Annotated in this window: 26 protein-coding genes and 2 pseudogenes (2 of these 28 cut by a window edge); 12 read left to right on the top strand and 16 right to left on the bottom strand. The window is 73.7% G+C overall.

Features of this window, described 5'->3' with window-relative positions:
- On the top strand, positions 1-58 hold the 3' end of the coding sequence (locus tag ACYP53_RS39425; protein WP_189926028.1) for a cold-shock protein. The gene continues 341 nt to the left of window position 1, outside the view; 58 of the gene's 399 nt are visible here — the last part of the coding sequence; its start codon lies beyond the left edge, outside the window; its stop codon occupies positions 56-58.
- 229 nt (positions 59-287) lie between these two features.
- A complete protein-coding gene (locus ACYP53_RS39420; RefSeq protein WP_189926030.1) occupies positions 288-1,154 on the top strand; it encodes a mycofactocin-coupled SDR family oxidoreductase in 867 nt (288 codons plus the stop codon).
- A 76-nt stretch (positions 1,155-1,230) separates the two neighbouring features.
- Here the strand turns inward: ACYP53_RS39420 and ACYP53_RS39415 are convergent, their stop codons facing one another.
- The 6 genes and pseudogenes from ACYP53_RS39415 to ACYP53_RS39390 form a co-directional block, all read right to left on the bottom strand.
- Entirely contained in the window at positions 1,231-2,490 is a 1,260-nt protein-coding gene (locus tag ACYP53_RS39415) for a cytochrome P450 (RefSeq protein WP_189926033.1), read from the bottom strand.
- Between the two features lie 331 nt (positions 2,491-2,821).
- Complete coding sequence (locus ACYP53_RS39410; protein WP_459650981.1) at positions 2,822-5,017, bottom strand: type I polyketide synthase; 2,196 nt, start codon at positions 5,015-5,017, stop codon at positions 2,822-2,824.
- Between the two features lie 189 nt (positions 5,018-5,206).
- Positions 5,207-10,478: pseudogene (locus ACYP53_RS39405) on the bottom strand (type I polyketide synthase); the annotation flags it as partial.
- Between the two features lie 231 nt (positions 10,479-10,709).
- Positions 10,710-11,444 (bottom strand): annotated as a pseudogene (locus tag ACYP53_RS39400) (polyketide synthase dehydratase domain-containing protein); the annotation flags it as partial.
- 157 nt (positions 11,445-11,601) lie between these two features.
- Positions 11,602-14,121, bottom strand: a complete 2,520-nt coding sequence (locus ACYP53_RS39395) for a type I polyketide synthase (protein WP_459650980.1) — start codon at positions 14,119-14,121, stop codon at positions 11,602-11,604.
- A gap of 61 nt (positions 14,122-14,182) precedes the next feature.
- Positions 14,183-15,091, bottom strand: a complete 909-nt coding sequence (locus tag ACYP53_RS39390) for a proline iminopeptidase-family hydrolase (protein WP_373313906.1) — start codon at positions 15,089-15,091, stop codon at positions 14,183-14,185.
- A 278-nt stretch (positions 15,092-15,369) separates the two neighbouring features.
- Here ACYP53_RS39390 and ACYP53_RS39385 point away from each other — a divergent pair, with 278 nt between their 5' ends.
- Together ACYP53_RS39385 and ACYP53_RS39380 are read left to right on the top strand one after the other, a co-directional pair.
- On the top strand, positions 15,370-16,032 hold the full coding sequence (locus ACYP53_RS39385; RefSeq protein WP_189923822.1) for an O-methyltransferase: 663 nt from the start codon (positions 15,370-15,372) through the stop codon (positions 16,030-16,032).
- A complete protein-coding gene (locus tag ACYP53_RS39380; RefSeq protein ID WP_229929104.1) occupies positions 16,029-16,925 on the top strand; it encodes a sugar phosphate isomerase/epimerase family protein in 897 nt (298 codons plus the stop codon). Before ACYP53_RS39385 ends, ACYP53_RS39380 begins: the two co-directional genes overlap by 4 nt.
- A gap of 211 nt (positions 16,926-17,136) precedes the next feature.
- Here the strand turns inward: ACYP53_RS39380 and ACYP53_RS39375 are convergent, their stop codons facing one another.
- The 7 genes from ACYP53_RS39375 to ACYP53_RS39345 form a co-directional block, all read right to left on the bottom strand.
- Positions 17,137-33,135 carry an SDR family NAD(P)-dependent oxidoreductase gene (locus tag ACYP53_RS39375; protein ID WP_459650924.1) on the bottom strand — a complete coding sequence of 5,333 codons (15,999 nt, stop codon included), beginning with the start codon at positions 33,133-33,135 and terminating at the stop codon, positions 17,137-17,139.
- A 27-nt stretch (positions 33,136-33,162) separates the two neighbouring features.
- A complete protein-coding gene (locus tag ACYP53_RS39370; RefSeq protein ID WP_459650923.1) occupies positions 33,163-37,893 on the bottom strand; it encodes a type I polyketide synthase in 4,731 nt (1,576 codons plus the stop codon).
- A 191-nt stretch (positions 37,894-38,084) separates the two neighbouring features.
- A complete protein-coding gene (locus tag ACYP53_RS39365; protein ID WP_459650922.1) occupies positions 38,085-40,730 on the bottom strand; it encodes a LuxR C-terminal-related transcriptional regulator in 2,646 nt (881 codons plus the stop codon).
- A 673-nt stretch (positions 40,731-41,403) separates the two neighbouring features.
- On the bottom strand, positions 41,404-42,246 hold the full coding sequence (locus tag ACYP53_RS39360; protein WP_459650921.1) for a transglutaminase family protein: 843 nt from the start codon (positions 42,244-42,246) through the stop codon (positions 41,404-41,406).
- A 5-nt stretch (positions 42,247-42,251) separates the two neighbouring features.
- On the bottom strand, positions 42,252-43,220 hold the full coding sequence (locus ACYP53_RS39355) for an alpha-E domain-containing protein (RefSeq protein WP_229929106.1): 969 nt from the start codon (positions 43,218-43,220) through the stop codon (positions 42,252-42,254).
- Complete coding sequence (locus tag ACYP53_RS39350; RefSeq protein ID WP_459650920.1) at positions 43,217-44,788, bottom strand: circularly permuted type 2 ATP-grasp protein; 1,572 nt, start codon at positions 44,786-44,788, stop codon at positions 43,217-43,219. The genes ACYP53_RS39355 and ACYP53_RS39350 overlap by 4 nt, the downstream gene beginning before the upstream one ends.
- A gap of 308 nt (positions 44,789-45,096) precedes the next feature.
- Complete coding sequence (locus tag ACYP53_RS39345; protein WP_459650919.1) at positions 45,097-46,800, bottom strand: IclR family transcriptional regulator domain-containing protein; 1,704 nt, start codon at positions 46,798-46,800, stop codon at positions 45,097-45,099.
- Positions 46,801-46,951: 151 nt separating this feature from the next.
- Between ACYP53_RS39345 and ACYP53_RS39340 the strand changes: the two genes are divergently transcribed.
- From ACYP53_RS39340 to ACYP53_RS39305, 8 genes are all read left to right on the top strand, one after another.
- Positions 46,952-47,731 (top strand): CoA transferase subunit A, encoded by a 780-nt coding sequence (locus ACYP53_RS39340; RefSeq protein ID WP_459650918.1) that lies wholly within the window; start codon positions 46,952-46,954, stop codon positions 47,729-47,731.
- The gene (locus tag ACYP53_RS39335; protein WP_459650917.1) at positions 47,728-48,420 is read left to right on the top strand and encodes a CoA transferase subunit B; all 693 of its coding nucleotides are present in this window, start codon (positions 47,728-47,730) and stop codon (positions 48,418-48,420) included. Before ACYP53_RS39340 ends, ACYP53_RS39335 begins: the two co-directional genes overlap by 4 nt.
- Before the next feature lie 9 nt (positions 48,421-48,429).
- On the top strand, positions 48,430-49,182 hold the full coding sequence (pcaH, locus tag ACYP53_RS39330) for a protocatechuate 3,4-dioxygenase subunit beta (RefSeq protein ID WP_459650916.1): 753 nt from the start codon (positions 48,430-48,432) through the stop codon (positions 49,180-49,182).
- The gene (gene pcaG / locus ACYP53_RS39325) at positions 49,182-49,736 is read left to right on the top strand and encodes a protocatechuate 3,4-dioxygenase subunit alpha (RefSeq protein WP_459650915.1); all 555 of its coding nucleotides are present in this window, start codon (positions 49,182-49,184) and stop codon (positions 49,734-49,736) included. The genes pcaH and pcaG overlap by 1 nt, the downstream gene beginning before the upstream one ends.
- Positions 49,723-51,111: a 3-carboxy-cis,cis-muconate cycloisomerase gene (gene pcaB / locus ACYP53_RS39320; protein WP_459650914.1), complete on the top strand. Its 1,389-nt coding sequence runs from the start codon at positions 49,723-49,725 to the stop codon at positions 51,109-51,111. The genes pcaG and pcaB overlap by 14 nt, the downstream gene beginning before the upstream one ends.
- Positions 51,108-52,265 carry a bifunctional 3-oxoadipate enol-lactonase/4-carboxymuconolactone decarboxylase PcaDC gene (pcaDC, locus tag ACYP53_RS39315; protein WP_459650913.1) on the top strand — a complete coding sequence of 386 codons (1,158 nt, stop codon included), beginning with the start codon at positions 51,108-51,110 and terminating at the stop codon, positions 52,263-52,265. Before pcaB ends, pcaDC begins: the two co-directional genes overlap by 4 nt.
- Positions 52,265-53,449, top strand: coding sequence for a 4-hydroxybenzoate 3-monooxygenase (locus tag ACYP53_RS39310; protein ID WP_459650912.1), 1,185 nt, complete (start codon positions 52,265-52,267; stop codon positions 53,447-53,449). Before pcaDC ends, ACYP53_RS39310 begins: the two co-directional genes overlap by 1 nt.
- A 569-nt stretch (positions 53,450-54,018) precedes the next feature.
- Positions 54,019-56,343 (top strand): glycoside hydrolase family 44 protein, encoded by a 2,325-nt coding sequence (locus ACYP53_RS39305; protein ID WP_459650911.1) that lies wholly within the window; start codon positions 54,019-54,021, stop codon positions 56,341-56,343.
- A 109-nt stretch (positions 56,344-56,452) separates the two neighbouring features.
- On the opposite strand, the gene ACYP53_RS39300 is transcribed toward ACYP53_RS39305, so the two are convergent.
- The 3 genes in view from ACYP53_RS39300 to ACYP53_RS39290 are tightly spaced (at most 10 nt apart) and all read right to left on the bottom strand, a layout consistent with a single transcriptional unit that may run on beyond the window.
- Positions 56,453-57,391 carry a PDR/VanB family oxidoreductase gene (locus tag ACYP53_RS39300; RefSeq protein WP_459650910.1) on the bottom strand — a complete coding sequence of 313 codons (939 nt, stop codon included), beginning with the start codon at positions 57,389-57,391 and terminating at the stop codon, positions 56,453-56,455.
- A gap of 10 nt (positions 57,392-57,401) precedes the next feature.
- On the bottom strand, positions 57,402-57,587 hold the full coding sequence (locus tag ACYP53_RS39295; protein ID WP_459650909.1) for a hypothetical protein: 186 nt from the start codon (positions 57,585-57,587) through the stop codon (positions 57,402-57,404).
- Positions 57,584-57,671, bottom strand: the final stretch of a protein-coding gene (locus ACYP53_RS39290) for an aromatic ring-hydroxylating dioxygenase subunit alpha (protein ID WP_459650908.1). Its footprint extends 923 nt past the window's final position; only the last 88 of its 1,011 coding nucleotides appear in the window; its start codon lies off the right edge, out of view; the stop codon is at positions 57,584-57,586. Before ACYP53_RS39290 ends, ACYP53_RS39295 begins: the two co-directional genes overlap by 4 nt.

Raw genomic sequence — 57,671 nt, 5'->3', positions numbered from 1 at the left:
CTCGCTCTGCCACCGGCTGGTCGACGTGGCCCGGCGCCAGGGCTGGCTGCACCGCTGAGACCTGTCGGCCCGCCGGGCCGGCCCCGCCAACAGCCGTACCCCGGCAGGCTCTTCAGGACCCCTAACAGTGCTCACCGAGCACGGTTAGGGGTCAGCTTTCCTCCCGCCAGGCGGTAGGACAAGGGGGCGGACCACCACCGCTCCCGCCACCGGCCGGCCGCGTCCCGCACGCGGCCGCCCGTCGGCGCGGCAGCCCCCAACCCGACCGCTCAACGATGGAGGACCAGATGGGTCGCGTGCAGGACAAGGTCGTACTTATCACCGGCGCCGCTCGCGGACTCGGCCGCAGCCACGCGCTGCGCCTGGCCGAGGAGGGCGCCGACATCATCGCCGTCGACGTCTGCAAGGACCCCTCGGCGGCCCACTACGCCGGCTCCACCGTCTCCGACCTGGACGAGACCGTCGAGCTGGTGCGCAAGACCGGCCGCCGCGCCGTCGCCAAGCAGGCCGACGTGCGCGACCGCGCCGCGCTCGCCGCGGCCATCGCCGAGGCCGTCGAGGAGCTCGGCCGGCTCGACGTCGTCATCCCCAACGCCGGCATCAACCCGGTCGGCAACGACCTGCCGGTCACCGCCTTCACCGACACCGTCGACATCAACCTGGTCGGCGCGATCAACACCGTGCACGCCGCGCTGCCGCACCTCGGCGAGGGCGCCTCGATCATCGTCATCGGCTCGGTGGTCGCCCTCATGCCGCGCTTCGACGGCATGGGCATCGGCGGCCCGGGCAACGCCGGCTACAACTTCACCAAGTCCATGCTCACCGAGTACGCCGACTGGCTGGGCGTGCAGCTCGCCCCGCACAACCAGCGCGTCAACGTGGTGCACCCCACCACCGTCGCCACCGAGCTGATGCAGAACACCACCATGTACAAGACCTTCCGCCCGGACCTGGAGAACCCCACCGCGGACGACGTGGCGGGCGCGCTGCACGCCGTCCACGGCCTCCCGGTGGCCTTCCTGGAGCCCGCCGACGTCTCGCACGCCATCGTCTACCTGGCCTCGGAGGAGTCCCGGTTCGTCACCGGCACCCAGCTGCGGGTCGACGCCGGCATGATCAACAAGCTCGCCGCCGGAGCCCGCCCGGGCGCCTGACCCACGGCCGCACCGACGGCGAAGGCCGCGCCCCCTGCCCGGGGCGCGGCCTTCGCCGTCGGTGCGGGCGGGTCGGTCAGCCCACGACGACCGGAAGGTGCTCGTAACCGATCAGGCCCAGGCCGGTGCGCTTCTCCGGCGTGCCGACCACCTCGATGGTCTTGAAGCGCTCCAGCAGCGCCGGGAAGAGCACCTGGGTCTCCATCCGCGCCAGCGCCGCGCCCATGCAGAAGTGCGGGCCGCCGCTGAAGCTCAGGTGCGGGCCCTGGTCGCGGGTGAAGTCCAGCTTGGCCGGGTCCGGGTACTGCAGCGGGTCGCGGTTGGCCGCCGCCAGGATCAGCCACATGAAGTGGCCCGGCGGGATCTCCTGGCCGCCCAGCAGGGTCGGCTCGGTGGCGACCCGGCTGGCGCCCACGATCGGCGTGCCGTGGCGCAGCAGCTCCTCGATCGCCTTCGGGGTCAGGCTCGGGTCGTCGCGCAGCAGCTTCTGCTGGTCCGGGAACTCCCAGAGCGCGTGGACCGCGTTGCCGATGAAGTTGGTCGTGGTCTCGAAACCGGCCACGAACAGGAAGCTCGCCAGGCCCAGCAGCTCGTCCTCGGACATCCCGTCCTGGCCGCGCCGCGCGGCGAGGCCGGAGAGCAGGTCCTCGCGCGGGTTCCGGGCCCGCTCGTCCAGCAACTCGCTGAAGTAGCCGCGCAGTTGGGTCGCGGCGCGGTCGGCCCCGGCGAGGTCCTCCTCGGTGTAGTAGCCGGCCCAGACCCGGGTCCAGCCGTTCGCCAGCTCGTAGAAGAGCATCGCCTGGTCGTCCGGGACGCCCAGCATCTCGGCGATGACGGCCACCGGGAAGCGGCTGGCCAGCACGTCGATCAGGTCCACCGGCCGACCGCCCGCGCCCTGCTCGGCCAGGTCGTCCAGGTGCTTGGCGGCCAGCCGCTCCACGACCTCGCGCATCTTCTGGATCGCGTTCGGGGTGAAGACGTGGCCGGCCGCGCCGCGGACCCGGGTGTGGTCCGGCGCGTCCAGGCAGACGAGGGCGCTCAGGTAGAGGCGCATCGACTCGTGGTCGGCCCAGTCCTCGCGCCACTTCGCCGCGGCCGCCGGGCCGTTGGCGGTGTTCTGCATCCGCATGACCTCGGCCACCTCGCGGTAGCCCGTCACCGCCCAGAGGCCGGGGTACTGGGCGCTCGGGAACACCCGGCCGGCGGAGCGGAGCTCGTCGTACAGCGGGTACGGGTCCGTGACCATCGGCGGCGTGCCGAGACGGTTCAGCGCGGTGTTGGCCGCCTCGCGGGTGGCGTCGGTCACCGGTTCGGTGGTCGGTTCGGTCGTCGTCATGACGGGCTCCGATCGTGTCGGTCGGCCCCGTGGCGCGGAACTCCTCGGCGCGCGACGGGAATGGTGCCGGAGAACACCGGGCGGTCACCCGGGTCGGCGTACGGGCCCGGATGCCCGGGGGCGCAAGGCCCGGGGCGGGGTGCCCGGCGCCCGCCACGATAGGGCGGGGATTTTTCGGCCGGGCACCCCTAGTCGCCCCTGTCCTCGGCGGGCTCGGTGCGGTGCGGTCGTGGTGCGGTGCGGTCGTGGTGCGGTGCTTCGTGGTGCGGTGCTTCGTGGTGCGGTGCTTCGTGGTGCGGTGCGGAGTCGTGCCCGTGTCGGGCGGTGGCGGTCAGGGCTGGTCGGGCAGGCCGAACTCCTGGTCGAGGATGTCGAAGAGCTCGTCGTCGGTCGCGGCGCTGAGGTCGGCCTCCGGCACCGCCTCCCGGTCGACCCGCCAGCGGCGCAGCAGCGCCTCCAGCCGGTCCGTCACCTTGGCCCGGGCGGCGTCACCCGCCGCCGGCCCGCCCGCCGGATCGGCCGCCGCGAACGCCGCGTCCATGGCCGCCTCCAGGCGGTCCACCTCGGCGAGCACGGCGCCCGTCGTCCCGGCCCGCTCGGCCTCCCCGACCAGCTCGTCCACCAGAGCCACCACATCGGGCACGGTCGGGTGGTCGAAGACCAGCGTCGAGGGCAGCACGGCGCCGGTCGCCGTGGTCAGCCGGTTGCGCAGCTCCACCGCGCTGAGCGAGTCGAAGCCCAACTCGCGGAAGGGCAGCCGCTGGTCCACGGCGGCCGCCGACGGGTACCCCAGCACCACGGCCACGTGCGAGCGCACCAGCTCGGTCAGCGTCCGTTCCCGCTCCGCCGGGGCCAGGCCGGCCAGCCGGCGGAGCAGGTCCTCGGCGGCCGCGGCGCCGTCGGCCCGGCCGGCCGAGCCGGAGCGGGCGACCGGGCGCACGACGCCGTGCAGCAGCGGCGGCAGGACGCCGTCCGAGGCCAGCTCGCGGATCGCGCCCTGGTCGAGCCGCGCGGCCACCAGGAGCGCCTCCGGGTGGCACAGGGCCTCGTCGAACAGCGCGAGGGCGTCGGCCGGGGCCAACTCCCGCAGACCGGGCCGACGTCGGGACGGACGGTCGGAGTCCTCGGACCCCTCCGTCCCGGCCCCGGCCCAGGGCCCGTAGGCGAGAGCGATCCCCGGGAGGCCGAGGCCGCGGCGGTGCCCGGCGAGCGCGGCGAGCCCGGCGTCGACCGCTGCGGCGGCCGCCTGACCGGCCGACTGGAGCAGTGCGGACGCCCCGGTGAGAACGACGAACTGGGAAAGCTCCAGGCCGAGTTCGCCGGTGACCTCGTGCAGGGTGCGGGCGTCGTCGGCCCCGGCGGCGAGCAGGTCGCCGAACCGCTCCGGGGCGAACGTGGACACCGTCGCGGCCTCACCGGCCGGAGCGGCGTGGACCACCGCGCGGACCGGCGGCTCGGTGCCACGGATCAGCTCGGTGAGCGCGTCACGGTCGGCGACGGCGTCCCCGTCGGCCACCCGGACGTCCGCGCCCAGGGCGGCCAGTTCGGCGGGGTCGCTACCGGCGCCGAGCAGAAGCAGGTGGCGGACGCCGTGGTGGGTGACGAGGTGGCGGGCGAGGAGGGAGCCGAGGGCGCCGGTGCCGCCGGTGACCAGGACGGTGCCGTCCGGGTCGAACGACGGGCTCGCGGTCGCGGCCTGGGCCTCGGGTTCCACGGACCGGCGGCGGACCAGGCGCGGGGAGTGCGGTACGCCGCCCCGGAAGGCCAGTTCGGCCTCGCCGGAGGCCAGGGCGACCGCCGGTGCCCGCTCGGCTCCAGGGCCGCCGTCGGTGTCCACCAGGACGAACCGGTGCGGGTGCTCCGCCTGCGCCGCGCGCACCAGGCCCCAGACCTGGGACTGCGCCGGGTCCGGCCCGTCGACGGCCCCGGTCGTCACGACGACCAGCGGCGTGTCCGCGCACCGGTCGTCCGAGAGCCACCGCTGGAGCGCCGCCAGCGTACGGGCGGCCGCCCGGGCGTTCGACGGGCAGCGGAAGACGGCGCCGTCAGAGGCCGCCAACTCCTCATCGGTGGGCCGGACTTCCCCGAGCTCCACGAGAACGGCGGAACGGCTCGGCGCGGCCGGTGCCAGCGGCTGCCACTCCACCCGGAACAGCGGGGCCCGGTGACGTTCGGCCCGCAGCGTCACGGCGTCCACCACCGCCACCGGGTGGCCCTCGTCGTCGGCGATGCCCAGCGACACCGTCTCCTCGTCGCTGCGGGTCAGCCGGACCCGCAGCACCCGCCGGCCGGCGGCGAACACGCTCACCCCGCGCCAGGCGACCGGTGAGGCGACACCGCCCCGCGCGGCCAGGGCGGAGAGCAGGGCGGCGTCGAGCAGGGCGGGGTGCAGGTTGTACGGGGTCGCGTCCTCGGTCTCGGCCTTGACCTCGGTCTCGGTCTCGTGCTCGGGGAGGGCGATGTCGGCGTAGACGTCCTCGCCGAGGCGCCAGACGGCGCGCAGGCACCGGAGCGCGGTGTCGAGCACGGCGGGCTGGTCGTGGAGGCCGTCGAGGGAGTCGAGGGGGATCGGTTCGGCGCCGGTGGGGGGCCAGGTGGTGAGTGGTTCGGGTGTCGGGTCGGTGGTGGGGGCGAGGGTGCCTTCGGCGTGGCGGGTCCAGTCCTGCTGGTCGGGGTGGCGGGAGTGGATGGTGAGGGTGCGGCGGCCGGTGGTGTCGGGTGCGGTGACGGTGGTCTGGAGCTGGACGGTGCCGTGCTCGGGGACGGTCAGCGGGGCGTGGAGGGTGAGCTCTTCGATGACCGGGCAGCCGGTGTGGTTGCCGGCCCGGGTGGCCAGCTCGACGACGGCGGTGCTGGTCAGCCAGGGGAGGGCGTCCGGGGTGAGGCTGCTGGTGACGTGGGTGGCGCCGTCGGGGGTGTCGATGGCGACGCCGAGCAGCGGATGGTCGGGGCTGCTGGATCCGGCCCGTGTGGCGAGCCAGTACGTCCGGTGTTGGAAGGCGTAGGTGGGGAGGGGGATGGTGTGGGCGGTGGGGTTGAGGGGGTGAGGTGGAGGGTGGCGAGGGCGGTGACCAGCTGACGGGGTTCGGGGTGGTTGCGGCTTGTGGTGGGGGTGGTGTTGGGGGTGAGGGGGGTGAGGGCGGCGTCGGGGCCTATTTCGAGGTGGGTGGTGACGCCTTGGGTGGCGAGGTGGGTGATGGTGTGGTGGTAGCGGACGGTGCCGCGGAGGTGGTTGACCCAGTAGTCGGCGGAGACCTCCGTGAGCGGTGTCCCGGTGAGGTTGGAGATGACCGGGATGGCCGGCGCGTGGTGGGTGATGCTCGTGGCGATGGCCCGGAAGTCTTCGAGGATCGGGTCCATGAGGGGGGAGTGGAAGGCGTGGGAGACCTTCAGTCGGGTGTGCTTGCGGTCGGCGAACTGCGCGAGCACGGCGTCCACGGCGGCTTCGGTTCCTGAGATGACGACGCTGTCGGCGGAGTTGACGGCGGCGATGGTGACGTCGTCGGTCAGGTGGGGCTGGATTTCGTCTTCGGTGGCGCGCAGGGCGGCCATCGAGCCGCCGGTGGGCAGGGACTGCATGAGGCGGGCGCGGGCGGAGACGAGGGTGCAGGCGTCGTCGAGGGTGAGGATGCCGGAGGCGTGGGCGGCGGTGATCTCGCCGAGGGAGTGTCCGGCGAGGTAGTCCGGGCGTACGCCCAGCGACTCCAGCAGTCGGTACAGCGCGGTTTCGAAGGCGAACAGGGCGAGTTGGGCGGTGCCGGTCTGGTTGAGGGCGTCCGGGTCCTCGCCCCACATGACCTCCCGGACGGGGACGTCGAAGCGTGCGAGGACGTCGTCCAGCGCCGAGGCGAAGACGGGGAACGCCTCGTACAGCTCCCGGCCCATGCCGAGGCGTTGGGCGCCCTGGCCGGTGAAGAGGAAGGCGAGGCGGCCGGTGAGGGGCTGGCTGCTGACGATCCCGGGGTGGTTCTTCCCTTCGGCCAGTGCGCGGAGCGCGTCGAGGAGTTCGTCGCGTCCGGTGCCGATGACGACGGCCCGCTGGTCCAGCTGGGCGCGGGTGGTGGTGAGGGAGTGGGCGATGTCGCGCGGGTCGGCGTCGGTCGCCTCGATGTGGGCGAGCAGGCGGGTGGCCTGGTCGCGCAGGGCGTCGGGGTGCGGGCGGACAGGGGCCAGGCCAGCGGCAGGGCGGGCTCGGTGGCCGGGGTGGCCGGTTCGACGGCTGCCGGTTCGGGGGCCTGTTCGATGATGACGTGGGCGTTGGTGCCGGAGATGCCGAAGGAGGAGACGGCGGCCCGGCGCGGGCGCCCGGTCTGCGGCCAGTTCTGGGCCTGGGTGAGGAGTTCGACCTTGCCGGTCTCCCAGTCGACATGGCTGGACGGTGTGTCGACGTGGAGGGTCTTCGGCAGGACGCCGTGGCGCATGGCCTCGACCATCTTGATGATGCCGCCGACACCGGCCGCGGCCTGGGCGTGTCCGATGTTGGACTTCAACGAGCCGAGCCAGAGCGGCTCGTCGCGGTCCTGCCCGTAGGTGGCGAGCAGCGCCTGGGCCTCGATGGGGTCGCCGAGCGTGGTGCCCGTCCCGTGCGCCTCGACGGCGTCGACGTCGGCCGCCGTCAGTTGCGCGTTGGTCAGTGCCGCGCGGATGACGCGTTGCTGGGCGGGGCCGTTGGGGGCGGTGAGGCCGTTGGAGGCGCCGTCCTGGTTGACGGCCGTGCCGCGGACGACGGCGAGCACCGGGTGGCCGTTGCGTCGGGCGTCGCTGAGCCGTTCGACGAGCAGCATGCCGACGCCCTCGGCCCAGCCGGTGCCGTCCGCCGCGTCGGAGAAGGCCTTGCAGCGCCCGTCCGCGGCGAGTCCGCGCTGGCGGCTGAACTCGACGAACAGTTCGGGGGTGGCCATCACGCAGACCCCGCCCGCGAGGGCGAGTGTGGACTCGCCGCTGCGCAGTGACTGGGCGGCCATGTGCAGCGCGACCAGGGAGGACGAACAGGCGGTGTCGACGGTGACGGCCGGGCCCTCGAACCCGAAGGTGTAGGAGATGCGCCCCGACGCAACGCTGGTCGCCCGTCCGGCGCCCGTGTACCCGGCGACCTCCTCGGGGACGCCCGAGCCGCTCGCGTACTCCTGGTGCGAGGCTCCGACGAACACGCCGGTCGCCGTGGCGGCCAGCGATGCCGGGGCGATCCCGGCCCGTTCCAGCGCCTCCCAGGAGGCTTCCAGCAGCAGGCGCTGCTGCGGGTCCATGGCGAGCGCCTCGCGCGGGCTGATGCCGAAGAACGCGGGGTCGAACCGGCCCGCGTCGTAGAGGAATCCGCCCTCCAGGGTGTGACCGCCGTCGGCGCCGGCCGCGGCCTCGTAGAGGTGGGTCCGGTCCCAGCCGCGGTCGGTGGGGAAGTCCGAGACGGCGTCGACGCCGTCGGCGACCAGCCGCCACAGGTCCTCGGGTGAGGAGACGCCGCCGGGGTAGCGGCAGGCCATGCCGATGATGGCGATCGGCTCGTCGGGGTCGCCCGCGCCGGCGGTGCGTCCGGTGCTGCCGGGCGTGGCGGTGGTGGCCGCGGTGCCGGGTCCGTCGGCGGCGAGCTCGGCCGCGAGGTGGCGGGCGAGGGCTTCGGCGTTCGGGTAGTCGAAGACGAGGGTGGCCGGCAGGCGCAGGCCGGAGGCGGTGTTGATGCGGTTGCGCAGTTCGATCGCGGAGAGCGAGTCGAAGCCGAGGTCCTTGAAGGCCCGCAGCGGGTCGACGGCGGCGCCCGAGCTGTGCCCGAGGACGGCGGCGGCCTGGGTGAGGACGGCGTTCAGCGCGAGTTCGAGCCGTTCGTCGGCCGGGGCCTGGGCGATGCGCAGAGCGAGCGTGTCGCCGTTCGCGGCGCCGTCGGCGGCCGTGCGGCGGGTGGGTACCCGGACGAGTCCGGAGAGCAGCGGTGTGGTGGTGCGGACGACCTGGAGGTCGAGCCGCATCGGGAGGACCACCGGTTCGGTGAGCCGGGTGGCGGCGGCGAAGAGCCCGACGCCCTGCTCGGCAGAGAGCGGGCGCATCCCGGACTGGGTGACCCGGCGGATGTCGGTCTCGCTCATCGCCCGGCCCATGCCGTCGGCCCACAGGCCCCAGGCCAGTGCCTGACCGGGCAGTCCGGTCGCCCGGCGGTGGGCGGCGAGGGCGTCCAGGAAGGCGTTGGCCGCGCCGTAGTTGCCCTGCCCGCCGGAGCCGACGATGCCGGAGGCGGAGGAGAACAGGACGAACATCGCCAGGTCGAGGTGGCGGGTGAGCTCGTGCAGGTGCCAGGCGGCGGTGGCCTTGGGGCGCAGGACGGTGGTGACGCGCTCGGGGGTGAGCGAGGCGATGACGCCGTCGTCGACGACGCCCGCGGTGTGCACCACGCCGGTCAGCGGGTGTTCGGCGGGGATGCCGTCGATGACGGCGGCCAGCAGCTCCCGGTCGGCGACGTCCCCGGCGGCGATCCGGACGTCCGCGCCGAGTCCGGTGAGTTCGCGGACGAGTTCGGCGGCGCCGGGCGCGTCGCCGCCGCGCCGGCTGAGCAGCAGCAGGTGGCGGACGCCCTGCTCGGCGACCAGGTGGCGGGCGACCAGGGCGCCGAGGCCACCGGTGCCGCCGGTGACGAGGACCGTGCCCTCGGGGTCCAGGTCGGTGGGGACGGTGAGCGTCACCTTGCCGACGTGCCGGGCCTGGCTGATGTGCCGGAAGGCCTCGGCGGCCCGGCGGACGTCCCACGCGGTGACCGGTGACGGGCGCAGCGCGCCGGACTCGAAGAGCGGCAGCAGCTCGTGCAGCATCTGCCGGATCCGCTCGGGCCCGGCGTCCAGCATGTCGAACGCCCGGTAGGTGACGCCGGGGTGGTCCAGGCCGACCTGTTCGGCGTCGCGGACGTCCGTCTTGCCCATCTCGACGAAGCGGCCGCCGCGCGGCAGCAGACCGAGCGAGGCGTCCACGAACTCGCGGGCGAGCGAGTTGAGGACCACGTCCACCCCGGCGCCGTCGGTGGCGGTGCGGAACCGGTCGGCGAAGTCCAGGGTGCGGGAGTTGGCGATGTGCGCCTCGTCCAGGCCGAGTTCGGCCAGGGCGGGCCACTTGCCGGGGGAGGCGGTGCCGAACACCTCGGCCCCGAGGTGCCGGGCCACCTGGACGGCGGCCATGCCGACACCGCCGGTCGCCGCGTGCACCAGGACCCGCTCGCCGGGACGGACCGCGGCCAGGTCGACCAGGCCGTACCAGGCGGTGAGGAAGACGATCGGGACGGTCGACGCCTGCTGGAAGGTCCAGCCGGTCGGCATCGGGGCGAGCAGCCGGTGGTCGCTCACCGCGACCGGGCCGAAGGCGTTCTCGAAGATGCCGAACACCCGGTCGCCGGGCCGCAGGCCGGTGACCCCGGGCCCGCACTCCAGCACCACGCCGGCACCCTCGCCGCCGATCGCCCCTCCGCCGGGGTACATGCCCAGCGCGATCATCACGTCCCGGAAGTTGACGCCGGCCGCCCGGACCCCGACCCGGACCTGTCCGGGCTCCAGCGGCGCCGCGGCGTCCGGAGCCGGGGCGAGTTCGAGGCTCTCCAGGGTGCCGCCGCCGGTCGTCTCCAGCCGCCAGGGCCCGGCCGGCGGCACCAGCCCGTCCCGGGCGGACACCGCGCGCAGCCGTGCCAGGTGGGCCGTACCGGCGCGCACCACGAGCTGCGGCTCGTCCCCGGAGGCCAGCAGCGCGGCGATCCGGGCCTCGGTGGTCGCGTCGTCGGCGTCCACCAGCAGGTAGCGGTTCGGTGCCTCGGCCTGAGCCGCCCGGACCAGGCCCCACGCCGACGCGGCGGCCAGGTCGGTGACCCGCTCGCCGTCGAGGGCGACCGCGCCCCGGGTGCGGACGACCAGCCGGGACTCGGCGAAGCGCTCGTCGGCGGCCCACGAGGACAGCGCACCGACCAGGCGGTCCGTCAGCTCCTGCACCGCCTCCGGAACGTCCAGGCCCTCGGCCGGCGCGGCGTCCAGGAACACCAGGCCCGGCACCGCCCCGTCGGCCGTCGGCTCGCCCCAGCGGCCGTACGACGCGGCCGGGCCGTCCTCGGGCACGCCGCCCGCGGGCGCGGGCAGGGCCTCCCAGGCCACCCGGTAGAGCGACTCGAAGGGGTTGCGGCCGGGGCCGCCACCGATCTGCTCGGCGCTGAACTCCCGCAGGACGAGCGAGTCCAGTGCCAGCACCGGCTGCCCGGTCGGGTCCGCGGCCGTCAGCCGGATCTCGCCGTGCCGCAGCGGGGTGATCCGCACGCGCAGGGCGCGGGCGCCGGTGGCGTGCAGGTGCAGGCCGGACCAGGCGAACGGCAGGGCGGCGCGGTCCTCCGAGGCGCTGGTCAGCGCCATCGGGTGCAGGGCGGCGTCGAGCAGCGCCGGGTGCAGGTTGAACGGGGACGCGTCCTCGTCCTCGGGGAGGGCGATGTCGGCGTAGACGTCCTCGCCGAGGCGCCAGGCGGCGCGTACGCCCTGGAACACCGGGCCGTACGGCAGACCACCCAGGGCCATCCGCGGGTACAGCCCGCTGACGTCCACCGGTTCGGCGCCGGTGGGGGGCCAGGTGGTGAGTGGTTCGGGTGTCGGGTCGGTGGTGGGGGCGAGGGTGCCTTCGGCGTGGCGGGTCCAGTCCTGCTCGTCGGGGAGGCGGGAGTGGATGGTGAGGGTGCGGCGGCCGGTGGCGTCGGGTGCGGTGACGACGGTCTGGAGCTGGACGGTGCCGTGCTCGGGGACGGTCAGCGGGGTGTGGAGGGTGAGCTCTTCGACGGTCGGGCAGCCGGTGTGGTCGCCGGCCTGGGTGGCCAGCTCGATCAGGCCGGTACCGGGGAAGACGATGGTGCCCGCGACCACGTGGTCGGTGAGCCAGGGCTGGGCGGTGGTGGACAGGCGCCCGGTGAGGACGGTGGTGCCGGTGTCGGGGACGGTGAGGTGCGTGGTGAGGATCGGGTGGCCCAGGGGGGTGAGGCCGAGAGCCGCCGGGTCGGCGGTGGTCAGCGGGGTGGGCAGCCAGAACTGCTCACGCTGGAAGGCGTAGGTGGGGAGGGGGATGGTGTGGGCGGTGGGGTTGAGGGGGTGAGGTGGAGGGTGGCGAGGGCGGTGACTAGCTGACGGGGTTCGGGGTGGTTGCGTCGGGTGGTGGGGGTGGTGTTGTCGGTGAGGGGGTGAGGGCGGCGTCGGGGCCGATTTCGAGGTGGGTGGTGATGCCTTGGGTGGTGAGGTGGGTGATGGTGTGGTGGTAGCGGACGGTGCCGCGGAGGTGGTTGACCCAGTAGTCGGCGTTGGCGTCGGTGAGGGGCTGGCCGGTGAGGTTGGAGATGACCGGGATGGTCGGCGTGTGGTGGGTGATGCTCTTGGCGGCCGTCCTGAAGTCTTCGAGGATCGGGTCCATGAGGGGGGAGTGGAAGGCGTGGGAGACCTTCAGCCGGGTGTGCTTGCGGTCGGCGAAGTGGGCGAGCACGGCGTCCACGGCGGCTTCGGTTCCTGAGACGACCACACTGTCAGCCGAGTTGACGGCCGCGATCGTCACGTCCTCGCCGAGCAGCGGGAGGATTTCGTCTTCGGTGGCGCGTAGGGCGGCCATGGCTCCGCCGGTGGGCAGGGATTGCATGAGGCGGGCGCGGGCGGAGACGAGGGTGCAGGCGTCGTCGAGGGTGAGGATGCCGGAGGCGTGGGCGGCGGTGATCTCGCCGAGGGAGTGTCCGGCGAGGTAGTCCGGGCGTACGCCCAGCGACTCCAGCAGCCGGTAGAGGGCGGTTTCGAAGGCGAAGAGGGCGAGTTGGGCGGTGCCGGTCTGGTTGAGCGCGTCCGGGTCCTCGCCCCACATCACCTCCCGGACGGGGACGTCGAAGCGCTCCAGCACGGCATCCAGGGCCGAGGCGAAGACGGGGAACGCCTCGTACAACTCCCGGCCCATGTTAAGCCGTTGGGCCCCCTGGCCGGTGAACAGGAACGCGAGCCGGGCACCCGGGCGGGCTCGGCGGATCTCGGCCGATCCGGCCGTACCCTCGGCCAGTGCGCGGAGCCCGTCGAGGAGTTCGTCGCGTCCGCTGCCGATGACGACGGCCCGCTGGTCCAGCTGGGCCCGGGTGGTGGTGAGGGAGTGGGCGACGTCGCGCGGGTCGGCGTCCGTCGTCTCCACGTGCGCGAGCAGGCGGGCCGCCTGGGCCCGGACGGCCTCCGGGGTGCGGCCGGACAGCGGCCAGGCCAGCGGCACCGCGGGGTGGTGGTCCGTGCGGGGTGTCTCCGGCTCCGCCTCGGCCTCCGGTGCCTGTTCGATGATGACGTGGGCGTTGGTGCCGCTGACGCCGAAGGAGGAGACGGCGGCCCGGCGCGGACGCCCGGTCGCGGGCCATTCCCTGGCCTCGGTGAGGAGCCGGACCTTGCCGGCCTCCCAGTCGACGTGCGTGGACGGCTGGTCGACGTGCAGGGTCTTCGGCAGCACGCCGTGGCGCATGGCCTCGACCATCTTGATGATGCCGCCGACGCCGGCCGCCGCCTGGGTGTGGCTGATGTTGGACTTCAACGAGCCCAGCCAGAGCGGCTCTTCGCGGTTCTGGCCGTAGGTGGCCAGTAGCGCCTGGGCCTCGATCGGGTCGCCCAGCGTGGTGCCCGTCCCGTGCGCCTCGACGGCGTCGACGTCCGCCGCGGTGAGCTGGGCGCTGGCCAGCGCGGCGCGGATGACCCGGCGCTGTGCGGGCCCGTTGGGGGCGGTGATGCCGTTGCTGGCGCCGTCCTGGTTGACGGCGGAGCCGCGGACGACGGCCAGGATCCGGCGGCCGTTGCGCACCGCGTCGGTCAGCCGTTCCACCAGCAGGACGCCGACGCCCTCCGCCCAGCCGGTGCCGTCCGCCGCGTCGGCGAAGGCCTTGCACCGCCCGTCCGCCGACAGCCCGCGCTGGGCGGCGAACTCGACGAAGGTGTGTGCGGTGGCCATGACGGTCACCCCGCCGGCCAGGGCGAGGGAGCACTCGCCGCTGCGCAGCGACTGGGCGGCCATGTGCAGCGCTACCAGCGAGGAGGAGCAGGCGGTGTCGACGGACACGGCCGGGCCCTCCAGGCCGAGGGTGTAGGCGACCCGGCCGGAGACGAAGCAGCCGTTGCTGGTGCTGTCGCCGTCGGTGCCGATCCCGTAGTCGTGGTAGTTGACGCCGGAGAAGACGCCGGTCGCGCTGCCCTTGAGTGCCGTCGGGTCGACGCCGGCGCGCTCCAGCGCCTCCCAGGAGGCCTCCAGGAACACCCGCTGCTGCGGGTCCATGATCAGGGCCTCGTTGGGGCTGACGCCGAAGAGGTCCGCGTCGAAGCGGCCCGCTTCGTGGAGGAAGCCGCCGACCTTGGTGTACGTGCGGCCGGGCGTACCGGGCTCCGGGTCGTAGAGGTTGGCGAGGTCCCAGCCGCGGTCGGTGGGGAAGTCCGAGACCGCGTCGACGCCGTCGACGACCAGCTGCCACAGGTCCTCGGAGGAGGAGACGCCGCCGGGGAAGCGGCAGGCCATGCCGATGATCGCGATCGGTTCGGTCGCCGCCGCGGTCAGCTTGGCGTTCTGCTGGCGCAGCCGCTCGTTCTGCACGAGGGAGCTGCGCAGCGCTTCGACGATCTTGTCGACCGACTGGTCCACGGTCACCATCAACCTCTGTTCACTGGGGTGTCTACGGGCGGGCGCGATCTCGCGGGTGGGCGGCCGGTCAGCCGAGGCCGTGCAGGTACTCCGTCAGCACGGTGGCGAAGGCTTCCTTCTCCTCCAGGTGCGGGCCGTGGCTGGAGTCCTCGAAGATGTGCCACCGGACGTCGGGGATGAGGTCCTGGTACGGCTGGACGGTGACCGGGGTCGCCTCGTCGTGGCGGCCGGAGATCACCAGCGTGGGGACCGCGATGTCGGGCAGGACGGGCTCCACCGACCAGTCCTTGAGCGATCCGACGACGTGGAACTCGCTCGGGCCGTTCATCGCGTAGTAGACGGTGGGGTTGTTGAAGACCTCCATCGTCGTGGCCATGAACTCGCGCGGCCACGGGTCGGCCCGGCAGACGTGCTTGCGGTAGAAGACGGTCATCGCCTCGAAGTACTCGGGGGAGTCCGTGGTGCCGGCGGCCTCGTGGCGGCGCAGTGTCTCGTCGACACCGGGCGGGAGCTGCTCCCGCAGCACCTTCATCTCCTGGCGCCACAGCACGTACGAGGCCGGCGAGTTGGCGATGACCAGCCCGCGCAGGCCGGCCGGCCTGGCGGCGGCGTGCGCGGCGCTCAGCATTCCGCCCCAGGAGTGGCCGAACAGGACGTAGTTGTCCTGGATCCCCAACTCGCGCAGCAGGTTGTCGAGTTCGTCGAGGAAGAGCTGGACGGTCCAGAAATCCGCACCGCGGTCGGGCAGATGGGTGGAGCCGCCGTTGCCGAGCTGGTCGTAGAGCACCACCGGGAAGCCCTGCTCGGCGAGTTCGGCGAGGGAGGTCAGGTAGTCGTGGGTGCTGCCCGGACCGCCGTGGACGACGACGAGGGTGGGGCGGTCCGGTCCGGGCCGGCCGTCCATCCGGTACCAGGTCCGGTAATTCCCGAACGGGACGCTCCCCTTGACGACCGGAATTCCCGGCACGGCCACCACCCCAGCTCATGTCGACAATGACGCTGAGCGTGACGCTAGCCCGGAAACCAGGCGCTGGAACCCCCTGAATAGGGCCGCGCGGACCCCTACCGCCGCTGCTCCGGGGGGCGCCGCTAGGGGTTGTCGGGCCCTGTGCTGGGGTTTACAGCCCCCCACCCGGCGCCGAGACTGATGCCGCGAAGAAGGGAAGGCCGGTCGCCGCGAAGCGACTTGGGGATCCCACGCTCCTTCGGAGTTCTTGCCTCCGGAGTTCCACCCTTCAGCGGGAAAGGCACCCGATGACCACCATCACCACCCAGCGCGTGCGCGAACTCCTCGACCGGCTCTACGCCGATGAGCAGGTGAAGGACCCGCCGGCGATCGAGACCCACATCTCGCACAACCGCCCCCTGGAGGACTACTCGCACCAGGAGCTGAACGAGCTCTTCTCCGAGGCGTACCTGCCGGTCGACCGCCAGGTCGGCGACTTCCTGTACGTGCTGACCCGCGGCATCAAGGCCAAGCGTGTCGTCGAGTTCGGCACCTCCTTCGGCATCTCGACGATCTTCCTCGCCTCGGCCGTGCAGGACAACGGCGGCGGCGTGGTGATCGGCACCGAGGCCGTCCCGGCGAAGGCCGCGGTCGCCCGCAAGAACCTGGAGGAGGCCGGCCTGGACGGGCTCCTCGACCTGCGCGAGGGCGACGCCCGCGAGACCCTGGCCGATGTCGAGGGCCCGATCGACCTGCTGCTGCTGGACGCCTGGAAGGACCTCAACCTTCCGATCCTGAAGCTGGTCGAGTCCAAGCTCGCCCCCGGCGCGCTGGTCATCGTCGACGACACCGACCACTCGCCGCAGATCCACGTGCCGTACCTCGAGTACGTGCGTACCAGTGGCAAGTACCACACCGCGACCGTGCCGATCGGCGACGGCATGGAGATCTCCACCTGGCTGGGCGAGTGAGCACGGACCACGCGGCTCCCGCCGCCGTGGACCTCCTCGACCAGGACGACGTCTTCTTCACCCACCTCCACCTGACCGGCTCCCGATGGGACGAGCCGGTGCGGGACTCCTTCGAGAGCCGGGTCGCGGCGCTGGCCGAGCACGGCTGCACCGCGACCGGCATGGGCCAGGAGGAACTGGCCCAGCTGCTGGAGACCCGTGGGGCGGCCGAGCTGCGGGCGGTCCTGGACGGCCACGGCGTCCGGATCGGCGAGCTGGAGATCCTGTTCGGCTGGGACGCTCCGGCGGAGCTGAAGGAGAAGGCCGACGCCATGGAGCACGGCCTGCTCGCGCTGGCCGAGCAGGCCGGCGCCCGGCGCTTCAAGGCCAGTTGCTACTACCCGACCGGCGTCGAACTGCCGCCGGTCGAGTACCTGGCCGAGCGGTTCGCCGCGCTGTGCGACCGGGCGGCCGATCGCGGACTCCAGGTCGCCCTGGAGTCCATCGCGATCAACCCCGGTTTCACCTACGCGGTGGCGGCCGACGTGGTCACCCTGGCGGACCGCCCCAACGGCGGTCTGCTGATCGACGCCTGGCACCTCTTCCGTGACCCCACGGGCCCGGAGGCGCTGGCGAAGATCGCCGGCCGGCACGTCATCGGCGTCGAACTGTCGGACGCTCCCGCCGAGTTGACCGTTTCGTTGAACGACGAGTGCGTCAACGGCCGGCTGCTGCCGGGCGCCGGCGGCTTCGACCTCGTCGGTCTGCTGCGCACCCTGGACGCCAAGGGGACGAAGGTGCAGCTGGCGGTGGAGGTCCTCTCCGCCGAGATGCGGGAGCTCTCGCCGAGCGAGAACGTGGCCCGCAGCCTGACGGCGGTGCGCTCGCTGCTGAAGGCGGCGCGCTCCGCCTAGCCGGCGGTCGGCGGAAGGAACTGAGGAGGGCGGTCCCGGGACGGGGGGCCGCCCTCCTCCTCGTGTTGCCGTCGTGCTGCTGCCCTGCTGCCCTGCTGCCCTGCTGCCGTGCGGCCCAGCTGCCGTGCTGACGTGCGGCCCAGCTGGGAACGGCGAGAGGGGGCGGTGCCCGACCGGGCACCGCCCCCTCTCGCCGCTTGGCGGACCGGCCCTACCGCAGGCCCTCCAGCCACTCCCTGACGATCGCGGCCGTGCCGTCGGCCGACTCGCGGATCAGGTCGTAGTGGTTGGCCTCCGCCACCCGGTGGGTGTGGGCGGCGTCCCACGGCCGGGCCTGCTGGAAGTCGCCCTCCTCCGAGGTGCCGTCCGCTCCCAGCACGTACGACCGCCCGGCGGAGACGAACAGGACCGGCGCCGAGACGCTGCCCAGGTCGAAGTCCGGCAGCAGGTGCAGGTAGCGGCTCATCGCGGAGAGCTTGGCGCTGTCGAACCGGCCGAACTCCGCCTCCAGGCCGAGCATCTGCTGGGTCATGTGCTCGAAGCCGCTGGCCTGTTCGTGCGCGGTGATCCGGTAGGTGTCCAGCAGGACCACCCCGGCGGGCCGGACGCCGTGCACGTTCTCCAGGTGGCGGGCCGTCGCGTACGCGGTGACACCGCCCGAGGAGTAGCCGACCAGGACGAAGGGCTCGTCCCCGGCGGTGGCCAGCACGCTGTCCGCCAGCACCCGGACGGCCGCCCGGGCCGAGTCCGGCAGCGGCTCCCCGGGGGCGAAGCCCGGCAGCGGCAGGGCCGTCACCGGCCGCTCGCCGCGGAACGCCCCGGCCAGCCGGGCGTGCTGGTGCACACCGCCGCCGGCCATCGGGGTGGCCAGGCAGATCAGGCGAGGAGCCCGCGGGCCGTCCGCCAGGGTGAGCGGGCTCGGCAGCTGCCCGAGCTCCTCCGGACCGCTGAAGACCGGGCGCAGCTCGGCGACCGCCCGCAGCATCGCGAAGGCCTGGGCGCCGCGCCCGGCGAGCACCGCTGTCCGGAACAGACCGCTGAGGGTGTCGTCCTCCTCGGGCTGCCGGACGACCGCCGGGGCCGAGGCGTCCGGCCCCGGGGTCTCGGCCAGCTGCTCGTGGAGCAGCGCGGCCAGGCGGGTCGGGTTCTCGCTGTCGAACACCGCCATCGCGGGCAGGCGCAGTCCGGTGGCCGCGTTGAGGGCGTTGCGCAGCTCGACCGCGGTGAGCGAGTCGAACCCGGTCTCCAGGAACCCGCGCAGCGGGTCCACGGCCTGCGCATCGGCATGGCCGAGGACGGTGGCGGCGTGGGCCTGGACGAGGGCGAGCAGGTGGTCGGTGCGCTGTTCCGGGGTGAGTGCGGCCAGCTCCCGGTGCAGGGCGCCGGTGTCGGCGCCGCCGGTGCGGCCGGCGGCACTGGTACGGCGGGTGGCGGGCAGCAGGGTACGGAACAGCGGCGGGGTGTCGGCCGGATCCAGACGGGCCGGGTCGAGGTGGACGGGGATCAGGTGAGGGTCGGGCAGGGCCAGGGCGGCATCGAACAGCGCCAGACCGTCCTGAGCGCTCAGGGCCGCGACGCCGCTGCGGGCGAGCCGCTGGTGGTCAGTGGCATCGAGGGTGCCGGCCATGCCGCCGGGCTGGTCCCACAGGCCCCAGCCGAGGGAGTGGGCGGGCAGGCCGATGGCGCGGCGCCGGTGGGCGAGGGCGTCCAGGTAGGCGTTCGCGGCGGCGTAGTTGGCCTGGCCGGGGGTGCCCAAGGTGCCGGAGGCGGAGGAGAAGAGGACGAAGTGGGTGAGGTCGAGGCCGAGTTGGAGGCTGAGCTCGTGGAGGTGCTGGGCGGCGTCGGCCTTGGGCGCCAGGACACCGTCGACACGCTCGGGCGTGAGGGCGGTGACGGTGGTGTCGTCGGTGATGCCGGCGGTGTGGACGATCGCGCGGACGGTGGGGGTGGCTTCGCGCAGGACGGTGGCGAGGGCGTCGCGGTCGGTGGCGTCGCAGGCCACCACGTGGACGGTGGCGCCGAGTTCGGTCAGCTCGCTGGTGAGTTCGGTGGCGCCGGGTGCGTCCGGTCCGCGGCGGCTGGTGAGGAGGAGGTGGCGGACGCCGTGTGCGGTGACCAGGTGGCGGGCGACCAGGGCGCCCAGGGCGCCGGTGCCGCCGGTGATCAGGACCGTACCGTCGGGGTCGAAGGCGGCCGGGGCGGTGGCGTCCTGCGGGGCGGTGCGGGTCAGCCGGGGCACCTGGAGGGTGTTGCCCCGGACCAGCACGTGCGGTTCGCCGGTGGCCAGGGCGAGCGGGAGTGCGTCCGGCTCGTCGAGGTCGACGAGGGTGATGCGGCCGGGCTGTTCGTTCTGGGCGGTGCGGATCAGACCCCAGAGCGCGCCGGTGACCGGATCGGTGGGGTGGCCGCTGTCACCGGTGGTGGTGCGGGTGGTGACGACGACCGGGCCGGTGCTGTCCGTCAGCGCGTCCTGGAGGCCGGCCAGCAGGCGGTGGGTGGCGGCGTGGACGTCGGTGCCGGGATCGGTCAGGTCCAGGTGGACGAGAGCTGAGTCGGTCGCGGGCACGGCCGACGGGACCGGCACGGACTGCCAGACCAGCCGGTAGAGGTGCCGGTGATGGCCGGTTCCACCGATCTGGGCCGGATCGAACTCGCGCAGGGTGAGCGAGTCGACGGTCACGACCGGCCGGCCGGTGGCGTCGGCGGCCACGAGGGAGACCTCACCGGTGCGGCGCGGGGTGATCCGCACGCGCAGTGCCTGTGCGCCGGTGGCGTGCAGGTGCAGGCCGGACCAGGCGAACGGCAGGGCGCCGTTCTCCGAGGTGGCGCTGGTCAGGGCGATCGGGTGCAGGGCGGCGTCGAGCAGGGCCGGGTGCAGGTTGTACGGGGACGCGTCCTCGTCCTCGGGGAGGGTGACGTCGGCGTAGACGTCCTCGCCGAGGCGCCAGGCGGCGTGTACGCCCTGGAACACCGGGCCGTAGGAGAGTCCGGCGGTGGCCAGTTGCTCGTAGAGGCCGTCGAGCGCGATCGGCTCGGCGCCGGCGGGCGGCCAGGTGGTCACCGGTTCGGGTGTCGCGTCGGTGGTGGGGGCGAGGGTGCCCTCGGCGTGGCGGGTCCAGTCCTGCTCGTCGGGACGGCGGGAGTGGATGGTGAGGGTGCGGCGGCCGTCGGCATCGGCGGCGGTCACGGTGGTCTGCAACAGGACCGTGCCCTGCTCGCGAACGACCAAGGGCGCGTGCAGGGTCAGCTCCTCGACTACCGGGGAGCCGGTGTGATCGCCGGCCTGGGTGGCCAGTTCGAGGAAAGCCGTGCCGGGGAGCAGGACGGTGTCCGCGATCTGGTGATCGACCAGCCAGGGCAGGGTGTCCAGGCCGAGCCGGGAGGTGAAGTGAGCCGTCCCGTCCGGGGTTTCGACCACTGTGCCGAGCAGCGGGTGCTCAGCGCTGTCGGGGCTGAGCGGAGCCGCGAGCCAGTAGCGCCGGTGCTGGAAGGCGTAGGTGGGCAGATCGACCGTGCGGCCGGTCGAGCCGAAGCCGACCGGGACGCCGTTGGTGTGGAGGGTGGCGAGGGCGGTGGTGAGCTGGTGGACCTCGGGGTGCTTGCGGTGTCCGGTGGGGGTGGTGTTGTCGGTGAGGGGGGTGAGGGCGGCGTCGGGGCCGATTTCGAGGTGGGTGGTGACGCCCTGTTCGGCGAGGTGGGTGACGGCGTCGTGGTAGCGGACGGTGCCGCGGAGGTGGGTGACCCAGTAGTCGGCGGAGGCCTCGGTGAGGGGCTGGCCGGTGAGGTTGGAGATGACCGGGATGGTCGGCGCGTGGTGGGTGATGCTCGTGGCGGCCGTCCTGAAGTCTTCGAGGATCGGGTCCATGAGGGGGGAGTGGAAGGCGTGAGAGACCTTCAGCCGGGTGTGCTTGCGGTCGGAGAACTGTGCGAGCACGGCCTCGACGGCTGCCTCATCGCCCGAAATGACCACGCTGTCCGCCGAGTTGACGGCCGCGATCGTCACGTCCTCGCCGAGCAGCGGGAGGATTTCGTCTTCGGCGGCGCGTAGGGCGGCCATGGCTCCGCCGGTGGGCAGGGATTGCATGAGGCGGGCGCGGGCGGAGACGAGGGTGCAGGCGTCGTCGAGGGTGAGGATGCCGGAGGCGTGGGCGGCGGTGATCTCGCCGAGGGAGTGCCCGGCGAGGTAGTCCGGGCGGACGCCGAGTGATTCGAGCAGCCGGTAGAGGGCGGTTTCGAAGGCGAAGAGGGCGAGTTGGGCGGTGCCGGTCTGGTTGAGGGCGTCCGGGTCCTCGCCCCACATGACCTCCCGGACGGGGGCGTCGAAGCGTGCGAGGACGTCGTCCAGGGCGGAGGCGAAGACGGGGAACGCCTCGTACAGCTCCCGGCCCATGCCGAGGTGTTGGGCGCCCTGGCCGGTGAAGAGGAAGGCGAGGCGGGCAGCCGGGTGGGCCCGCCGGATCTCGGCCGATCCGGCCGTGCCATAGGCCAGTGCGCGGAGCGCGTCGAGGAGTTCGTCGCGTCCGGTGCCGATGACGACGGCCCGCTGGTCCAGCTGGGCGCGGGTGGTGGTGAGGGAGTGGGCGATGTCGCGCGGGTCGGCGTCGGTCGCCTCGACGTGGGCGAGCAGGCGGGCCGCCTGGGCCCGGACGGCCTCCGGGGTGCGGCCGGACAGCGGCCAGACCAGCGGGAGGGCGTTGTTCTGCTCGGCGGCCGGTTCGATGGCTGCCGGTTCGGGGGCCTGTTCGATGATGACGTGGGCGTTGGTGCCGGAGATGCCGAAGGAGGAGACGGCGGCCCGGCGCGGGCGCCCGGTCTGCGGCCAGTCCTGGGCCTGGGTGAGGAGTTCGACCTTGCCGGTCTCCCAGTCGACATGGCTGGACGGTGTGTCGACGTGGAGGGTCTTCGGCAGGACGCCGTGGCGCATGGCCTCGACCATTTTGATGATGCCGCCGACACCGGCCGCCGCCTGGGCGTGTCCGATGTTGGACTTCAACGAGCCGAGCCAGAGCGGGGCTTGGCGGTCCTGTCCGTAGGTGGCGAGCAGGGCCTGGGCCTCGATGGGGTCGCCGAGCGTGGTGCCCGTCCCGTGCGCCTCGACCGCGTCGACGTCGGCCGCCGTCAGTTGCGCGTTGGCCAGTGCCGCGCGGATGACGCGTTGCTGGGCGGGGCCGTTGGGTGCGGTGAGGCCGTTGGAGGCGCCGTCCTGGTTGACGGCCGTGCCGCGGACGACGGCGAGCACCGGGTGGCCGTTGCGTCGGGCGTCGGAGAGCCGTTCGATGAGCAGCATGCCGACGCCCTCGGCCCAGCCGGTGCCGTCCGCCGCGTCGGAGAAGGCCTTGCAGCGCCCGTCCGCGGCGAGTCCGCGCTGGCGGCTGAACTCGACGAACAGTTCGGGGGTGGCCATCACGCAGACCCCGCCCGCGAGGGCGAGTGTGGACTCGCCGGTGCGCAGTGACTGGGCGGCCATGTGCAGCGCGACCAGGGAGGACGAACAGGCGGTGTCGACGGTGACGGCCGGGCCCTCGAACCCGAAGGTGTACGCGATCCGGCCGGAGGCCACGCTGCCGGCGCTGCTGTTGTAGGCGTAGTCGTGGTGCATGACCCCCGCGAACACGCCGGTCGGCGTGGACTCCAGCGAGCGCGGGTCGATCCCGGCGCGCTCCAGTGCCTCCCAGGCGGTTTCCAGCAGCAGGCGCTGCTGGGGGTCGGTGACCAGGGCCTCGCGCGGGCTGATGCCGAAGAACTCCGGGTCGAACCGGCCCGCGTCGTACAGGAATCCGCCGTGGCGGGTGTAGGTCTTGTGCTCGGCGGCCGGGTCCGGGTCGTAGAGCGTCTCGACGTCCCAGCCGCGGTCGGCGGGGAACTCGCCGACCGCGTCGACGCCGTCGGCGACCAGCCGCCACAGGTCCTCGGGCGAGGAGACCCCGCCGGGGAAGCGGCAGGCCATGCCGATGATCGCGATCGGCTCGTCGGAGCCGCTCGGCGTGGTGACGGCCGGTGTGCCGACGGCCGGGGCCTCGACGACCGTCCGGGCCAGGCCCGGGATGCTGCTCAGCAGGTGCCGGGCGAGGTCCCGGGGCGTCGGGTAGTCGAAGACCAGCGTGGCGGGCAGGCGCAGCCCGGTCGCTTCCTGGAGGGCGTTGCGCAGGTTGACGGCGGCGAGCGAGTCGAAGCCGAGGTCGCGGAACTGGCGCCGCCCGTCGACGGCCTGGGCGCCGGTGTGGCCGAGGATGGCGGCCGTCCGGCTGCGCACGGTGTCCAGGAGGGCGGACTCGCGCTCGCCCAGCGGGAGCCGGAGCAGCTGGTCGCGCAGCGAGCCGGCCGAGCGTTCGGCGGTGGCCCGGCGCACCGGCGTGCGGACCAGGGCGTGCAGCAGGGGCGGCAGTTCGGCCCGGTCGGCGCCGGCGAGCTCCAGGCGGATCGGGACGAGGGCGGCGGGCTCGGCGGCCACCGCCGTGTCGAGCAGGGCGAGGCCCTCCTCGGTGTCGAGCGGCAGCACGCCGCTGCGGGCGATCCGGGCCCGGTCCTCGTGGTCGAGCGCTCCGGTCATGCCGCTGGCCTGCTCCCACAGGCCCCAGGCCAGTGAGTGGCCGGGCAGTCCGTGTGCTCGGCGGTGCTCGGCGAGGGCGGTCAGGTAGGCGTTGGCGGCGGCGTAGTTGGCCTGGCCGGAGGTGCCGAGGACGCCGGAGGCGGAGGCGAACAGCACGAAGGCGGACAGGTCCGTGCCGGCGGTGAGCTCGTGCAGGTGCCAGGCGGCGAGCGCCTTGGGGGCGAACACCCGGTGCATCCGCTCGGGTGTCTGCGCGGAGAGCAGTCCGTCGTCGAGGACGCCGGCGGTGTGCACGATCCCGTTGACGGGGTGGGCGGCGAGCAGGGCCGCGACCGCCGCGCGGTCGGCCATGTCACAGGCCACGACCTCGGCGTGGGCTCCCAACCCGGCGAGTTCGGCGACGAGTTCGCGGGCGCCGGGGGCGTCCGGGCCGCGCCGCCCGGTGAGCACCAGCTCGCGGACGCCGTGTGCGGTCACCAGGTGCCGGGCGACCAGGGCGCCCAGGGTGCCGGTGCCGCCGGTGACCAGGACGCGGCCGCGGAACGTCGCCTCGTCCCCGGCAGCCGCCGGGGCGTCCGGGGTGGCCGGGGTGGCCGGTGCCGCCGGGTGGCGGACCAGGCGCGGCACCAGCACGGCGTCCTCGCGGACGGCGACCTGGGGCTCGCCGACGGCCAGGACCCGGCCGAGCAGCCCGGCCTCGACCGGGACGTCCAGGTCGGCCAGGACGATCCGGCCCGGTTCCTCGGACTGCGCGGTGCGCAGCAGGCCCCAGACCGCGGCGCCCGACGGGTCGACGGCGACCGGGCCGGCGGGCCCGTCGGCGCCACGGGTCGTGACGACCAGCGTGGCGTCCGCGAACCGGTTCTCGGCCAGCCAGGACTGGACGGCCGCGAGGACCCGGCAGCTCTCGGTGAGCGCGTCCTCGGCGCCCACCGCGCCGCCGGCCGCGAGCACGACGACCTCGGGCACGGTGGCGGTGGAGGCGTCCAGGTCCTCCCAACGACCCCAGGACGGGACGGAGTTCGCGCCGTCGGCGGTCTCGGGCGCGGGCTGCCACCGCACCCGGTACAGCGAGCGGACCGGCTCGGCGGCGAGCTGCCGCGGGTCGAGCGGGCGTACGGTGAGGGAGTCGACGGCGAGGACCGGACGCCCGGACGGGTCGTCGGCGGTCAGCCGGACGGCGCCCGGTCCGGTCGGCACCAGGTGCACCCGCAGGGTGTCGGCGCCGGTGGCGAACAGCTCGACCCCGCCCCAGGAGAACGGCAGTGCCGCGCCCTCGGTGGCGGCGCCGCCGAGCGCGATGGCGTGCAGGGCGGCGTCCAGCAGGGCGGGGTGGAGGCCGAAGCCGTCGGCGTCCTTCCGGTCGGGCAGGGCGACTTCGGCGTACACCTCTCCGCCGACGGTCCAGGCGGCGGTGAGCCCCTGGAACAGCGGCCCGTACTCCAGCCCGGCGGCGGCCAGCGCGCGGTAGCCGTCGGTCAGGTCGACGGGTGCGGCACCGGCCGGCGGCCACGGCGCCTCCGGGTCGCCGTCGGCGGCCCGGGCGGTGGCGGGCAGGAGCAGGCCCTCGGCGTGCCGGGTCCACTCCTCGGCGCTCTCGGCGCGCGAGTGGATGCCGAGCACCCGGCTCCCGTCCGCGCCCGGTGCGCCGACGGTGACCTGGAGCTGCACACCGCCGGTCTCGGGCAGGACGAGCGGGGACTGGAGGGTCAGCTCCTCCAGCCGGGCGCAGCCGACCTCGTCGCCGGCCCTGACGGCCAGCTCGACGAACGCGGTGCCCGGGAGCAGCACGGTGCCGGAGACGGCGTGGTCGGCCAGCCAGGGGTGGGTCCGCAGCGAGATCCGGCCGGTGAGCACCAGCTGCTCGGTGCCGGCGGGCACGAGCGCGGCGGCGAGCAGCGGGTGGTCGGCGGCGCGCAGGCCGACGGCCGCGAGGTCGCCGCCCTGGACGGGGGCGTCCAGCCAGTAGCGCTGCCGCTGGAAGGCGTAGGTGGGCAGGGCGGTGAGCGAGGCCCCGGGGAAGGAGCGGGACCAGTCGACCCGCGCGCCGGCCGTGTGGGCGCGGGCGAGCGAGGCGGTGAAGCGCAGCGGACCGCCGTCGTCGCGGCGCAGCGACTCCACCAGGGCGGCGGAGGCGCCGGTGTCCTCGACGACCTCGCCGAGGCCGATCAGCAGCCCGGGGTGCGGGCTGCTCTCGACGAACACGCCGTGCCCGTCGGCCAGCGCGGCCCGGGTGGCCTGCTCGAAGCGGACGGTGCCGCGCAGGTTGGTGTACCAGTACTCGGCGTCCAGGACGGCGGTGTCCAGCAGGGCGCCGGTCACCGTCGAGTAGAACGCCACGTCGGTGGAGCGCGGCCGCAGCCCGTCCAGTTCGGTGGTGACCCGCCCGCGGATGCCCTCGACGAAGTGCGAGTGCGAGGCGTAGTCCACCGGGATGACCCGGACCCGCACGCCCGCGGCGTCCCACGTCGCGCGCAGCCCCGCCAGGGCGTCGGTGTCGCCGCAGACGACCACCGAGCGGGGGCCGTTGACCGCGGCGATCTGCACGGCGCCGGTCAGCTCGGGACGGTCCGCGAGGTGGGCCTCGACCTCGGCGGCGGGCAGTGCGACGGTCATCATGCCGCCCTGCCCGGCCAGGTCCTCCCGGATGATGCGGCTGCGCACCGCGACCACCTTGGCCGCGTCCTCCAGGGAGAGGGCGCCGGCCACGCAGGCGGCGGCGATCTCGCCCTGGGAGTGGCCGATCACGGCGGCCGGGCGCACGCCGAAGGCGCGCCACAGCTCGGCCAGCGACACCATGACGGCCCAGAGGGCGGGCTGGACGACGTCGACCCGGTCCAGTCCGGGCGCGTCCGGGGCCTCGTTCAGGACGTCCAGCAGGTCCCAGTCGGTGTACGGGGCGAGGGCCCGGCCGCAGGCGGCCAGCCTCTCGGCGAACACCGGTGAGACGGCGGCGAGTTCACGGCCCATGCCGGCCCACTGCGAGCCCTGGCCGGGGAAGACGAACACCGTCCGGCCGCCGGTCACGGTGCCCCGGAGCGCGGTCGCCGCGTCCTCGCCGGCCGCCAACGCGTCCAGTCCGGCGAGGAGTTCGTCCCGGTCGGTGCCGAGGACGACGGCACGGTGGTCGAAGGCGGTGCGGGTGAGGGCCAGCGAGAGGCCGGTGTCGGGCAGGTCCGGGGCGGGCTCCGCGCGGAGGAAGGCGGCCAGCCGGGCGGCCTGTCCGGCCACCGCCTCGCCGCTGCGGGCGGACAGCACCAGGGGCAGCGGCGCGGACGGCGCCAGCGGGGCGGGTCCCGCCGGTCCGGTCGGCCGCGGCGCGGGGGCCGGCTCGGGCTGTTCGAGGATGACGTGGGCGTTGGTGCCGGAGATGCCGAAGGAGGAGACGGCGGCGCGGCGCGGACGGCCGAGGTCCGGCCAGTCCCGAGCCTCGGTGAGCAGCCGCACCTCGCCGGCCTCCCAGTCCACCTGCGGTGAGGGGGCGTCCACGTGCAGGGTCTTGGGCAGCACGCCGTGGTGCATCGCCTCGACCATCTTGATGATCCCGGCGACGCCGGCGGCGGCCTGGGTGTGCCCGATGTTGGACTTGATCGAGCCGAGCCAGAGCGGCTCCCCGGCGCGCTCGCGACCGTAGGTGGCGAGCAGGGCCTGAGCCTCGATCGGGTCGCCGAGCAGGGTGCCGGTGCCGTGCGCCTCGACGGCGTCCACGTCGGCGGTGGTCAGCCCGGCGTTGGCCAGCGCGCCCTGGATGACCCGCCGCTGGGACGGGCCGTTGGGCGCGGTGAGGCCGTTGGAGGCGCCGTCCTGGTTGACGGCGGAGCCGCGCACCACGGCGAGGATCCGTCGTCCGTTGGCCTTGGCGTCGCTCAGCCGCTCCAGCAGGAGCATGCCGACACCCTCGCCCCAGCCGGTGCCGTCGGTCGCCGCGGCGAAGGACTTGCAGCGGCCGTCGCGGGAGAGGCCCTTCTGGGTGCTGAACTCGACGAAGACGTCCGGGGTGGCCATCACGGCGACTCCGCCGGCCAGGGCCAGCGAGCACTCGCCGGAGCGCAGCGACTGGGCGGCCATGTGCAGCGCGACCAGCGAGGAGGAGCAGGCGGTGTCCACCGTGACCGAGGGGCCCTCCAGGCCCATCGCGTAGGAGACCCGGCCCGAGGCGATCGCTCCGGTGCTGTTGTTGTACGTGTAGTCGTGGTACATCATCCCGGCGAACACGCCGGTCGCGCTGCCCTTGAGGGCGGCCGGGTCGATGGCGGCCCGTTCCAGCGCCTCCCAGGAGGTCTCCAGCAGCAGCCGCTGCTGGGGGTCGATCGCCGCCGCCTCGATCGGGCTGATGCCGAAGAAGTCGGCGTCGAACTCCCCGGCGTCGTGCAGGAATCCGGCCTGGTTGACGTAGCTGGTGTCGGGCCGCAGGCCCTCCGGGTCGTAGATCGCGTCGATGTCCCAGCCGCGGTTGGTGGGGAACTCGGAGATCGCGTCGACGCCGTCGGCGACCAGTCGCCACAGCTCCTCGGGCGAGTCCACCCCGCCCGGGTAGCGGCAGGCCATGCCGATGATGGCGATCGGCTCGTCCGCCGCGACCGGGCCGGCCGCCGGGGCCGGACCGGCGGCGGCCACCGTGCCGGACAGCTCCTCCAGCAGGTGCCGGACCAGGGCCTCCGGTGCCGGGTAGTCGAAGACCAGGGTGGCGGGCAGGCGCAGCCCGGTGGCCGCGTTGAGGGCGTTGCGCAGCTCGACCGCGGTGAGCGAGTCGAAGCCGAGGTCGCGGAAGGCCCGCTGCGGGTCGATCGCGGCCGGGCTCGAGTAGCCGAGGACGGTGGCGGCGTGGGCCTGGACGAGGGCGAGCAGGTGGTCGGTGCGCTGTTCCGGGGTGAGGGCGGCCAGCTGCCGGTGCAGGGCGCCGGTGTCGGCGCCGCCGGTGCGGCCGGCGGCACTGACGCGGCGGGTGGCGGGCAGCAGGGCGCGGAACAGCGGCGGGGTGTCGGCAGCGTCCAGGTGGGTGGGGTCGAGGTGGACGGGGAGCAGATGCGGGTGGGGCAGGGTGAGGGCGGCGTCGAAGAGCGCCAGGCCGTCCTGCGGGGAGAGCGCGGTGACGCCGTTGCGGGCGAGCCGCTGGTGGTCGGCGGCATCGAGGGTGCCGGCCATGCCGCCGGGCTGGTCCCACAGGCCCCAGGCGAGGGAGTGGGCGGGCAGGCCGGTGTGGCGGCGGTGGTGGGCGAGGGCGTCCAGGTAGGTGTTGGCGGCGGCGTAGTTGGCCTGGCCGGGGGCGCCCATGGTGCCGGAGGCGGAGGAGAAGAGGACGAAGTGGGTGAGGTCGAGGCCGAGTTGGAGGCTGAGCTCGTGGAGGTGCTGGGCGGCGTCGGCCTTGGGCGCAAGGACGGAGCTCAGACGTTCGGGCGTGAGGGCGGTGACGGTGGTGTCGTCGAGCACGCCGGCGGTGTGGACGATCGCGCGGACGCCGGGCGTGGCTTCGCGCAGGACGGTGGCGAGGGCGTCGCGGTCGGTGGCGTCGCAGGCCACCACGTGGACGGTGGCGCCGAGTTCGGTCAGCTCGCTGGTGAGTTCGGTGGCGCCGGGTGCGTCCGGTCCGCGGCGGCTGGTGAGGAGGAGGTGGCGGACGCCGTGTGCGGTGACCAGGTGGCGGGCGAGGAGCGCGCCGAGGCCGCCGGTGCCGCCGGTGATCAGGACGGTGCCGTCGGGGTCGAAGGCGGCCGGGACGGTGGCGTCCTGCGGGGTGGTGCGGGTCAGCCGGGGCGCGTGCGGGGTGCCGTTGCGCAGCAGGACGTGCGGTTCGCCGGTGGCCAGGGCGAGCGGGAGTGCGTCCGGCTCGTCGAGGTCGACGAGGGTGATGCGGCCGGGCTGTTCGTTCTGGGCGGTGCGGATCAGACCCCAGAGCGCGCCGGTGACCGGGTCGGTGGGGTGGCCGCTGTCACTGGTGGTGGTGCGGGTGGTGACGACGACCGGGCCGGTGGTGTCGGCCAGCGCGTCCTGGAGGCCGGCCAGCAGGCGGTGGGTGGCGGCGTGGACGTCGGTGCCGGGATCGGTCAGGTCCAGGTGGACGAGACCGGGATCCACCGAGGGCACCGGTGACGGGACCGGCACGGGCTGCCAGATGAGCTGGTACAGCGACCGGTACGGGCTGGTGCCCGACTGCCCGGCGATCTGCTCGGAACTGAACTCGCGCAGCGCCAGCGATTCCACGGTGGCGACGGGCCGACCGTCGGTGTCGGCGATCAGCAGCCGGGCCTGCCCGGTGCCGAGCGGGGTGATCCGCACGCGCAGTGCCTGTGCGCCGGTGGCGTGCAGGTGCAGGCCGGACCAGGCGAACGGCAGGGCGCCGTTCTCCGAGGTGGCGCTGGTCAGGGCGATCGGGTGCAGGGCGGCGTCGAGCAGGGCCGGGTGCAGGTTGTACGGCGTCGGGTCCTCGTCCTCGGGGAGGGCGATGTCGGCGTAGACGTCCTCGCCCAGGCGCCAGGCGGCGTGTACGCCCTGGAACACCGGGCCGTAGGAGAGTCCGGCGGTGGCCAGTTGCTCGTAGAGGCCGTCGAGCGCGATCGGTTCGGCGCCGGCGGGCGGCCAGGTGGTGAGTGGTTCGGGTGTCGCGTCGGTGGTGGGGGCGAGGGTGCCCTCGGCGTGGCGGGTCCAGTCCTGCTCGTCGGGGCGGCGGGAGTGGATGGTGAGGGTGCGGCGTCCGGTGGCGTCCGGTGCGGTGACGACGGCCTGGAGCTGGACGGTGCCCTGCTCGGGGACGGTCAGCGGGGTGTGGAGCGTGAGCTCTTCGACGGTCGGGCACCCGGTGTGGTCGCCGGCCTGGGTGGCCAGCTCGATCAGGCCGGTGCCGGGGAAGACGATGGTGCCCGCGACCACGTGGTGGGCGAGCCAGGGGTGAGCCGCAGTGGAGAGACGTCCGGTGAGGACGGTGGTGTCGCTGTCCGGGATGGTGAGGTGCGCGGTGAGGACGGGGTGGGGCAGGGGAGTGAGGCCCAGGGCCGCCGGGTCGCCGGAGGTGAGCGGGGCGGGCAGCCAGAACTGCTCGCGCTGGAAGGCGTAGGTGGGCAGATCGACCGTGCGGCCGCCCGGGGTGGTGAGGGTGCCGGGGACACCGTTGGTGTGGAGGGTGGCCAGCGCGATGGTGAGCTGGAGCGGCTCGGGGCGCTTGCGGTGTCCGGTGGGGGTGGTGTTGTCGGTGAGGGGGGTGAGGGCGGCGTCGGGGCCGATTTCGAGGTGGGTGGTGACGCCCTGTTCGGCGAGGTGGGTGACGGCGTCGTGGTAGCGGACGGTGCCGCGGAGGTGGTTGACCCAGTAGTCGGCGGAGGCCTCGGTGAGGGGCTGGCCGGTGAGGTTGGAGATGACCGGGATGGTCGGCGTGTGGTGGGTGATGCTCTTGGCGGCCGTCCTGAAGTCTTCGAGGATCGGGTCCATCAGCGGTGAGTGGAAGGCGTGCGAGACCTTCAGCCGGGTGTGCTTGCGGTCGGCGAACTGCGCGAGCACGGCGTCCACGGCGGCTTCGGTTCCTGAGACGACCACACTGTCAGCCGAGTTGACGGCCGCGATCGTCACGTCCTCGCCGAGCAGCGGGATGACTTCGTCTTCGGTGGCGCGCAGGGCGGCCATGGCTCCGCCGGGGGGGAGGGATTGCATGAGGCGGGCGCGGGCGGAGACCAGGGTGCAGGCGTCCTCCAACGTGAGGATGCCGGAGACGTGCGCGGCGGTGATCTCGCCGAGGGAGTGCCCGGCGAGGTAGTCCGGGTGCACCCCCAGTGACTCCAGCAGCCGGTACAGCGCGGTTTCGAAGGCGAAGAGGGCGAGTTGGGCGGTGCCGGTCTGGTTGAGCGCGTCCGCGTCCTCGCCCCACATCACCTCCCGCACGGGGACGTCGAAGCGTGCGAGGACGTCGTCCAGCGCGGAGGCGAAGACGGGGAAGGCCTCGTACAGCTCCCGGCCCATGCCGAGGCGTTGCGCGCCCTGACCGGTGAACAGGAACGCCAGCTGCCCGTCCTCGGCCCGCCCGGTGACCACCCCCGGGTGGCTCTGACCATCGGCCAGTGCGCGGAGCGCGTCGAGGAGTTCGTCGCGTCCGGTGCCGATGACGACGGCCCGGTGGTCCAGCTGGGCGCGGGTGGTGGTGAGGGAGTGGGCGATGTCGCGCGGGTCGGCGTCGGTCGCCTCGACGTGGGCGAGCAGCCGGGCCGCCTGGTCGCGCAGCGCGGCTTCGGTGTGCCCGGCCAGCGGCCAGGCCAGCGGCACCGCCGGGTGGGCAGCGGCGCGCGGTGCGGCCGGCTCCGCGTCCGGGGCCTGCTCCACGATCACGTGGGCGTTGGTGCCGCTGACGCCGAAGGAGGAGACGGCGGCCCGGCGAGGACGCCCGGTCGCGGGCCATTCCCTTGCCTCGGTGAGGAGTTCGACCTGCCCGGTCGACCAGTCGACATGGGTGGTCGGCTTGTCGACGTGCAGGGTCTTCGGCAGCACCCCGTGCTGCATCGCGTGCACCATCTTGATGATGCCGCCGACCCCGGCCGCCGCCTGGGCGTGCCCGATGTTCGACTTGAAGGAGCCGAGCCAGAGCGGGTCGCCGTCGCGTTCCTGCCCGTAGGTGGCGAGCAGGGCCTGGGCCTCGATCGGGTCACCCAGGGTGGTGCCGGTGCCGTGCGCCTCGACGGCGTCGACCTCGGCGGCGGTCAGCCGGGCGTTGGCCAGCGCGGCCCGGATGACGCGCTGCTGGGCGGGGCCGTTGGGTGCGGTGAGGCCGTTGGAGGCGCCGTCCTGGTTGATCGCCGACCCGCGCACCACGGCCAGGATCCGGTGCCCGTTGCGCTGCGCGTCGGAGAGCCGCTCGACGAGCAGCACGCCGCAGCCCTCGGCCCAGCCGGTGCCGTCCGCGTCGTCGGAGAAGGAGCGGCACCGGCCGTCGGGCGCGAGGCCCTTCTGCCGGGAGAAGGCGACGAACGCGCCGGGGGTGGACATCACCATGACGCCGCCGACCAGCGCGAGCGAGCACTCGTCGTCGCGCAGGGACTGGCAGGCCAGGTGCAGGGCCACCAGCGAGGAGGAACAGGCCGTGTCGACGGTCAGCGTCGGGCCCTCCAGGCCCAGCGAGTACGCGACCCGGCCGGAGATGACCGAGGCGGCGGTCGCCGTCGTCATGTAGGTCTCGGCGTCGGGGGAGGACGGCAGCAGCTGGTCGTAGTCCTGGATCCCGGAGCCGACGAACACACCGACGGGCTTGCCGCGCATCCCCTGCGGGTCGAGCCCGGCCCGCTCGAAGACCTCCCAGGAGGCCTCCAGCATCAGGCGCTGCTGCGGGTCCATGGTGACGGCCTCGCGCGGCGAGATCTCGAAGAAGCCGGGGTCGAAGCCGGCGACGTCGTCGACGAAGCCGCCGTGGCGGACGTAGCTGGTGCCCGCCTCGTCCCCGGACTCGCTGAGCAGCCGGTCCAACGGCCACCCGCGGTCGGCCGGGAACTCGCGGACCGCATCGGTCCCCTCGGACACGAGCCGCCACAGGTCCTCCGGGGACGTCACGCCCCCGGGGTAGCGGCAGCTCATGCCGATGATCGCAATGGGTTCCGTGCTCTCGGCCTCCTCCAGCCGACGGCGCGTCTGCGCCAGGTCGGCCGTGACGCGCTTGAGGTAGTCGAGCAGCTTGTCGTCGTTCGCCATCTGGTCCTCACACCCTCCGGGACCCGCTCAGCTCAGGCCGAGTTCCCTGTCAATGAAGTCGAATACGTCGTCCGCGCTGGCGTCGTGCAGCCGGTCACCGAGGTCGGTGTCCTCGTCCGCGCCGTCGCGTGTGGTGAGCCGGGCGACGAGGGCCCGCAGCCGGCCGGTGATCTGGGCGGTGTCGACCGTGTCGGGGTCGAGCACCGCCACGGCCTCCTCCAGGCGGCTCAGTTCGGTGAGGACCGGTGACTCCGCGGCCTCGTCCGGGCAGAGTTCCGCGCGCAGGTAGTCCGCGAGCGCGGCGGGTGTCGCATGGTCGAAGATCAGGGTGCTGGGCAGTGTCCGGCCGGTCACCGCGTTCAGCCGGGTCCGGATGCCGACCGCCGCGACCGAGTCGAAGCCGAGGTCGGTGAACCGCTTGCGCGGCTCCACGGCCTGCCCGGCGTCGTACCCGAGCTGGACGGCGACCTCGGCGCGCACCAGGTCGAGCAGCAGCTTGCGCTGCTCGGCCTCCGACGACCCGGCCAGCCGGTCCAGCAGTTCGGGCCGGGCGCCGGGCTCGGCACCGGCCGGTGCCGCCTCCGCCGCCAGCACGTCCCGCACCTCGGGCACCCCGTCGAGCAGCGGGCGCGGGCGGGTGAGCGTGTACGTGGGGGCGAAGCGCGCCCAGTCGAAGTCGGCCACCACGAGGTGCCCGAGCCCCAGCTCCAGCGCCTGGCCCAGCGTGCCGAGGGCCGCGGCGGGCGCCATCGCGGGCGCGCCGATCCGGTGCAGGATCGCCTTGACCTCGGCGTCGACCATCCCGGCGTCCAGCGGACCCCAGGCGATCGAGGTCGCGGCCAGGCCGCGCGCCAGACGCCGGTGGGCGAGCGCGTCCAGGAAGGCGTTGGCGCTGCCGTACGCGGACTGGCCGGCGCTGCCCCACACCGCGGAACCGGAGGAGAACAGCACGAAGGCGTCCAACTCCTTCTCGCCCAGCAGCTCGTCGAGCAGCAGGGCGCCGCCGACCTTGGCCCGCCGGGTCTCGGCGAACTCCGCGAGCGAGAGGTCGGCGAGCGGCGCGTCGCGCTGCGGAACACCGGCGGCGTGCACCACGGCGCGCAGGTCCGGCAGGCCGTCGAGCAGGGCGGACAGCGCCGCCCGGTCCGTCACGTCGCAGGCCTCCACGGTCACCCGGGTGCCGAGCTCGAAGAGTTCGTCGGCCAACTCGGCGACGCCCTCGGTGGCCAGGCCGCGCCGGCCGGTGAGCACCAGGTGCTCGGCCCCGCAGGACGCCAGCCACCGCGCCACGTGGGCGCCGAATCCGCCGGTTCCGCCGGTGACCAGGGTCGTGCCGGTGGGCCGCCAGGGGTGGCCGGTCGACGCGGCCGGCCGGGCCCGGACCAGACGACGCGCGTGCAGGCCGTCCGCACGGACGGCCACCTCGTCCTCGGTACCCGCCAACGCCGCGCCCAGCCGGCGGTAGTCCGCAGGCCCGGGAGAAGCGGGCAGGTCGATCACGCCGCGCCACACCCCGGGGTGGTCGAGCGCCGCACCGGCCGCCAGGCCCCAGACGGACGCGCCCAGCGGATCCGCCACCTCCTCGGCGGCGGCGACCGCGACGGCGCCGGAGGTCACCGACCAGACCGGTACGGTGAGCCCGGCCTCCACCGCGACCTGGATCAGCAGCACGGTGGCCGCCTCACCCCACGCCAGCTCAGGGTGATCGGGATGCGGCCGGTGGTCGACCGGGAGCAGCGACACGACCCCGGTGATTCCGGGCGTCCGCAGCGCCTGCGCCAGCTCCACGGCCGACGCGTCGGACACCTCGACGGGTACGACCTCCACGCCGTCGGCCCGCAGGCCCTCGACGACCGGTTCGACCGGATGTCCGGCGGGCGCGAGCACCAGCCACCGGCCGGCCGGCGCGGTGCCGTCGGACTCGGCCAGCCGGTGCCACCTCACCTGGTAGCGCCAGGAGTCGACGGTCCGCCGGCGGTGCTCGGCGGCCCGCCAGTCGCGCATCGCGGGGATCACCTCGGCCAGCGCCTCCGGGGTGACGCGCCAGCGGTCCGCGAGCGCCGACACGTCCTCCTGCTCCACGGCCTGCCACAGCTCCGCGTCGGCCGAACTCCCGGCCGGAACGGGCGGGACGGCCCAGTACGTCCGGTGTTGGAAGGCGTAGGTGGGGAGGGGGATGGTGTGGGCGGTGGGGTTGAGGGGGGTGAGGTGGAGGGTGGCGAGGGCGGTGACCAGCTGGTGGACCTCGGGGTGGTTGCGTCGGGTGGTGGGGGTGGTGTTGGGGGTGAGGGGGGTGAGGGCGGCGTCGGGGCCTATTTCGAGGTGGGTGGTGACGCCCTGTTCGGCGAGGTGGGTGACGGCGTCGTGGTAGCGGACGGTGCCGCGCAGGTGGTTGACCCAGTAGTCGGCGGAGACCTCGGTGAGGGGCTGGCCGGTGAGGTTGGAGATGACCGGGATGGTCGGCGTGTGGTGGGTGATGCTCTTGGCGGCCGTCCTGAAGTCTTCGAGGATCGGGTCCATGAGGGGGGAGTGGAAGGCGTGGGAGACGTTCAGGCGGGTGTGCTTGCGGTCGGAGAACTGTGCGAGCACGGCCTCGACGGCTGCCTCGTCGCCCGAAATGACGACGCTGTCAGCCGAGTTGACGGCCGCGATCGTCACGTCCTCGCCGAGCAGCGGGATGACTTCGTCTTCGGTGGCGCGTAGGGCGGCCATGGCTCCGCCGGTGGGGAGGGATTGCATGAGTCGGGCGCGGGCGGAGACGAGGGTGCAGGCGTCGTCGAGGGTGAGGATGCCGGAGGCGTGGGCGGCGGTGATCTCGCCGAGGGAGTGCCCGGCGAGGTAGTCGGCGCGAACTCCCAGCGACTCCAGCAGCCGGTACAGCGCGGTTTCGAAGGCGAAGAGGGCGAGTTGGGCGGTGCCGGTCTGGTTGAGGGCGTCCGGGTCCGCGCCCCACATCACCTCCCGGACGGGGACGTCGAAGCGTGCGAGGACGGCATCCAGTGCCGAGGCGAAGACGGGGAACGCCTCGTACAGCTCCCGGCCCATGCCGGGGCGCTGGGCGCCCTGCCCGGTGAACAGGAAGGCCAGCTGCCCGTCGGTGGCCGTGCCGGTGACGACGGAGGCGTGCCGCGTCCCGCCTGCCAGTGCGCGGAGCCCGACGAGGAGTTCGTCGCGTCCGGTGCCGATGGCGACGGCGCGGTGGTCGAGTCGGGCGCGGGTGGTGGTGAGGGAGTGGGCGATGTCGCGTGGGTCGGCGTCCGTCGCCTCGACGTGCGCGAGCAGCCGGGCCGCCTGGGCCTGCAAGGCGGCCTCGGTGTGCCCGGAGAGCGGCCAGGCGAGCAGGATCTCGTCCGACTGCTCCGGCCCTGACTGCTCCGGCCCTGACCGCTCCGGCCCTGACCGCTCCGGCCCCGCCTCGGCCTCCGGCGCTTCCTCCAGGATGACGTGGGCGTTGGTGCCGCTGACGCCGAAGGAGGAGACACCGGCCCTGCGCGGGCGCCCGGTCTTCGGCCACTCCCGGGCCTCGGTGAGGAGTTCGACCTGCCCGGCCGACCAGTCGACGTGGGTCGTCGGCTGGTCGACGTGCAGGGTCTTCGGCAGCACGCCGTGCCGCATGGCCTCGACCATCTTGATGATGCCGCCGACGCCGGCCGCGGCCTGCGAGTGTCCGATGTTGGACTTCAACGAGCCCAGCCAGAGCGGCTCGTCGCGGTCCTGCCCGTAGGTGGCGAGCAGGGCCTGGGCCTCGATCGGGTCGCCCAGCGTGGTGCCCGTCCCGTGCGCCTCGACCACGTCGACGTCGGCTGCCGTGAGCTGGGCGTTGGCCAGCGCGGCGCGGATGACGCGCTGCTGGGCGGGGCCGTTGGGTGCGGTGAGGCCGTTGGAGGCGCCGTCCTGGTTGACGGCGGAGCCGCGGACGACGGCGAGGACGCGGTGTCCGTTGGCCTGGGCGTCGCTGAGGCGTTCCAGCAGGAGCATGCCGGCGCCCTCGCCCCAGCCGGTGCCGTCGGCGGCGTCGGCGAAGGACTTGCAGCGGCCGTCGCGGGAGAGCCCCCGCTGGTTGCTGAAGTCGATGAAGGTCTCGGGCGTGGCCATGATGTTGGCGCCGCCGGCCAGGGCGAGGGTGCACTCGCCGGAGCGCAGCGCCTGCATCGCCCAGTGCAGGGCGACCAGCGAGGAGGAGCAGGCGGTGTCGACGGACACGGCCGGGCCCTCCAGCCCGAGGCTGTACGCGACCACGCCGGAGGCGAGGCTCCCGGCGTTCGCGCTGCCCGCGTAGTCGTGGTAGACGAGACCGGCGAACACCCCGGTGGCGGTGCCCTTGAGGGAGGTGGGGTCGAAGCCGCCGCGCTCCAGGGCCTCCCAGGTCAGCTCCAGCAGCAGTCGCTGCTGGGGGTCCATGGTGAGGGCGTCCTTGGGGCTGATGCGGAACAGCTCGGCGTCGAAATCGCCCGCATCGTGCAGAAATCCGCCGTCCCGGCAGTAGGTCTTGCCCGGGACGGCGGGTTCGGGGTCGTAGAGGGCTTCGTTATTCCATCCCCGATTATCCGGGAAATCGCTGATGGCATCGCGGCCGGCGGCGACCAGCTCCCAGAGGCCGGCGGGCGACTGGACCCCCCCGGGGTACCGGCAACTCATGCCGACGATGGCGATGGGTTCCCGGCTCCGCGCCTCGGCCTGGTTCAGCCGCCACCGCGTCTGCTGCAATTCGGCGGTGGCTTTGCGGAGATAGTCCCGGAGCTTGTCGTCATTCGCCAACTCTGCACCAACCGTTTCCTGGGAAAAGGCAGCCAGGCAACGGGCTGCGAAATTCAGGCGGAATAACGCGGCCAACGCTACGGGAGGGGTCGGGCGGACCCAACCCCTCCCCACCCCAGATGGGGTGCCGGGCTGACCCCTGCTGTCCCGGGAACCCCGGCAGGGGCTCGGAGGGGGCGGGGCCGGTGGTGTCAGACGCCTTCGGCGGCACCGACGCGCAGCTCGGTGGGGAGCTGGTCGCGGTTGCGGATGTTCATCTTGCGGTAGATCCGGGTGAGGTGCTGTTCGACCGTGCTGACGGTGACGAACAGCCGGTCGGCGATGTCCCGGTTGGCGTAGCCCTGGGCGGCCAGCACGGCCACCCGCCGCTCGGACTGGCTGAGCTGGGCGTACGGCGTGTCGTCCTCGCCCGGGGCCGCCGGGCCCGGGGCTGCCGCCTGACTGGTCGGATGCTTGGGCATCAGGGTCTGGCAGAGCTTCTCGGCCTTGCAGTTCCGGGCCATCCGCCAGGCGCGGCGGGCCGTGATCCTGGCCTGCGCCTTGTCGGGCATGACCCGGCTCAGGTCGGAGAGGGCACAGGCGGCCTCGTAGTAGGAGGCGCTGTGCTGGAGCTCCTCGAAGGCCCGCTCCAGGATCGCCGGGCGCTCGGAGAGCGGCTTCGCCTGGGCGAGGATCCGCAGGGCCATCCCGCGCACCCGCCCCGGGGCCCTGGTCAGCCGAAGCTGCTCCTCCACCAGGGCGGTGGCCTGCCTGGGTTCGTCGAGGCTCAGCAGCGCCTCGGCCGCGCCGAGGCGCCAGGGCGCCATGGCGGGCAGGTCCATGTTCCAGCTGCGCATCAGCTCGCCGCAGGCCATGAAGTCGGCGTGCGCGGCGTGCGCCCGCTGGCCGGCCAGGTGGTGCCGTCCGCGCGCGTAGAGGTAGTGCAGACCGGCGATGGTCTGGAACAGCGAGCGCGGGACGGGCTGGGCGAAGCAGGCGGCGGCGGTCTCGTAGTCGCCCATCGCGGTGCTGGCCTCGGCCAGGGCGGCGATCGCGTGCCCGAGGCTGATGTTCAGCTCGTGCTCGGGGACGTGGCCCAGCGCGTCCGAGGCGAACTCGGAGGCGGCGCCCAGGTCGCCCTGGCGGAAGGCGATCATCGACCGGAACCCGAGCAGCATCAGCCGGGTGGTCGGTGTCTGGTGCTGCCGCGCCTGGGTCAGCAGGCGCTCGCACCAGGCGTCCGCGGATTCCAGGCGTTCGGCGTAGATCAGGCTCAGGAGTGCCGGGACGGCGCAGCCGAGCGGGCCGTTCTCCAGCCCCTCGTCCTGCAGGATCTGCTCGACCTGGGCGATCGTGTGGTCGTCCGCGACGTTGCGGAGCACGGCGGACAGCGCGGAGGCCAGCCGCAGGTGCGGTGACGTGGAGTGCCGCGGGGCCGTGGTGTCGAGCTCGTCGCCGTTCAGCGGGCGGTCCAGCCGCGCGGACACGCCGGGGTAGATGGAGGACATCAGCAGCCGGGTGATGTGGAGTTCCTCCGCGACCTCCGGGATGCCGTCGAGGTAGCCGATCATCTCCAGCGCGTCGTCGTGCTGGAGGTTCCACAGCAGGGCCGTCGCCGAGGCGAGCACGCTGTCGGAGCAGATCTTGCCGGCCAGCATCGGCCCCTTGAGGGTGAGGAAGCGGGAGCTGGCGCTCGGCTCCTGGAGCCACCTCAGCTGGGTGATCTGGGCCCGCAACTCGTACCGCGAGGCCTCGTTGGTGCAGCAGTCGTGGGCGAGCTTGAGGCAGGCGATGGCGCGGGCGAGGTCGTTGCCCGCCTGGGCCCGCCGGGCCGCCTCGCGCAGGATGGGCAGGGCCCAGTCGTGCTGGACGGGCCCGACCGCGAGGAGCTGCTCGGCGATGGTGGTGACCGGCGCGCCGTCGTCGTACAGCAGCCCGGCGGCCCGGGAACGGATCTCGACGTGCTCGCCCGCCGGTACGTCCGCGAGGATCGCGGCCTGGGTGACCCGGTGCGGGAACCCGCCGTCGCGCAGGATCCCGGAGGCGGTGAGCAGGTCGACGCCCCGCTGTCCGGTGCCGGCGTCGACCTCGCTCAGCCGGCTGACCAGGTGGAGGTCGGTCGCGGTGCCCAGGACCGCGACGGCGCGGGCGATACGAACCCCCAGCGGCCCCAGGGCGCGGACGCAGGCCACCACGGCGTGCTGGTAGCCGCGGCCCACGGCGATCCCGGAGTCGGCATCCGGCTCCACCCGGTCGCGGTCGTCGAGCAGTGCCCTGACCAGGACGGGGTTGCCGCCGCTCAGCTCGTGGAGGCGGGTGGCCCAGTGCGGCGTGGGCCAGGCCCCGGGGCTGTCGGAGCACAGCTGCCGGATGCCGTCGCGGGTGAGCGGCTTGAGCTGGATCCGCCGGACGTTCGATCCGTAGATGAACTCGTCCACGGCCGGCAGCGGCCGGTCCTCCACACCGGGGGCCCAGGTCACCGCGATCAGGACCGGCGCGAAGAGCATCCGCCGGGTGAGGTAGCGGAGCGACCGCAGGCTCTCCGCGTCCGCGAACTGGATGTCGTCGACGATGATCAGCACCGGCCCGTGGTCGGCCAGGCGCACCACCGCGCGGTGCGCGTCGTCGGCGATCCGGGCGCGGTCCTCCAGCCGCTCCCGCATCACCAGCTGATCGAGGATTCCGAACGGGACGTCCCGTTCGTCGCGCGAGCAGGACGCGCTGAGCACGGTGGCCCCGGCCGCTCCGGCCCGCGTTTTGAGGTCCCGCAGCATCGTGGTTTTCCCGGTCGCCGTGGTGCCGCTGATGACGGCCACGACACTGTTTCCACTGAAGGCCTCTGCGGCGAGCTCATCCATTTGTCTCGCAGCGGCCGCGTGCTCCACCAACAACAAGGCTCAAACCCCCCGGTTTTGAGATCCGCTCGACTGGAAACAAGTCACCTGCACCCCTGGTGACCTCGGTTTTCGGGCGAGCAAAATCAATTCACAGTCGGAACTTTGCCAATCCTTTTGAAAACAATGGGGAAACATGGCGGCGCTCTAACTGTTTACATACCAAAGGCTAGGCATGCGGGGTGCTTCCGGTCAAGTTCGTTCGGCTGGCGAGACCGAGAGATAGGTCATGTCGTAATACGGCGATGACGGTGCAAGGGACGGGCGATGTGGGCATATCGACGCAGTTCGTGAACCCGGCGATGTCCCGGTGGCGCGGAATCGGCGGACGGGGGGTGCCGAGACCCGGCGGGGGCGCGACCGGGCCGGTCGCCAGGGGGTCGTAGGGGTTGCCGTCGAGGGGGGAGTGGGGTGGGGTTCCATCGTGGAGGTGAAGATGGAGACGGTGGCGGCGGACGAAGAGAAGAGGGGCGAGACCCCGGGCGGGGTTTCGGCCGCCGGACTCGACCTCACCCGCTCACCGGCACCGTCCGCGTCCCTTCGAGACCTGCCTGACGAGCCGGGGCGGGATCGTCGTCGCGCATCTGATCCGAGGCGGCGGAGCCTGGGGGCCGCTCCGCCGCGTGATGTGTTCGGGTCAGGCGAGGCGGGTGAATTCCACTCGCACCTGGGGCAGTTCGCCGGGCGCGCCGCGGTAGACGCCCTTGTGCGGGGGCACGTCGCCGTACTCGCGCCCGCGTGCGACGATGACGTGGGACTCGCCGGGGCGGGTGCCGTTGGTCGGGTCCTGGCCGATCCACTCGCCCGCCCAGTACTCGACCCAGGCATGGCTCTCGCCGGCCACCGGCCGGTCGAGTTCGGCGTCGGGGGAGGGGTGCAGGTAGCCGGACACGTACCGGGTCGGGATGCCGGCCGCGCGGAGCAGGGCCGCGGTGAGGTGGGCGAAGTCCTGGCAGACACCCGCCCGTTGGTCCCAGGCGTCCTGTGCTCCGCTGTGTACGCCGGTGGTTCCCCGGGTGTAGGAGACGCGCTCCCTGACCAGGTCGGTCAGCGCCGCCGCGGCCTGGTGGGCGTCCAGGCCGTCGGCGGCCGCACAGGCCTGGGCGGCGAGGTCCGGGCTCACCGTGGTGCGCGGTGTCGCGGAGAGGTACTCGGTCAGCCGGGAGTCGGCCGACCGCGCGGCGATCTCGGCGCGGTCGAGCGGTGTGGGCAGCGGGGTCGGCGGGGCGGTCTCGACCAGGCTGGTCGCCGTCAGCGAGAGGCTGGTGTGCGAGTCGGTCAGGTCGAACACGGTGACCTGGGTACCCCAGTAGTCCCAGTAGGTCCACAGCGAGGCGGCCGGGGCCACGTCCAGCCGGGAGTCCAGGACGGTCTGGGTGGGCAGAGTGAGCGGGCTCATCCGCACCTCGTTGTACGAGGAGCCGGCCGGGCTCGGGTATCCCACCCGGGTCTCGTGCCGTATCCGCAGTCGGCCGGCCATCGCTTTCACGCTCCCTCTCGCGTCACGGACTGGTGGGACCACTCGATCGGGCCGTCGTAGGGGAAGTAGCGCTCGGCCACGGCCCGGGTGGCCTCGCCGCAGGCGAGCTGGAGTTCGCTCAGCAGTGCGGGCAGTTGCTCCAGCTCGGCGGAGTCCAGGTACTCCAGCCTGGTGCGCATCCGGCCCACGGCCAGCCGCGCGGGTTCGGGCCGCTGCCAGGCGGACGTGCCGCCGCCGAGTTCGACGAGGCACTCCTCGGCGGCGCTCAGGGCGTGCAGGACGGAGCGCGGGAATCCCCGGTCGAGCAGCAGGAAGGCCGCCACCTCGCCCGGGTCGCTGCCGGCCCCGCGGGCGCGGACGAAGGCCTCCTCGGCGCCGCTGGCGCTGAGCAGCGTGGGCCAGTCGGGCGCGTGGACGGCTGCGAGCACCCGGACGGCGAGCAGCCGGGCGATCATGTCGACCCGCTCCAGGCTCCGCCCGAGGACGACGAAGCGCCAGCCGTCGTCACGGCTCATGGTGGAGTCGGCGAGCCCGAAGAACAGGGCGGCGCGGCGGCGGACCAGCCCGAGGTAGGCGTCCGGTCCGGTGCGGCGCGCGGCGCGCTGGTGCTCGGCGAGCTGGTGCCAGGTGGAGTTGAGGGTCTCCCACATCTCGGTGGAGACCACGTCGCGTGCGGTCAGCGCGTTCTGCCGGGCCGCCCTGAGCGCGCCCTCGATGGAGCCGGGGCTGGCCGCGTCGAAGGCGAGCCGGGCCAGGACCGAGTCCATGTCGCAGTGCTGTTCGCCCGGGACGGCCACGCCGAGGATGGCGTGCAGCGAGCGGCAGGCGGCGTCCTCGTCGCTCCACGGGTCTTCCAGCAGCCGGTGCAGGTAGGCGTCCAGGATGCGGGCGGTGTCGTCGGCGCGTTCCACGTAGCGGCCGACCCAGAAGAGGGATTCGGCGATCCGGGAGAGCATGGTGTCGGTGGTGATCACTGCTGCTGTGCCTCCTCCTGGGGCGGGCCGCCGAGCGTGCTCGTGCCGCCGGGTCCGAACTGGCGCGGACTCACTTCGCTCACCGCGGTGGACCGCTCGCCGGTGGTCCGGCTCGGCGGTGCGTCGGGCGCCAGCACCCAGGTGTCCTTGGATCCACCGCCCTGGCTGGAGTTGACGATCAGGTTGCCCTCTCCGAGGGCCACCCGGGTCAGCCCGCCGGGGACCAGCCAGACGTCGCTGCCGTCGTGGACGGCGAACGGCCGCAGGTCGATGTGGCGGGGAGCGAGTCCGTCCTGGCCGTCGCCGCGACGGCTCAGGGTCGGCGAGGTGGACAGCGCCACCGGACGCTGGGCGATCCAGCCGCGCGGGTCCGCCTTCACCTCCTCGGCCAGGCGGTCGAGCGCGTCCCGCTCGGCCCGCGGGCCGATCACGATGCCCTTGCCGCCGGCGCCGTCGACCGGCTTCAGGACCAGCCGGTCCAGCTGGTCCAGTACCTCCTCCAGCCGGCCCGGCTCCTCCGGGCGGATGGTCTCCACGTTCGGCAGCAGCGGCTCCTCCGCCAGGTAGTAGCGGATCAGGTCGGGGACGTAGGTGTAGAGCAGCTTGTCGTCGGCGATGCCGTTGCCCACGGCGTTGGCGAGGGTGACGTTCCCGGCGTGGGCGGCGGACATGATGCCCGGGACGCCGATCAGCGAGTCCGGGCGGAAGTGCAGCGGGTCGAGGAAGTCGTCGTCGAGCCGCCGGTAGATCACGTGGACCGGGGTCTCCCCGCGGGTGGTGCGCATCCGGACCTTGTTGCCGGAGCAGACCAGGTCGCGGCCCTCGACCAGTTGGACGCCCATCAGCCGTGCCAGCAGGGCGTGTTCGAAGTAGGCCGCGTTGGCCACGCCCGGGGTGAGGACGACCACCACCGGATCGGTCACGCCCTCGGGAGCGCAGGCCTTGAGGGCGGCCAGCAGGCGCTGCGGGTACTCGTCCACCGGGCGTACGGGCTGCTCGGCGAAGAGGGCCGGGAAGGTCCGGGTCATCACCCGGCGGTTCTCGATCACGTACGAGACGCCGGACGGCACCCGGACGTTGTCCTCCAGCACCCGGAACCGGCCCTCCTCGTCCCGGACCAGGTCGATCCCGGAGACGTGGACGCGGACCCCGTTCGGCGGTTCTATGCCGTGCGCCGCCCGGTGGAAGTGCGGCGAGGAGTACAGCAGCCGGTAGGGCACCACACCGTCGGCGAAGACCCGCTGCCTGCCGTAGGCGTCGGCGAGGAAGGCCTCCAGGGCGAGGACCCGTTGCCGGACGCCCCGGCTCAGCCGGTCCCATTCGACGGCGTCGAGCAGGCGTGGCACCAGGTCGAGCGGGAAGGGGCGTTCCTCGCCACCGTAGGAGTAGGTCACGCCGCGATCCGTGAAGGCACGGGCCATCTGGTCGGTGCGGTACCGGAGTTCGAGGGAGTCCAGGGGGCTCAGGGCGGCGAACACGGCCTCGTAGGCCGGTCTCACCACTCCGGGGCGCTCGAACATCTCGTCCCACGCGTCCGCTGTCGTGTACGAGTCGAATATGTCGGCCATGGCGAGACGCTATGGCCGGTCGGTTTCGACCGTGTGACGGCCGGACTACCGAAAGCACCGCATCCCAGCTCAGCTGTGCCGTGGCCGTCGGCACCCACCGGCGAAGGCCCTGCTCGCGGCGGGGTACGCCGGGCGCGGCGGCACGACGGATCGTCATGTCTCCGCTGCCCGGCGCGGAGAGGGCTCGCGCGCGGTCGGCGGGCGGCGTCGAAGGGCGGCGACAGCGGACGACGACAGCGGACGGCGACAACGGACGGCAAAGGCCGCGGGGGTTGTGCGGATGACCGGTCGGCGGCCGCGGTGTCACCTCATCGGATGCGGGATCCGGTGAAGCGTGAGACGACGGCCAGGTCGTCCCCGATCCGGCGGGCGGCCTCCCGCAGTGGGGGGAGGACGGTGTCGCGGATCTGGTCGGCGGTGCCACGGCTGGCGTGGAGGGCGACGTTGGCGGCGGCGATGACCCGTCCGAGGTCGTCGGTGACGGGGACGGCGAGGGAGCACAGCCCCTCCTCCAGCTCCTGGTCGACCAGCGCCCAGCCCTCCCGCGCCGCCGTGGCCAGGGCATGCGAGAGCGCCGGGACGGTCGTCCTGGTGCGGGGGGTGAACTGGCGGGGCGTCACCCGGCTGAGGTGGTCCAGACGTTCCTGCTCGGGCAGTGCCGCCAGGAGCACCCGGCCCATCGAGGTGGCGTACGCGGGGAACCGGGTGCCCACGGTGATGTCGACCCGCATGATGCGCGAGGCGGCGACGCGGGCGAGGTAGCGGATGTCGTCGCCGTCGAGGACGGCGACGGACGCCGATTCGTGGACCTGTTCCACCAGGGCGGCCAGATGGGGCCTGGCGATCTGGGCGAACGTCAGCTGGGACAGCCGGGGGAAGCCGAGGTCCATGACGCGGGGGAGCAGCCGGTAGCCGTCCGGTTCGGCGGTGGCGTAGCCGAGGTGCTGGAGGGTGATCAGGGCCCGGCGGGCCGTGGCGCGGGGGAGCGCGGTGGCGCGCGCTGTGTCGGCCAGGCTCATGGGTCCGCGCCGCGACCCGAGGGCGCGCAGGACGTCGAGTCCGCGCGCCAGTGACTGCAGGAATCCTGAGCCCAGCTCCTCCTTCAGCGAGCTGTCGAAGGCCGCGAGGGCGTCCGCGGGCGGTGGAGGGGCCGGGGCCTGGGAGCGCAGCGTGTGTTCCATGGCGTCGACGGTGGAGCGCAGCCGGGGGAGGGCGTGCTCGGCCAATGACGGGGCGGTGTGGCGGCTCGTGTGGCTGACGACGCTGACGGCGCAGACCGTGGTGCCCGAGGGGTCGCGGACGGGCAGGGCCACGGCGACCAGCCCCGGTTCGATCAGTTGGTCGTCCAGCGACGAGCCGGTCTCGCGGGCCGCCCGCACCCGGTCGTCGAAGGCCGCCTCGACCTGCCGGCCGTCGTCGGCTCCGGTCCGCTTCGGGACGGCGGGGAAGCGGCTGTCGAGCGGATCCGTCCGGCGCCGGGTCAGCCAGCGCTCGCGCTCGGCCTCGGTCCACCGGGCGGCGAACAGGGCCCCGGGCGCGCAGCGCTCGGCCGGCAGCAGGTCGCCGATCCGGAACGAGACGGCCATCGTCCGCCGCCGCGGGGCCTGGGTGATGAACCGCACGCCGTCCTCGTCGGGTACGGCGATCGACACGGACTCGTCCAGCCGGTCGGCGAGTGCGGACGCGTGCGGCGCGAGCGCCTCGGGCAGTCCGCAGGAGGCCAGGTAGGCGTTGCCGAACTCCATCAGCCGGGGGGTGAGCAGCAGGTCGCGTCCGTCGGAGCGCAGATGGCCGAGGCGGGTGAGCGTGGTCGCGACCCGGTCGACGGTCGAGCGGGCGAGTCCGGTCTCGCGGGCGAGGTCGCCGGCGCGCTGCCGCGGACTCGGGTCGGCCGCCATGGCGCGGAGCACCGCCAGGCCGCGCTCCAGTGGCCGGACCGATTCATCCGGGGAGACCGCGTCCGGCGAAACCGCATCCGGGGAGACCGGTTCATCCGGGGAAGAGGCGGTCATCTCGGACCCTCCTGATCGGTGGCACGGAAGCCGTGGCGAGGCATTGACACGGCCGGTACGGCGGCGCACACTCTGGCCCCGCCATTATGCACGATCGTTCACCAGGCGAACGCCATGGCTCGACGGAATGGCTCGACGAATGGGTCAACACATGGACAAAGTGGTTGCGACCGCCGAGGAAGCGGTCGCGGACATCGGCGACGGCTCCTCGCTGGCCGTCGGAGGGTTCGGCCTCAGCGGCGTGCCGAACGTCCTGATCCAGGCGCTGTACGGGCGCGGATCCACCCGCCTCAGCGTGGTCTCCAACAACTGCGGCGTGGACGGCGGCGGCCTCGGCCTGCTGCTGGCGGTCGGCAGGATCAGCCGGGTCACCGGCAGCTACGTCGGCGAGAACAAGGAGTTCGCCCGCCAGTACCTCGGCGGCGAGCTGGAGTTGGAGCTGGTCCCGCAGGGGACGCTGGCCGAGCGGCTGCGGGCGGGCGGCTGCGGCATCCCGGCGTTCTTCACCCCGGCCGGCGTCGGCACCCAGGTCGCCGACGGCGGGCTGCCCTGGCGCCACGGCCCGGACGGCAGCGTGGCGGTCGCCTCGCCGCCCAAGGAGATCCGTGAGTACGACGGGCGCGACCACGTCCTCGAACGCGGCATCACCACCGACTTCGCCCTGGTCCGAGCGGCCAGGGGCGACCGCCACGGGAACCTGGTCTTCAACAAGGCCGCGCGCAACTTCAACCCGCTGGCGGCGATGGCGGGCCGGATCACCGTCGCCGAGGTCGAAGAGCTCGTCGAACCGGGCGAGTTGGACCCGGACGAGGTGCACCTGCCCGGTGTGTTCGTGCAGCGCGTGGTCGCGCTGACCCCGGAACAGGCCGCCGACAAGGGCATCGAGCGGCGGACGGTCTCCGCGCCTCCGGCACGAGGGGCGGCGCGGTGAGCTGGACCAGGCAGGAGATGGCCGCCCGGGCCGCCCGGGAGCTGGCCGACGGCAGCTACGTCAACCTCGGCATCGGGCTGCCCACGCTGGTGCCCAACCACCTCCCCGAGGGCGTCGACGTCGTCCTCCAGTCGGAGAACGGCCTGCTCGGCGTCGGCCCGTACCCGACCGAGACCGAGGTCGACCCCGACCTGATCAACGCCGGCAAGGAGACCGTGACCGTGCTCCCGGGTGCGGCGTTCTTCGACTCCGCCCTCTCCTTCGGGATGATCCGCGGCGGCCACATCGACGCCGCGATCCTCGGCGCCATGCAGGTCTCCGCCCGCGGCGACCTGGCCAACTGGATGGTCCCCGGAAAGATGGTCAAGGGCATGGGCGGCGCGATGGACCTGGTCCACGGCGCCCGCCGGGTCATCGTGGTGATGGAGCACACCGCCAAGGACGGCACCCCGAAGGTCGTCGCCGAGTGCTCGCTCCCGCTGACCGGCCGGCGCTGCGTCCACCGCGTCATCACCGATCTGGGCGTCCTCGACGTCACCGACGACGGGCTGGTGCTGGTCGAGACCGCCCCCGGCGTGACCCCCGAAGAGATCGTCCGGCGCACGGCCGCGCCCGTGCGGATCGCCGTCCCCGTCGGCCGGGGCCCGGCTCCCGTCGGCCAGGGTCCCGTCCTCTCCCCGGAAAGGTGACCGACCGCCATGCCGCCCACCCAGCAGTTCATCTCCGAGGAGATCGCCCGGGAGCACGAGGCGTACGCCCGCGCCGGCTCCGTCCGGCACCACCCCGACCGGGGCTACGCCCCCTACCGCAGCAGTCTGCTCCGCCACCCGCGGCAGCCACTGGTCGCCGTCCGGGACCCGGAGGCCGTCGAACTCTCCGGCCCCGCCTTCGGCGTCACCGACGTCACCGAACTCGACGGCGACCTGACCCGCCGGCACACCGGCGAACCGCTCGGCGAACGGATCGTCGTCACCGGCCGGGTGCTCGACCGGGCCGGCCGCCCGGTCCGCGGCCAGCTGGTGGAGATCTGGCAGGCCAACGCCTCCGGCCGGTACGCCCACCAGCGCGACCAGCACCCGGCGCCGCTCGACCCCAACTTCACCGGCGCGGGCCGCCAACTGACGGACGACCAGGGCACCTACCGCTTCACCACCGTCAAGCCCGGCGCCTACCCCTGGCGCAACCACACCAACGCCTGGCGGCCCGCCCACATCCACTTCTCGCTGTTCGGCACGGCCTTCACCCAGCGCCTGGTCACCCAGATGTACTTCCCCGGCGACCCGCTCCTCGCCTACGACCCCATCCTGCAGTCCGTCACCGACGACGCCGCCCGGGCCCGCCTGGTCGCCACCTACGACCACGACCTGTCCGTCCCCGAACAGTCCCTCGGCTACCGCTGGGACATCGTCCTCGACGGCCCGGCCGCCACCTGGATCGAGGAAGGCCGCTGATGCTCCCCACCCCTTCGCAGACCGTCGGCCCGTTCTACGGCTACGCCCTGCCCTTCCCCGGCGGAGGCGAGATCGCCCCGGCCGGCCACCGCGACACCGTCGCCGTCCACGGCCGCGTCCTGGACGGTGCCGGCGAAGCGATCCCCGACGCGCTGCTGGAGGTCTGGCAGCCCGCCCCGGACGGCTCGCGCACCGGCGCCCCGGGCTCGCTGCGCCGGGACCCGGTCACCGGCGGATTCGCGGGCCGTGACGGCGTCACCTTCACCGGCTTCGGCCGGGTGGCCACCGATGCCGACGGCCACTACAGCCTGCGCACCCTCGCCCCGGGCGGTGTGCCGTACCTGTCGGTCTGCCTCTTCGCCCGCGGGCTGCTCCACCACCTGTTCACCCGGATCTACCTGCCCGGCGCGGACCTCGCGGCCGACCCGCTGCTCATCTCGCTGGCGCCGGGCCGCCGTGACACCCTGCTCGCGGCCGAGGAGGCCCCGGGCACCTACCGCTTCGACCTGCGGCTGCAGGGGTCCGAGGAGACGGTCTTCCTTGACTTCAACTGATCGGACTCCGGTGGCCGACGTCGGCCTGCTCTCCCCGGTCCGGGCGGGATCCGCCGTCGAGACGGCCACCGGCGACGTCGCCTTCCTCCAGGCCATGCTCGACGCCGAGGCCGCCCTCACCCGGGCCCAGGCCCGCCTCGGGCACGCTCCGGCCTCGGCCGCCGCCGCCGTCGACGCGGCGGCCCGCGCCGAGCGGTTCGATGTGCGCGACCTCGCGCTGCGCGCCCGGGCCGGCGGCAACCCCGTCATCCCGCTGGTCGCCGATCTGACCGCCGCCGTGCCCGACGACGCCGCACCCTTCGTGCACCGGGGCGCGACCAGCCAGGACATCCTGGACACCGCCGCCATGCTGGTCGCCGCCCGCAGCAGGCCGCCGATCCTCGCGGACCTGCACCGGACTGCCGAGGCCCTCGCACTCCTGGCGGCCGGGCACCGCGACACCCCGATGCCCGGCCGTACCCTGACCCAGCACGCCGTCCCGACCACCTTCGGCCTCAAGGCGGCAGGCTGGCGCAGCCTCGTCCTGGACGCCGCCGACCGGCTGTCCGCCGTCCGCCTGCCCGCCCAACTCGGCGGCGCCGCAGGGACCCTGGCCGCCTTCGAGACCCTGGCGCGGGCACCTGGCAGCGGCCCCGGGCTGGTCGAGGCCTACGCCCGGGACCTGGGCCTGGACGCACCCGTCCTGCCCTGGCACACCCTGCGCACCCCGGTCGCCGACCTGGCCGCCGCGCTCGCCTTCACCGCCGTGGCCCTCGGCAAGGCGGCGGCCGACGTGCTCGTGCTCTCCCGTACCGAGATCGGCGAGGTCGCGGAGGGCAGCGGCGGCGGCTCCTCGGCCATGCCCCACAAGGCGAACCCGGTCCGCGCCACCCTGATCGCTGCCGCCGCCCGGCAGGCACCCGCCCTCGCCGCCGTCCTGCTCGGCTCGCTCGCCGCCGAGGACGAACGCGCCGCCGGCGCCTGGCACGCCGAATGGCAGACCCTGCGGGAACTGCTCCGCCTCACCGGCGGGGCCGCCCGCGCCGCGAGCGAACTCGCCGACGGCCTCCAGGTGTTCGCGCACCGGATGCGCGACAACCTCGACCTCACCCGGGGCCTGGTGGTCAGCGAGCGCCTCGCCGCCGAACTCGGCGAACCGCTCGGCCGTCGGGCGGCCGGGGAACTGCTCACCGCAGCCGCCCGCCGAGCCGTCGCCGAGGACCTCGACCTCCAGGACGTCCTGGCGGACGAGCCCGACCTGAAGGACCGGATCGGCACCGAGCGGCTGCGCCAACTCACCGACCCGGCCGGGTACCTGGGATCGGCCGCCGCGCTGGTCGACCGTGCCCTGCGGCGCACCCCGCCACCGTCCCCGCAGCGGAGGAACCTCCCGTGACGCTCCACTTCACCACCGAAGGACCGCCGGACGCCCCGGCGTTGATCCTCGGCCCCTCGCTCGGCACCTCGCTCGCCGTCTGGGACGCACAGGCCCCGGCCCTCGCCCGGCACCACCGGGTGGTCCGCTGGGACCTGCCCGGCCACGGCCGCTCCCCGGCCGGGCTCCTCTCCGAGGGCGCCACCGTCGCCGACCTCGCCGATCTGGTGCTGGCCGTCGCCGACCGGCTCGATCTGACGCGCTTCGCCTACGCGGGCATCTCCCTCGGCGGCGCCGTCGGCACCCACCTCGCCGTCCACCACCCCGAGCGGATCTCCTCGCTCGCCCTGGTCTGCTCCTCGGCCCGCTTCGGTGAACCCGAAGCCTGGCGCGAGCGCGCCGCACTCGTCCGGCGAGCGGGCACGGCACCGCTGGCCGAGACCGCACCCGCACGCTGGTTCACCCCCACCTTCGTCGGGACCCCCGGGGCCGACGCCCTGGCCGTCGGCCTGGTCGCCGACCAGCGCGCCGCCGACCCGGCCGGCTACGCGGCCTGCTGCGACGCCCTGGCCTCCTACGACCTGCGCGCCGAACTGCACCGCATCACGGCCCCCACCCTCGTCCTCGTCGGCCGGGACGACCTCGCCACCCCGCCCGCCCACGCCCGCCAACTCGCCGACGGCATCCCCCGATCCGCGCTGGTCGAGCTCCCCGGCGCCGCCCACCTCGCGCCGGTCGAACGGCCCCAGGCCGTCCTCGACGCCCTGCGGAGCCACTTCACCCCCGGGCCCCAGGACGACGAGAGCCGCCGCGCCGCCGGCATGACCGTCCGCCGCGCCGTCCTCGGCGACGCCCACGTCGACCGGGCCGTCGCCGGCACCACCGAATTCACCGCCGGCTTCCAGGACTTCATCACCCGCTACGCCTGGGGCGAGATCTGGACCCGCCCCGGCCTGGACCGCCGCACCCGCAGCTGCATCACCCTCACCGCCCTGGTCGCGGGCGGCCACCACGAGGAACTCGCGATGCACGTCCGCGCCGCTCTCACCAACGGCCTCACCCCCGAGGAGATCGGCGAGGTACTGCTCCAGACCGCCGTCTACTGCGGCGTCCCCGCCGCCAACGCGGGCTTCGCCACGGCTAATCGCGTCTTGAACACGGAGGACGACCACTGATGGACACGACCGTCGGCATCATCGGCGCCGGCCCCGCCGGCCTGCTGCTCGCCCGTCTGCTGCACCGGGCCGGCATCGACAGCGTCGTCCTGGAGGCCAGGGACCGCTCCTACCTCGAACACCGCCAGCGGGCCGGCATCCTGGAGCAGACCACCGTGGACACGCTGCGGGCGGTCGGCGCGGGGGAGCGGATGGACCGCGAAGGTCTGATCCACGACGGCATCGAACTCCGCTTCGACGGTCGCGCCCACCGCGTCGACCTCCCCGAGCTGACCGGCGGGCGGAGCGTCATGGTGTACGCCCAGACCGAGGTGGTCAAGGACCTGATCGCCCTCCAGCTCGCCGAGGGCGGCCCGCTGCTCTTCGAGGCCCGGGTCCACTCCGTCGAGCAGGCGAACGGCGGCCGCCCGACCGTCCGCTACACCCACGAGGGCGGCGAGCAGACCCTCACCTGCGACTACGTCGTCGGCTGCGACGGCTTCCACGGCGTGACCGGGAACGCCATCCCGGCGGCCGCCCGGCGGACCTACGAGCGCAGCTATCCGTACTCCTGGCTGGGCATCCTCGCCGACGCGCCCCCGATCTACCACGAGCTGATCTACGCCCACTCCCAGCGCGGCTTCGCCCTCGCCTCCATGAGGTCGCCCTCCGTCAGCCGCCTCTACCTCCAGGTGCCCAACGGCACCGACGCCGCCGACTGGTCCGACGAGCGGATCTGGGACGAGCTCGATGCCCGTCTCGCCACCCGCCAGGAGCCGGGCTGGAAGCTGGCGCGCGGCCCGATCACCGCCAAGTCGGTGCTGCCGATGCGCAGCCACGTCACCGAACCGATGCGCCACGAACGGGTGTTCCTGGCCGGTGACGCGGCCCACATCGTCCCCCCGACCGGTGCCAAGGGCCTCAACCTCGCCGCCACCGACGTCATCGTCCTCGCCCGGGCGTTCACGGAGCTGTACCGGACCGGGTCCACCGCACTGCTCGACGCCTACTCCGAGACCTGCCTCGAACGCGTCTGGCGGGCCGAGCACTTCTCGTACTTCATGACCACCGCCCTGCACGCTGACCCGGAGCAGTCCGCCTTCGACACCCGCTTGCAGCTCTCCCAGCTGGCGCGCATCGCCGCCTCCCCGCACGCGGCGGCGGAGTTGGCAGCCAACTACGTCGGCTCTCCGATCCGGGACTGACCCGGCTGTGCCGCGAAAGACTGCGTGAGCAGGCCCAGCTGCTGCGGCGCCGCCGTCGGCCGGTGCCGGAACGGGTGACCGCGAACGCAGTGCGCAGCCGCCCCCGATGCCGCGCAAGGACCGTACCCAGGCGCCCTGCCCCTGAGTCGTCCCACGGGGCCTGTCCGGCGGAGTCGTTCTGCACCGGGCAGGCCCCGAAGGCTGTCGGCCCGTCAGCAGCCGCCGGTGCGGCCGCCCCAGGACCGGGTCCGGTTCGGTGCCCCAGCTCGCGCCGGACGGCGGCGCGTGCGGCGGACCCGGCGGAGAAGCCACTGCACGTCCTCACTGTCAGGCCAGTGCTCCGTGCATACGTGTTGACACCCCGGTCCGGGCGCTCCAGACTCCTGAATGGGAGCGCTCCCATGCATGAACTCGCCTAGCTGGGCGTCGAGTTGAGTGTCAGGGTTCCCGCAGCGCGGTCGTTTCCATCCCCCACCCAAGGCCGCGGCGCTGCCGACGGTACGTGTCGATCGCACGCTTCGGGCGTGACGGACCGTCCCCCCGCGCTGTCGGCTGCTGAGAAGGAGACCATGCGTACGACACACAAGGCGGCCGCCCTGGCGGCAGTCGCCGTACTGCTGGCCGGTACCGGAGCGGCGCAGGCCGCCGGCACCGCCCGCCCGGGCGCGGTGCCGGCGGCCGCCGCCACCGCGGGCCCGGCGATCACCGTGGACGCCACCAGCGGACGGCGCGCCATCGACCCCCACATCTACGGCATGAACTTCCCCGACGAGGCGCTGGCCAAGGAGCTGCGCCTGCCGATGGGCCGCTGGGGCGGCAACGCCACCAGTCGTTACAACTACAAACTCGACGCCTACAACGCCGGGTCCGACTGGTACTTCGAGGACCTGCACTACAACAACGACACCGCGGCACTGCCCGCAGGATCGCAGGCCGACAAGTTCGTCGAGCAGAACCGCAGGACCGGCACCGACACGCTGATGACCGTGCCGATGATCGGCTGGACGGCGGCCGGCCGCGACAGCGGCTGCGGGTTCAGTGTCGCCAAGTACGGTCCTCAGCAGCAGACCGACGCCCAGTGGCGGCCGGACTGCGGCAACGGCAGGAAGCCTGACGACACCCTGATCACGGGCAACGCTCCGACCGAGACCAGCACGCCCGCGGGGCCGGACTTCGTCAAGGGCTGGGTGCAGTACCTCGCCAACACCTACGGCACCGCGAACAGCGGCGGGGTGCGCTTCTACAACCTCGACAACGAACCGGACCTGTGGTCCGGAACGCACCGCGACGTCCACCCGGCCGGGCCGGGCTACGACGAGATGCGCGACAGCACCTACGCCGTCGCCGCAGCCGTCAAGGACGCCGACCCGGCCGCGCAGACCCTCGGCCCGGTCGGCTGGGGTTTCAACTCGCTGATCTACTCCGGCCTGGACCAGCAGGTGTGCGGCCAGCAGGGTGGCAGTTGCTGGTCGAAGCCGCCGGACGCCGCCGCGCACGGCGGCCTGCAGTTCGCCCCGTGGTACCTGCAGAAGATGAAGGAGTACGAGCAGGCGCACGGGCGCCGGATCCTGGACTACTTCGACGAGCACATCTACCCGCAGCAGTCCGGAGTGTCCGGCACCGCGGACGACGCGACGACGCAGGCCCTGCGACTGCGTTCCACCCGGCAGCTGTGGGATCCGTCCTACGTCGACGAGAGCTGGATCAACCAGCCGATCCAGTTCGTCCCCCGGATGCGCTCGCTGGTCGACCAGAACTACCCGGGGACCAAGCTGGCCATCTCGGAGTACAACTGGGGCGCGCTGGACCACATCGACGGCGGCTTGGCCCAGGCCGACGTGCTGGGGATCTTCGGACGTCAGGGGCTGGACCTGGCCACCCTGTGGTCACCCCCGAAGCCGACCGACCCCGGAGCGTACGCCTTCCGCATGTTCCTGAACTACGACGGCCAGGGCGGCACCTTCGGCGACACCTCGGTCAAGGCGGCGAGCGCCGACCAGGACAAGCTGTCGGTGTACGCAGCCGAGCGCAGCAGCGACCACGCCACCACGGTCATGGTGATCAACAAGACCACCGGCGACCTCACCGCACCCGTGTCGGTGACCGGCAGCACCGCGCTCCCGGCGACGGCGCAGGTCTACCGCTACGGCCAGGGCGACCCCGCCGTGATCCAGCACCCGGCCGGTCAGCCGCTGAACGGCGGCGCCTTCACCGCGACCTTCCCGGCGTACTCCATCACCGAGTACGTCATTCCCGCCGGCTCGGCCCAGGCCACCCCGCCCTCGGCACCCGGCACTCCCACGGCCTCCGCGACCGGCCCCGACCGCGTGACGCTGACCTGGCCGGCCGCCACAGCCGGGACCTCCCCTCTGGCGGACTACCGCGTGTACGCCGGTGACCCGGCCACCACGGCGCCGCTGGTCACCGTCTCCGCGTCGGCCACCAGCGCCACCGTCACCGGCCTGGCCCCGGTCACCGCCTACACGTTCCGCGTGGTGGCCACCGACACCGGCGGCCGCAGCTCACCGCCGTCGGCTCCGCTGCAGGTCACCACCGGCCCGGCCACGACGAGCGGCTGCACCGTCGCCTACCAGGTCGGCAACGACTGGGGCAGCGGCTTCACCGCGAGCGTGAAGATCACCAACCTGGCGGCACCGGTCACCGGCTGGAACCTCGGATTCACCTTCACCGGCAACCAGACGGTCACCCAGGGCTGGAACGGCACCTGGGCGCAGACCGGCGCCACGGTCACCGTCAAGGACGCGGGCTGGAACGCGTCCCTGCCCACCGGGGGTTCCACCACGATCGGCTTCAACGGCGCCTACTCCGGCACCAACCCCGCACCCGGCGGCTTCACCCTCAACGGCACCACCTGCACCACCGCGCTTGGCTGATCCGCTCCGCCCGCGCACGGCCGATCCCGAGTACGAAGGGGTCGGCCATGCGCCGTCGCGTCTCGCCGGTCCCTGACGATGCATCGGCTGGGGACCCCCGGCTCGGAGGTCAGAGGTCCAGGACCAGCCGGTTCCCCAGGCAGCGGGAGACGCAGATCAGCATGGTGTCCCCGGCTGCTCGCTCCTCCGCCGTGAGCAGGGAGTCGCGGTGGTCGGGGACGCCCTCCAGGACGTCCGTCTCGCAGGTGCCGCAGGTGCCCTCGGTGCAGGAGTAGAGGGCCTCGACGCCGGCTGCGCGGACGGTGTCCAGGACGGAGGTGTGCTCGGGGACGGTCAGGGTCAGGCCGGAGCGGGCCAGGACGAGTTGGAACGGGGGGTCGGGGGAGGCGGCCGGGGTGCGCGGGCGGAAGCGTTCCAGATGGGGCTCCGGCCGGCCGGTCGCCGCGCTGTACTGCTCGACGGCGTCGAGGAGCGGGCCGGGCCCGCAGCAGTAGACGGCGGTGTCCGGTTCCGGGGCGCCCAGGTAGGCGGCCAGGTCCAGCAGGCCGGTCTCGTCCTGCGGCCGGACGGCCACCCGCTCGCCGTGGCGGCCGGTGAGTTCGTCGAGGAAGGCCATGGAGCCGCGCGTGCGCCCGCCGTAGAGCAGGGACCAGTCGGCCCCGGCCGCGTCCACCGCCCGCAGCATCGGCAGGACGGGGGTGATGCCGATTCCTCCGGCGATGAAGAGGTACCGACCGGCGGGCCTCAGCGGGAAGTTGTTGCGCGGCCCCCGGGCCCGTACGGTCTCGCCGACCCGTAGCCGCTCGTGCACGAAGGCCGATCCTCCGCGCCCCTCGGGCTCGCGCAGCACGGCGATCCGCCAGGCGTCCAGCTCCGCCGGGTCCCCGCAGAGCGAGTACTGACGCTCCAGTCCGTCGGCGAGCAGGAGGTCGAGGTGGGCGCCCGGCTCCCAGGAGGGAAGCCCGCTGCCGTGGAGGGTCAGGGAGACGACGCCGTCGGCCTCCTGGCGCCGGTCGGCGACGACGAGGGTGTGGAGGTTCTCCGTCACTCGGTGCTGCTCAGTCACTGGGTGCCTCGCTCGGGTGTCCGTCCGGGTGCCCTTCCGGGTGGGCCAGCAGCCAGGCCCACATCGCGACCGGTTCGTCGGCCGTGTGCCGCGCGCCGCAGTGGCAGGTGCCGTGCAGCAGATCGGTGCCGGGCTGCCAGTCGACGCGGTTGACCGCCGCGCTGGTCGGGCCGGTCATCCGGCGGCCAGCTTCGCGAGGATGCGGCGGGCGGCGAGGCCGCCGGTGTCGATGTTGATGCTGAGCTCCTGGTAGCCGGCCGGC

This window comes from Kitasatospora sp. Ki12, assembly GCF_054601375.1.
The sequence above is the reverse complement of the archived record's forward strand: the minus strand, read 5'-3'. Positions and strand labels throughout refer to the sequence as shown.

Coding starts and splice junctions, on each gene's coding strand:
- pcaG (WP_459650915.1), top strand. CDS start 49,182: ATGCTCCCCACCCCTTCGCAGACCGTCGGCCCGTTCTACGGCTACGCC.
- ACYP53_RS39420 (WP_189926030.1), top strand. CDS start 288: ATGGGTCGCGTGCAGGACAAGGTCGTACTTATCACCGGCGCCGCTCGC.
- ACYP53_RS39340 (WP_459650918.1), top strand. CDS start 46,952: ATGGACAAAGTGGTTGCGACCGCCGAGGAAGCGGTCGCGGACATCGGC.
- ACYP53_RS39310 (WP_459650912.1), top strand. CDS start 52,265: ATGGACACGACCGTCGGCATCATCGGCGCCGGCCCCGCCGGCCTGCTG.
- pcaH (WP_459650916.1), top strand. CDS start 48,430: ATGCCGCCCACCCAGCAGTTCATCTCCGAGGAGATCGCCCGGGAGCAC.
- ACYP53_RS39385 (WP_189923822.1), top strand. CDS start 15,370: ATGACCACCATCACCACCCAGCGCGTGCGCGAACTCCTCGACCGGCTC.
- ACYP53_RS39360 (WP_459650921.1), bottom strand. CDS start 42,246: ATGGCCGGCCGACTGCGGATACGGCACGAGACCCGGGTGGGATACCCG.
- ACYP53_RS39295 (WP_459650909.1), bottom strand. CDS start 57,587: ATGACCGGCCCGACCAGCGCGGCGGTCAACCGCGTCGACTGGCAGCCC.
- ACYP53_RS39350 (WP_459650920.1), bottom strand. CDS start 44,788: ATGGCCGACATATTCGACTCGTACACGACAGCGGACGCGTGGGACGAG.
- ACYP53_RS39375 (WP_459650924.1), bottom strand. CDS start 33,135: ATGGCGAACGACGACAAGCTGCTCGACTACCTCAAGCGCGTCACGGCC.
- ACYP53_RS39345 (WP_459650919.1), bottom strand. CDS start 46,800: ATGACCGCCTCTTCCCCGGATGAACCGGTCTCCCCGGATGCGGTTTCG.
- ACYP53_RS39305 (WP_459650911.1), top strand. CDS start 54,019: ATGCGTACGACACACAAGGCGGCCGCCCTGGCGGCAGTCGCCGTACTG.
- ACYP53_RS39365 (WP_459650922.1), bottom strand. CDS start 40,730: ATGGATGAGCTCGCCGCAGAGGCCTTCAGTGGAAACAGTGTCGTGGCC.
- ACYP53_RS39415 (WP_189926033.1), bottom strand. CDS start 2,490: ATGACGACGACCGAACCGACCACCGAACCGGTGACCGACGCCACCCGC.